The following is a 57,671-nucleotide window of genomic DNA, read 5'->3' as shown; positions in this document are numbered from 1 at the left end:
GCGGCAATCGCCTGAAGTATGCCGGCGTCAATCTCTCCGGCGCAGAAATCAAATCCTCGCAAAAACCCGGCGTGCTCAACGTCGACTACCTGTATCCGGCCGCCAGCGATTACCGCTACTTCGCCGGCAAACACATGAACACCATTCGGCTACCCATCCTGTGGGAGCGCCTGCAACCCAAGGCTGGCGGTGAACTGGATGCGGCGCAATTGGCACTGATCCGCCAGGCAGTCGCCAATGCAAAGGCCGCCAAGGTCTATCTGATTCTGGATGTGCACAACTACGCCAAGTACTACGGCAACAAGATCGGCAGCAGCCGCGTGCCGATCAGCACCTTTACCGATTTGTGGCGCCGTCTGGCGATCGCCTTCAAGAACGACAACGCGGTGATCTTCGGGCTGATGAATGAGCCTTACGACATCAATCCGCAATCCTGGGCCAGCGCGGCACAAGCCTCGATCGACACCATCCGCAAAACCGGCGCCAACAATCTGATTCTGGTTCCCGGTGCGCTGTGGAGCGGCGCGCACAGTTGGTATTCCACCGTTGCCGGGCAATCCAATGCCGTGGCACTGGCATCCATTCGTGACCCGCTCAATCGCTACGCCATCGAAGTGCATCAATACCTGGATACCGACTCCAGCGGTACCAGCGCCGGTTGCGTCAGCAGCACCGTCGGTGCCGAACGCCTGCGCAGTTTTACCCAGTGGCTGCGCCTGAATCACAAGCGTGGATTTCTGGGCGAATTCGGCACTGGCAACAACGCGACCTGCAACAGCGCACTCAACAACATGTTGGGCTACATGGAAACCAACAGCGATGTGTGGATCGGCTGGACCTGGTGGGCGGCCGGTGCATGGTGGAACCGGACCTATCCATTCAACGTGCAGCCCGATGCGCAGGGACGCGACAAGCCACAGATGACGATCCTGAGCGCCCGCGCGCAGCGTATCGCGCGCTAACAGCGGCACCTCGCATCCGTCTGCAAACCACGCCTCGCCTGCGCTGAGCATGCAGGCGCAACCGTGCACGGCGCCAATGAATCGGCGTCATGCAGTTGGCAGCAGACGCATCCATACGACGTTCTTTCGACAGCACACCGTCCGCGCTGACCGTGTGCCGAAGCGTGCGCGGCCGCTTTTTTCTGCCGCGCGTTACAGCGTGCTGGTGCGGAATGTGACCCCGGCGAATTGTGACTGGGAGTGAGCTCGCACATTTACTTAACGCTCAGTGTGCTGCGCGATCGGGCACAGCCAATGCATTAAGTCCTACCGAATGCAGCGCGCTTTGCGCAAATCGCACGCAACCAGCTGCGACGCATCGTCCCCGTCGTTCAAGGAGTTGCTTTATGTCTTCTGTTTCCTGCTCGCTGCGCAGCGTTGTTCGCTGTGCACTGCTTCTCATCCTGCTTGGCGTCTTGCCGCAGGTTCATGCGCAGACACGCGCACTCACCTACGCCGGAGTCAATCTTTCCGGTGCCGAGTTTGCATCGTCGAAAAAGCCGGGAGTCCTCAACAAAGACTATATGTACGCACCTGCCAGCGATTACACCTATTTCGCCGGCGTTGGCATGAATACGATCCGCCTGCCCATTTTGTGGGAGCGCCTGCAACCCAGCGCACGTGGCGAACTGGATCCGGCGCAATTGGCATTGGTGCAGCAGGCCGTGGCTCGCGCCAAGGCATCGGGCATGTATCTGGTGCTGGATATCCATAACTACGCCAAATACTACGGTTATAAAATAGGCACTCCTGAAGTACCGATTGCGACCTTCAGCGATTTATGGCGCCGCCTTGCGCTGGTGTTCAAAAACGATAACGCGGTGATTTTCGGGCTGATGAACGAGCCCAATGGGGTATCGGCAGGTGGCTGGGCTGCCGCTGCACAGGCAGGCATCGACAGCATTCGGGCCACCGGTGCAAACAATTTGATTCTGGTCCCCGGCGTGTTATGGACCGGCGCGCATAGTTGGTACTCGCCCACCAGCGATGGGTATTCCAACGCCACCGCGCTGACCTCCATCTACGACCCACTCAACCACTACGCGTTCGAAGTGCATCAGTACCTGGATGCCGATTCCAGCGGCACCAGCAATGTCTGCGTCAGTGCCACCGTCGGCGCCGATCGGCTACGCAGTTTCACCGAGTGGTTGCGCCTCAATCAAAAACGCGGTTTCCTGGGCGAATTCGGCACCGGCAACAACGCAGGCTGCAATGCAGCGCTGCAGGGCATGCTCGGGTATATGGAAACCAATGCAGATGTCTGGCTGGGCTGGACGTGGTGGGCTGCCGGTTCATGGTGGAACATCAGTTACGAATACAGCGTACATCCCAACAAGGACGGAACCGACAAGCCGCAGATGTCGATCCTGTCGCCACAGGCGACCCATGCGACACGCTTCAGCCCTTGATGTGATGTGATGTGATCTCGCCATGATCCGATCGAGCCGCCGCAAGGCGGCTCTTTTGTGTGCGTCATCGCAACGTGCGGTCACACAGCTTGGACTCAATATCCAAGTGCAACACCCTCAGTGCAGTTGAAAAGCTATCACCACCTGACTGACGCCGGGGACGGCAGTGTTTCAGTTGGTGCGTGATCCTCTGGTGCTATGGCGCTGGTTGCCCCAGCAGCTTGCTGCCAAGCTCGCGTGCATGCATCCGGATGGTCCTGCCCGGCGCATCAGCCACACAACCGTGGAAAGCGCATCGCTTAGTTAATAAACGCCTGCGATAAACATAGACGACGACGGCAAACGCTTATGCGTTCGCTGCACGTGCTACTGCATTGTTACGTCAGTGATCCGACGCCGGACCGTTGACAGCGAGCGCGTCCATACGATGGTATTTCGACACAGCGATGCATCTGTCGCGGCTTGAAAAGCCTGCTTTTCCGCATATTCCATGCCCACGTTATAACGCGCTGATTCGAAAAGTGACCTGTGCGATATGTGACTGCGCTCTATTCGACACATTTACTTCGCAGTTAATGCAACCGGAAATTCGGTACGGCAGATGCATTAAAGACGACGGATGCGGCGTATTTCGCGCAGATCGCAAGCACAAAGGGTGCTGTGACGCATCTTCCCCGTCGTCTAAGGAGTTGCTTTATGTCCGCCGTTTCTCACTCGCTTCGCAACCTTGTTCGTTGCGCCCTGCTGTTCCTCCTGATCGGCACGTTGCCGCTCGCCCACGCAAGAACGCGCGTACTGAAATACGCCGGCGTCAATCTCTCAGGCGCAGAATTCGCGTCTTCCAAAAAGCCGGGAGTCCTCAACAAGGATTATATGTATCCGGCAACCAGCGATTACACCTATTTCGCAGGTGTAGGCATGAATACCATCCGTCTTCCCATCCTGTGGGAGCGCCTGCAACCGAGTGCGCGCGGCGAATTGGATCCGGCGCAACTGGCATTGGTGCAACAGGCGGTGGCACGCGCCAAGGCATCGGGCATGTATCTGGTGTTGGACATCCACAACTACGCCAAATACAACGGCTACAAGATCGGTAGCAGCGAGGTGCAAAACGCCACGTTCGCCGATTTATGGCGGCGTCTTGCGCTGGTGTTCCGCAACGACAATGCCGTGATCTTCGGCCTGATGAACGAGCCCAATGGCGTGTCTGCCAGCGGATGGGCCGGTAGCGCGCAGGCGGCGATCGACGCCATCCGCGCCACCGGTGCCAACAATTTGATCCTGGTCCCAGGCGTTCTCTGGACCGGTGCGCACAGTTGGTCCTCGCTCACAAGCGATGGCTATTCCAATGCCACCGCGCTGGCGTCCATCTACGATCCCCTCAACAACTACGCGTTCGAGGTGCATCAGTATCTGGACGCAGATTCCAGCGGCACGACCAACGTGTGCGTCAATTCCAGCATCGGTGCCGATCGTCTACGCAGCTTCACCGAGTGGCTACGCGCCAATCACAAGCGCGGTTTCCTTGGCGAATTCGGCAGTGCCAGCAATAAGACCTGTAATAGTGCGCTGTATGGCATGCTCAAATATATGCAGAGAAACGACGATGTCTGGTTGGGCTGGACGTGGTGGGCCGCAGGTGCTTGGTGGGGCTCCTACGCGTATACCCTACAGCCAAACAAGGACGGCACCGACCGGCCGCAGATGTCGATCCTGTCTCCGTGGGCAGCGGGCATCACACGCGTCACACCTTGATGTAATCGGGTCGAGCCGCCGCAAGGCGGCTCGATTTTATGCGTCCGTGCGGGCTGTGCATCGTTCTGGCTCCGGTGCGAATCGCAGCGCAACCATCCCGATCGCGTCATCGACGACCTTGCGCTACCACTGCAGCCACCTCCCGCGGAAGGTAAACATCACGTGCAAGGCGAATGAAGACCGGTGCGAGCATTTCAGCTGCCTGAACTCGTACCGCCGCGACGTCGGTTTTTTCACCCGATGGCGATGACAGCGCGTCCAGCATGGGCACACTTCACTGCAGGAGCAGTCTCATGGCACATCGATTGATTCTCATGGCACATCGATTGATGAAGACCGCGCTGATCGGCGCACTCGCGCTGGCATCGCATGGCGCATTCGCGCAGGCCGCTGCCGATAAGCCGGCCAAGGCGCTGACGTCCGCCGAAATCACCAGCATGCTCACCAGCAAGGGTTACACCAAGGTGCACGACGTCAAGTTCGAGCACGGAGTGTGGACCGCCGATGCGCGCAGCGGCGATGGCAAGGATGTGGATGTGCGTATCGACCCGGTGACCGGGCGCGTGTACGGCGACCAGACCACCTCTAAGTTGAGCGAGGCCGATATCCGCGCGGCGTTGTCGACCAACGGCTATTCCAATGTGCACGACCTCAAGTTCAAGGACGGCCTGTGGAAGGCCGACGCCGAGCAACGTGGCGGGCAGAAGGTCGACCTGCACGTCGATCCGGAAGATGGGCACGTGGTCAGCGCGGACAACGACTGATCCATCACCGACGCAATCGCGTGGTGGTGTTTGAGCATGTTTGCCAAGCAGCACTGCAGCACTGAACAGGGCCTCCAACTGGAGGCCCTGTTTATTGACACCGCAAGCTGCGCGCAGGCCTTGTTGTCACCCGCAGTGCCGCAACTCGATCGATCGCAACACGACTCCACACATGCGTGCTTGAGGCAATGCGCGCACTCGGTATACTCACCGCGCCGGCGCTACCTGCTTGCCATCGGCCTGTTTGCCATCAGCAGCAGAAGCAGGTGCCTGCGGATCCGCTACTGCACCCGCACCCGGCTTGCCGACCATCATGCGGTCGCGCGCGGCCTTGAATGGGTTGCCGGCATACCAGTTGGGCCAGCGCTGCCCGGCGGCAACCTCCTTGCCCACGCCATACACCGCCTGCAGATCTTCGAGGGTGCCATCGAGTTTCCAGGTGGCCGCATCGTACTCATCGCCAGGGGCGTGGTAGCGATTGCGCCCATAGTCTTCGGCGGCTGCACGTCCGGCAGCGGTGCCGCCCTCGCGCAGGTCTTCGCCGCCATCGGCGTACAGCGCCGGCACACCGGCCTTGGCGAAATTGAAATGATCCGAGCGGAAATACGAGCCGCTCTGCGGCGTCGCCTCGGCGTGCAGCGTGCGGCCTTGCATCGCGGCGATCGGCTTGAGAATGTCTTCCAGCTCCGAGCTGCCCATGCCCACCACGGTGACATCGCGCGCGCGCCCGGCCACCGACATCGCATCCAGGTTGATCACCGCGGCAATCTTGTCCAGCGGGAAACTCGGATTGGCCACGTAATACTTGGACCCGAGCAAACCGGATTCTTCCAGCGTCACCGCCACAAACACCACCGAGCGCGCCGGCTTGGGATCCTGATGCGCGAACGCATCGGCGATTTCCAGAATGCCGGCCACGCCGGTCGCGTTGTCCACCGCGCCGTTGTAGATGTTGTCGCCGCTCTCGCCCGGATGCTTGCCCAGGTGATCCCAATGCGCCATGTACAGCACCGCCTCATCGGCGTGACTGCTGCCCGGCAGCACGCCGACCACATTGCGTGAGGTCTTTTCGGCGATGGTGCTCTTCAGGTCCACCGACCAGCTGGCCTTCAACGGCACCGGCTTGAAGCCGCGCTTGCTGGCGTCCTTGTAGGCCTGCGCCAGGTCCAGCCCGGCGTTGGCGAACAACTGCTTGGCGGTCTCGGCGCTGATCCAGCCCTGCACCGGCAGGCGCGGGTCGGTGTCGTCCTTGGCCGGCAGGTCGTATTGCGGGCCGGCCCAGGAATTCTTCACCACATCCCAGCCGTAGCTGGCGCCGGGCGTGTCGTGCACGATCAGCGCGGCGGCGGCGCCCTTGCGCGCGGCTTCTTCGAACTTGTAGGTCCAGCGCCCGTAGTACGTCATGCGCTTGCCGTCGAACAGCTTGGCATCGCCGGTGTGGAAGCCGGGGTCGTTGACGAACATCACCACCGTCTTGCCCTTCCAGTCCTGGCCGGCGTAATCGTTCCACTGCTGCTCGGGCGCATCCACACCGTAGCCGACGAACACCAGTTCGCTATTGTCCAGCTTGACCTCGGCCTGGCCGGTGCGCGTGCCCACCACGATGTCGGTGCCGAAGGCCAGCGCGCGCGTCTGATCGCCGCTGCGCAGGCTGGGTGCGGTGGCTGCATCGGCGGTGGTTTCCACCATCGGCACGTCCTGGAACCAGCTATCGCCATTGCCCGGCTGCAGCCCGATGCGCTGCATCTGGTCGCGGATATAGGTAACAGTCTTCTCTTCGCCCGCTGTGCCCGGGCCGCGTCCTTCGAAGTCGTCCGAGGCCAGTGTCTTGACCAGCTCGGCGAAGTCGCCGGTCGTCATCTCCGGCGAGAACGCGTGCCGGCTGACCGGTGCGCTGGGTGCGGTATCGGCCGGGGTCTGCGCGCTGGGCGCGGCAGGTGCGTCGGCGGGCTCACGTTTGCAGCCGGCCAGGGCCAGCGTCGCGGCCAGGCACAACAGGATCTTGCGGGGCATCGGGACTCCTCGTGCGGCGAAGGTCCCCCGATTCTAGGCGCTGACTGTGGTGAGCGCGTCAGTCCTTGGGCGCCACGTCGCTGTCGAAACTGCGCGCAGTGGCGCCGGTGACCACGCCGATCCTGGCGGTGCGATGCACATACAGGCTGACCTCGCGCTCGAACTGCAGCTGCCCATCCACCACCGCATTGGGGCCGATCACCACCCGCGGCTTGCGCGATGGCTTGAACGAAAAACTGAAATTGGGCTTGGTGACCTCGATCCCGCCATGCACATGCGAGCCCACCCCCACGGTGATATCGCCATTGACGGTCTCGATGCCCTTGCCGAGCTCGGTTTCCACCAGACCGATGCTGCCGTTGACGGTTTCCACGCCGCCGCTGATCTGGCTGCCGCGCTCCACCAGAATGCTGCCGTTGACCGTCTCCAACCCGCCGGACACCACCACTTTCTGGCCCAGCGTGATCGCGCCATTGACGGTGGAGACGCCACCGGTGCGCGCGCGGTCGCCGATCTGGATGCTGCCGTTGACGGTTTCCACGCTCTTGGTCTGCGCACCGGCACCGATTTCGATGGAGCCGTTGACGGTGTCCAGGGCGCCATAAGATTGGCCGGCCTCGGCGCTGATGCGACCATTGACCTTGCTGATGTCCTCGTTGGCCCAGGCGCTCGTGCAGACCAGGGACACCATCAGGAGAAGATGCTGGGACTTCATGCTGAACCTCGCGCGGCGGCGGCTATCTATGGCGTGGCGGCGATCACACCATGCTTGGATACAATCGCGCACCTGCCTGAAGTCACTGGACCGTTCGTTGCTCCCTTCGCCCGCACCGCGCTCGCGCCTGCCGCTTGCCCCCGCCACCGGCCGCTCACGCGCGTGGCTGGCGGCGACCTTGCTGGCTTGCACAGTGCTGGGCAGCGCCGGTGCAAGCGCGCAAAGCCAGCGCGAGGCCGAGCGCAAACTGCAGCAGTTGCGCGATGAATTGAAGACCATCACTGCCGACCGGCGCGAACTGGAAGGCAAGCGCGGCACCGCCGCCCAGCAACTGCGCCAGGCCGATGAAAAGGTGGCCAAGACCGCACGTGCATTGAGCGAAACCGAATCGGCGATGCGCGAGCAGGAGCAGCATCTGAGCAAACTGCAGCAGGATCGCGCGCAGTTGCAGCGCGGCCTGCAGACCCAGCGCGCGCAGCTGGCAGCGCTGTTGCGCGCCGCCGATCAGCTCGGCCGCAACGCGCCGTTGAAGGTGTTGTTGTCGCAAGACACGGTGGGCGATGCCACGCGCCGGCTGGCCGACCATCGTTACGTGCAGAACGCGCGCGCGCAGCGCATCCAGGCGCTGACCACGCAGCTGGAGGCCTTGGCGAAGGTAGAACAGGACATCGCCAGCCGGCGCCAGGCACTGGATAGCGCGCGTGCGCAGCAAAAAGCGCAGGCCTCTTCGCTGCAGAAGGATCGCTCGCAGCAGGCGGTCACCGTCGCCCAGCTGGACGACCGCTACAAACAGCGCGCCGAACGCGAAAGAGCCCTGGGCCAGGACGCCAAATCGCTGGAACAACTGCTCGCCAATCTGCGCGCAGCCGCCGCCAAGGCCGAAGCCGAACGGCGCGCGGCCGCCAAGCGCGCCGCAGCCGAAGCGGCCGCGCAGGCAAAGCGCGCCAAAACCGATCGTCCCGATCGCCCCGACCGGCCGGGCAAGACGCCGCCCAAGGTCATCGCCAGCGCGCCGGCCCCCAAGGTCGGTGGGCTGAGCTGGCCGGTGTCGGGCAACCTGCTGGCCCGCTTCAACGCCACCTTGCCGGACGGCCACACCAGCAAGGGCGTGCTGATCGGCGCGCCCAAGGGCAGCACCGTCAGCGCAGTGGCCGATGGCACGGTGGTGTTCTCCGACTGGATGACCGGCTACGGCATGATCCTGATCGTGGACCACGGCAACGGCTACATGAGCCTGTACGCGCACAACGACACGCTGTTGCGCGATGCCGGCGCGTCGATCAAGCGCGGCGAGGCGGTAGCCAAGGTCGGCAGCTCGGGCGGGCAGGGCGTGCCGGCGTTGTACTTCGAACTGCGTCGCAACGGGCAGCCGGTGGATCCGTCGAGCTGGTTGCAGCGGCGCTGAGTGCAGGTGCGGTGAGCCGCGCGCTGCCGCGTCCCGGTGACCAGACGTGCATCGCGTCGAAGCGACCATTGAGGCGACCACTCAGGGAACAGGGACAAGCTGCGCGCGCAGCCATCGGGCGAGCGCTCCCGGTGCGGTGTCGCCCATGCCCGGCAGCGCGTCTGGCTGAGTTATCGCCAGCACGATGCGCACCGCACGGCGACGCCACCGCGCATGCATCTGCGCAGTTGCAGCAGGCAACGGCAATTCAACGCGGATTTATCGCTGCTTCGCGCATAATCCAGGCGGCGCCACGTTGTGGGGCGTCTTCTCTCTTCCGGAGTGCTTCATGCGCGTAGCTGTCCTGTCCGTTGCCCTGTCGCTGGCCTTGTTCGCGTCGCCCGGTTGGGCACAGAAGGCCGGCACCGCCGCCGCCCAGGCCACTGCGGACGATCCGGAAGCCAATGAAGCCGCCGTGTCCAAGGTGCCGCTGGAGGAGATCCGCCGTTTCGTGGCGGTCTACAACGCGGTCAAGCAGGCGTATGTGGATCCGGTCGAAGACAAGAAGCTGATGCACGCGGCGGTGCGCGGCCTGCTCTCGGATCTGGACCCGCACAGCACCTATTTCGACAAGGAAGACGCCGAGGCCTTCGACGAGCAGGCCACTGGCGCCTACGACGGCATCGGCGTGGAATTGCTGCAGCAACAGGACAACACGCTCAAGGTGATCGCGCCGATCGACGACACCCCGGCAGCGCGCGCCGGCATCCGCGCCGGCGATGTGATCGTGGCCATCGACGGCAAGCCGATCGACGCCAGCAAAGCGATGGAGCCGCTGCGCGGCGAATCCGGCAGCAAGGTCGTGCTGACCATCGTGCGCGACAAGACGCCCAAGCCGTTCGACGTCACCCTGCAGCGCGAGACCATCCGCGTGGCCAGCGTGCGCAGCAAGCTGCTGGAACCGGGCTATGGCTATATCCGCATCAGCACCTTCCAGGCCGACACCGGTGCCGACTTCCAGAAGAACCTCAAGCAACTGCAGGCCGGTGGCAAGTTGCGCGGCCTGGTGCTGGATCTGCGCAGCAATCCGGGCGGTCTGCTGACGGCCGCGGTGCAGGTCGCCGACGATCTGCTCGACAAGGGCAACATCGTCAGCACCCGTGGACGTATTTCGATCAGCGATGCCAAGTTCGACGCCACCCCAGGCGACCTGCTCGGCGGGGTGCCGGTCATCGTGTTGGTGGACGCCGGCTCGGCCAGCGCCTCGGAGGTGCTGGCCGGCGCGCTTCGCGACAACCAGCGCGCGCGCATCATCGGCAGCCGCACCTTCGGCAAGGGTTCGGTGCAGACCGTGCTGCCGCTGGACAACGGCGACTCGGTCAAGCTCACCACCGCGCGCTATTACACGCCCAGCGGCAAGTCGATCCAGGCCAGCGGCATCGTGCCGGAAGTGCTGCTCACCCCGGAACCGCAACCGGGCGATGCCGACCTGCCGGCCAGCCTGACCGACTACAGCGAAGCCACCTTGCCCGGCCATCTGCGTGGCGATGCCGAGGGCGAAGAGGGCTATAGCGCCGGCGACGTACTGCCGGGCGATGGCCCGATCGCCGCCGCATTGGCCGAACTCAAGCAGCCCGGCTCGGCCGCCAAGGCACAAGCCGCGCTCAAAGCCAAGGCGCAGGCCGCGCAGAAGGCCAAGGCCGCCAAGACAGCGGCCGAACCCAAGCCGGCAGCAGCGCGTCCGGCGACCGGTGACAAGCCCAAGGCCACCGACAAGCCCACCGAACCGGCTGAAAAAGCCAAGCCAGCGGCGCCAGCCGAACCGACCGCGCCTGCGGAAAAACCCAAACCGGCCGAACCGGTCAAGTAATCCGGACACGGCGCAGCGGGTGAGCTACACCCGCTGCGCACTCGGCGCGATCGATGCGCGGCACTGCAACGCCATCTACCCGCACACCTCGATCACCCGGCAACCGTAGCGCTGACCGGATGTAACGTCACGCAACGAGCCGTGCCGCAGCGAGTGCTTTTGTAGGAGCGACCTTGGTCGCGAGAAGCCTTCCCGAAAAACAAGCGCTATTCAAACAACCGCTATCGCGCAATCGCCAACGCCTCGGGATTGACCAGATTGCGCGGCGTGCCTGCAGCAAACGCCAGCACATTGTCGAATGCCGCTTCGAAGTACAGCGCGTAGCTGTCGCGTTCCACATAGCCCAAATGCGGCGTCGCCAACACGCGCGGGTGCTGCAGCAACGCATCGCGCGCATCCAGCACCGGCTCACGTTCGAACACATCCACCGCCGCCTGCGCCGGACGGCCGGCGTCCAACGCGGCCAACAGCGCACCTGGCGCAATCAATTCGGCCCGGCTGGTGTTGACCAGCAAGGCATCGCGGCGCATGCGCGCCAGATCGTCCACGGTCACCTGATGGCGTGTCTGCGCGCTCAGGCGCCGATGCAGCGACAGCACATCGCTGCGTTCGAACAGGTCCTCGCGGCTGGCGGCGATCTCGAACCCATCGCGCGCGGCCTGCGCGCAAGAGGCTTCGCCGCCCCACACCAGCACCTGCATGCCGAACGCACGCCCGAAGCCGGCCACGCGCTGGCCGATCCGCCCATAACTCCAGATGCCCAAGGTGCGCCCGTGCAGCACGCGTCCCAACCCGGGATCACCCAGCGCCTGCCAGCGGCCCTGATGCAGCGCGCGCTGGTACTCGGTCAGCCGCCGGCTGGCCGAAAGGATCAAGGCCCAGGTCAGCTCGGCCGGCGCCACCGGCGAGCCGACGCCTTCGGCCACTGCCACCCCGAACTAGGTGCACGCGGCCACATCCACATGTGCGCCCACCCGCCCGGTCTGGCTGATCAACTTGAGCCGCGGCAAACGCCGCAGCAGCGTGGCGTCCACGCGGGTACGCTCGCGAATCAGCACCAGCGCATCGGCTTCCACCAGTCGCTCGGCCCATTCGTTGGGATCGGTGGCCAGCGCACCCAGCACCTGTACATCGTGCCCTTGCAACCGCTGCAAACAGGGCAGCTGGCGGACGGCACCCTGGTAATCGTCGGGCACCAGGATCCGCATCAGCGTGGCTTGGTCGGCAGCGGGAACGGCGTGACCACCTTGTCGCCGGTGGTGGCATCGCGGATCACCGACTGGCCTTTCTTCTCGACCTCTTCGATGCGCACGATGCTCTGCATCGGCAGGTGCAGCGTCTTGGTATTGCCGAACTCTTCGCGCAACCGTTCTTCGGTGGGATCCACCACCAACCCGTCGTGCACGTCGAACACCAGCTCGCCGATCTGGTTGAAGCCCCACAGATGGCTGCTGGTGACCTCACGCGCGTAAAGCTCGTACACCTTGCCGTGATTGAGGAAGGTGACTTTGTACAAAGGCTTGACCATGCCGGCGATTATAGGCGCGCCAGCATGGCCGAGGCAGCGCAACCGGTCACTGCCAGAACGCAACGCCTGCATCAGCGTCGTCGGGCCATCCACCACGCGTCGCTCGCCGCGTTAGAACCCGTGGCGCTTGCGCAGCCGCCGCGCGATCGCCGCGCGCACGTACAGGCCATAGACGATCCCGAACACGAAACCGGCGATATGCGCCGACCACGCCACCATGCCGAACGCCGGGCCGATGTAGGCGAACACCACCTGCAGCATCGCCCACACCCCGATCAGCAGCGGCGCCGGCACCCGGATGAACTCCAGAAACACCCCCAGCGGCAGCACCACGCCCAGCTTGGCGCCGGGAAACAGCGCCAGATAGGTCCCGATCAATGCCGACACCGCGCCCGAGGCGCCGATGATCACCCGGTCCGGCGTGCCGATCGCAAAGATCGCCGCCAGGTTGGAGGCCGCGCCGCCGACCAGAAACAGCAGCAGCAACCGCCACGGCCCCAGAATGCGCTCGGCCGGCAGCCCGAAGATCAGCAGGAACACCAGGTTGCCGAGCAGGTGCGACCAGTCCGCGTGCAGGAACAAGGCCGTGAACAGCCGCAGCACGCTGCCGTCGCGCAGGGTCGCCCACCAGTCGCCCAGGTTGGAGACGCCGCTGGACAGCGCGCCCCAGTCCAGCCATAGCGTGTTGCGCGCCTCGCCCGGCCGGCTGATCGACCACAGGTAGGCCAGCCAGACGGTTGCGAACAGCAACGGCACCGCCCAGCGCGGGGTAGGTTTCTTGCGGGAGGGGAGAGAGACGAACATCGGAGTGGCACTCTAGCGGGTTCACGCTCCTGAACCCATCCCCAACCTGTCCAGCCAGCCAAAACGCACTTCGTTATTGTTCGGTTAATCGTCGTGGTTATACTGCGTACGGCGTCGTATGTCGGGGGGGGGTCTCCGGCGCGCTCCAGCCGCTGTTTGGCGCTGGGCGCGGGCGCTGTACCGACCACTGCAGTCTTTATCCGGAGAGCAACAACTTATGTCTACCGCTTCCACTCTCAGCCGCGCCACCCTGTTGGCCGTTGGTATCGCCGGTGTGCTGGCCGTTGGCCAGGCCCACGGCGCCGCGTTCCAGCTGAAGGAAAACAGCGCCAAGGGTCTTGGCCGCGCCTTCGCCGGTTCCGGCAGCGCCCCCGATGACGCCTCGATCATCGCCAACAACCCGGCCGGCATGCGTCAGCTCGACGGTCGCCTGTTCCAGGCCGACGTCAGCGCCATCAGCTTCTCGGCCAAGTTCCAGCCTGAAAGCGGCAACTACGCCAACGGCGCCCCGGTCTCCGGCGGCAATGGCGGCGACGCCGGCATGATCGCGCCGGTCCCGGCGATGTACTTCCATGTGCCGTTCGGCGAGAACGACAACATGCACCTGGGTACCTCGCTGACCGTGCCGTTCGGCTTCAAGACCGAATACGACCGCGACTGGGTCGGCCGTTACCACGGCACCAAGACCGAGTTGCAGGCGATCGACTTCAACGTCGCCTTCTCCTACGACGTGAACCCGTACGTGTCCTTCGGCGCCTCGGTGTTCGCCGAGCGTCTGGATATCGACCTGGCCAACGCGGTGGATTTCGGCAGCGTGCTGGCTGCGCGTCGCGTGCCGGGCTTCGCCCCGGGTAGCGCCGACGGTTACTCGCGCATCAAGGGCGACAGCACCGAAGTGGGCTTCACCGTCGGCGGCTTGTTCAGCATCGACGAAAACACCCACATCGGCTTCAGCTACCGCTCGGAAGTGGAGCACAAGATCACCGACGGCGACGCCGACTTCACCACGCCGCCTAATGCTGCTGCCGTGCTGGGCGTTGCCGCACCGGGCACTTTCGTCGACACCAAGGGCCGCGCCACCGTCAAGCTGCCGGCCAGCGCCACCGCCAGCTTCACCCACAACGTGAACGAGCAGTGGTCGATCATGGCCGACGTCACCCGCACCGCCTGGAGCAAGTTCGACCAGGTGACGGTGGACTTCGCGTCCAATCAACCCGACAGCGTGCTGGACTTCTCCTACCGCGACACCACCTTCGCCTCGATCGGTGCCGACTACCGCATGAGCGAAACGCTGACCCTGCGTGGCGGTGTGGCATACGACCAGACCCCGACCACCGCCGAGCATCGTGACGTGCGCGTGCCGGATGCGAGCCGCAAGTGGGTGTCGCTGGGTTTGAGCTGGCGTCCGTCGCAGCAGGCCGAATACAACTTCGGTTACACCCACCTGTTCACCAGCGACCCGACCAGCGACACCCGCAGCGCCACCGGCGACCGTCTGGTTGGTAGCTACAAGGTGAAGGGCGACGTGCTGGCCGCTTCGATCAACTACAAGTTCTGATCGACGCTTCCCGGTACGCGTGATGAAAAACCCCGCTTCGGCGGGGTTTTTCTTTTGCGGTCGTGCATGCACTGCGGCCGCAGACAGCACCTTCTCGGAGCGCAGCATCGTCATTTGTCATTTGTCATTTGTCATTTGTCATCGACAGGATAGGGATAGGGACAGCGCCATGCGGCGTTTCCACGCTTGGCCTTGGCATCCACTCATCCTGATCAGCGAAACACGCAAGGCTAACGACTTGCTTCGACCATTGCATCGAAGCCAAGCTCTTGAATCTACGATATGGCGCAGCGAAACGATCCAGGTGGGGTGCGATCGAGGCACCGACTGTGCAGGCCGATGTCGAGGTTGCTATCGTCATGGCATGGACCAACCCGACTTCATCCAGATCACCTACCACGCGGTGTCGCGGCAGGATTGCGCCGCCATCGTGCAACGCATGCGCGACAGCCAGCAGCTGCAACCCGGGCGCGTCGGCAGCGGCGTGTTTCCCGAACTCAAGTACAGCCGCGATCTGCGCATCAGCGGTGTGGCCGAGTGGACCGAGGTGGAAAACCGCCTGCAACAAGCAGTATTCGAAGGCCTGCTCGGCTATCTGCGGCGCTATCCGCAAGCGTTGATCTCGCCGCTGATGCTGCAGGTCACCACCGACGACGGCAGCCCGCATCGCCTGGTTGCCGAAGACATCGTGCAGATGAGCGATCAGGCGTTGGGCGATCTGGCGCGCACCTGCCTGCGCCCGGCAGCGATCAATCTGCAATGGTACGCCGCCGACCAGGGCGGCTATCCGTACTGGCATTGCGAACTGTATCCACGCGATGCCAGCGCCGAAACGCTGCACCGCCATCTGCTGTGGACGCTCTACCTCAACGAGGAGTTCGAGCAAGGCGAAACCGAATTCCTGTTCCAGCAGCGCAAGGCCCGCCCACGCACCGGCAGCCTGCTGATCGCTCCCACTGCGTTCACCCACACCCACCGCGGCAACCGCCCGGTCGGCGGCGACAAGTTCATCGCAACGAGCTGGATTTTGTTTCAGTCGGCGCAGGCGCTGTACGGCGGGGATGCGTGATTGGGGATTGGGGATTCGCAAGAGCGGGCACTGACGTGCTGCTGCTGTTACGAATCTCTAATCCCAACTGTCGAATCACAGCTGCTCTTACAAATCCCCAATCCCGAATCACAAATCCCCGCTTCTAAAACAACTGCCCCTGCGGCGACTCCTTGACCGGCTTGGCCGGCGGAGCAGGGCGCCGAAACTTCCCTGTGTCCAACGGCGGCATCTGGCGTGCATCGAAACCGGCGCGGCGGTGGGCCAGCGCGAAGCGTCTCGCCAGCAGATCCGCATACACGCCTTGTCCGCGCATGCGGGTGCCGAAGGCGCTGTCGTAATCCTTGCCGCCGCGTAGCTGCTGGATCGTGCTCATCACATGCTCGGCGCGTTGTGGATGATGGGTCTGCAACCAGTCGCGGAACAGCGGCGCCACTTCATGCGGTAGCCGCAGCAATACGTAGCCGGCACTGTCGGCGCCAGCATCGGCGGCGGCCTGCAGGATCGCTTCCAGTTCGTGATCGTTGATCCACGGAATCACCGGCGCGGCCATCACCCCGACCGGCACGCCGGCCTCGTGCAATGCACGCATCGTGCGCAGGCGTGCATGCGGCGCGGACGCGCGCGGTTCGAGCTTGGCCGACACGTGCGGGTCGAGCGTGGTCACCGAAAAATACACGTTGACCAGCCCCTCGCGCGCCAGCGGCGCAAGCAGATCCAGATCGCGCGTCACCAATGCGTTCTTGGTGATCAGCGTGAACGGATGCCGCGCCTCCCACAGCACTTCGATCAATTGCCGCGTCAGCGCGTGCTTACGTTCGATCGGCTGATACGCATCGGTGTTGATGCCCAATGCGATCGGGCTGGGTACATAGCTGGGCCGCGACAACTCGCGCCGCAACACCTCCGGCGCATTGGTCTTGGCGAACAACTTTGTTTCGAAATCCAGTCCGGGCGAGAGATTGAGATACGCATGCGAGGGCCGCGCAAAGCAGTAGCTGCACCCATGCTCGCAGCCACGATACGGATTCACCGATTGCGAGAACCCGATATCCGGCGATTGATTGCGGCTGATGATGCTGCGCGCGGTTTCCTCGGTGACCTGCGTACGCAATGCCGGCGCGGCAAACTCCTCGCTGTCGTCCGCGTACCAACCATCGTCCACCGCCTGCTGGGTGGTGGTTTCGAAGCGTCCGGGCAGGTGGCCGGTTGCACCCCGGCCCTTGATTACAGTTGCCATCGCGCCATCGTACGTCCGGCAGATCTCACATGCCGCGACGACGCAAGCGACACGATGCGGCGTTCAGACCCGTGCTCCGCCATTGCGTTGGCCGCGTGGTCATCGCAGTAAAGCGTGCGGGCCGTAGAATCCGCGCATGCTCGCATCTGCACAGGGCGCGTGGGACTGGCTGGCCACCATTCCCCACCTCGAAGCGCTTCTCCTCGCCGCCTACGTGCTGTACCTGCTGTGGATCGCCAGCTGGATCGTGCTGCAGAAGCGCGAGCCGGTGGCCACGCTGAGCTGGGTGCTGTCGTTGGCCGCGCTGCCATACCTGGGCCTGCTGATCTATTACTGGCTCGGCCCGCAGAAGGTCAAACGCCAGCGCCTGCGTCGCGGCCGTTCGCGCTCGGGCATGGAAAGCTACGACAGCGTCTGCCCACCCGATGCCGACTGCACCGAGCTGGCCAAGATCGCCCAGTCCACCACCGGCCTGGCGCCCAGCAGCGCCACCGAAGTGCACTGGCTGGTCGACGGCGCGGCCACCTACGCCGCCATCATCGAAGCGATTCATCACGCGCGCGACCACATCCATCTGGAGTACTACATCTTCCAGCCGGACCGCAGCGGCACCGCGATCTGCGAGGCCCTGATGGAACGCGCGCGCGCCGGCGTCAAGGTGCGCTTGTTGCTGGATGCGGTGGGCTCTTCGGCGATGACACGGCGCAGCCTGCGCACCCTGCGCGAGGCCGGGGTGGAGACCGCCTGGTTCCATCCCTCGCAGTTGCTCAAGCCGTTCAAGCGGCCGTGGTTGAACCTGCGCACCCACCGCAAGGTGATCGTCATCGATGGGCGGATCGGTTTCACCGGCGGCATCAACGTCACCGACGACGAGAACGAGCAAGTGCGCAGCGACGCCTACCGCGATCTGCACGTGCGTCTGCAAGGCCACGTGGTGCGCAGCCTGCAGCTGGTCTTCCTGGAAGACTGGCTCTACGCCACCCGGCAGGGCCGCCCGGCCTTTCACGGTCAACAGCTGTGGCCGGAGGATGTGCCGACCCGCGCGCAAGGCGAAGTCGATGCGCAGGTGCTGGTGTCGGGGCCGGATTCCTCGTGGGAGGCCATCCATCGGCTGATGGTCGCTGCGATCCACGAAGCCAGGCATCGGGTCTGGCTGGTAACGCCGTACTTCGTCCCAGGCGAGGCCGCGCGCATGGCACTGACCTCGGCCGCATTGGGCGGCCTGGACGTGCGCCTGCTGGTGCCGCGCGTCAGCGATTCGCGCCTGGTCACCTATGCGGCGCGCTCGTATTTCGACGAACTACTCGAAGCCGGCGTGCGCATCTACGAATACGGTCCGCGCATGCTGCACACCAAGGCGCTGCTGGTCGACGATGAGATCAGTATCGTCGGCAGCGCCAATTTCGACAGCCGCAGCTTCCGGCTGAATTTCGAGTTGTCGATGCTGTTCCGCGACCAGGCGGTGGCGGCAGAACTGGCCGGGCTGATCGGCAGCGACCTGGAAAACGCCCAGGAAGTGCGCTTCGTGCGACGCCGCCCCCTGTGGCGCTCGCGCCTTCCCGAAGCCTTCGCACGGCTGCTGTCGCCGCTGCTCTGAACCGCACCCGCCGCGCCCACGTGGAACCGCACCGGGCGCGGCGCTACACTGCCGCCACTGATTGGGGAGCTCGTCATGCACTGGCTGTTTCTGCTTATGGCACTGGGTGCGCTGGTGCTGGCTTTCAGCACGCCGCACGTGTGGTTGCTGGTGGTCTCGCTGCTGGTGGCATTGCTGCTGCTGTTGCTGTGGACGCGCGGCTGGTTCGCATCGCGCATGGACGATACCCAGCGCGATACCAGCAGCATGATCGACCCTGCAGAGCTGCGCCGCCTGCGCGAAGTGGCCGAGGCCCGCAAGGCGGCCGCGCTCGCCGCCACGCGCGATGGCGAGCCGCAGGCCTGAGAGCGATGTTGTGACCACCCAGCTCAGCGTCAACGTCAACAAGATCGCAGTGCTGCGCAATTCGCGCGGCGGGCACGACCCCGATGTCGTGCAGGCTGCGCGTACCTGTATCGCAGCCGGTGCGCACGGCATCACCGTGCACCCGCGCCCGGACCAGCGGCATATCCGCGCCGACGACGTGCTGGCGCTGAGCGCGCTGACGCGCGAGCACGCGGTCGAATTCAATATCGAAGGCAATCCGTTCGCGCCACCACGCGATGGTTATCCGGGGCTGCTGGAGCTGTGTCGCCTCACGCGTCCCGAGCAGGTCACCCTGGTGCCCGACGGCGACGGGCAACTAACCTCCGATCACGGTTTCGATTTTGCGCAAGACCCCGCACAACTCGCCGCGCTGATTGCCTCATTCAAAGCGATTGGTGCGCGCGTCAGTTTGTTCGTCGATGCCGGTAATGCCGAGATCGCTCAAGCGGCGGTGCTCGGTGCAGACCGCATCGAGTTGTACACCGGCCCGTATGCGCAGGCGCATCTGAGCGGGCAACCAGACGCTGCATTCGCGCTGTTTGCCGGCGCCGCGCAACGTGCCAGCGCCGCAGGTCTGGGCATCAATGCCGGGCATGATCTGTCGCAGGACAACCTTGGCGATTTTCTCAACGCTGTCCCCGGCGTGCTCGAAGTCTCGATCGGCCACGCGCTGATGAGCGAAGCCTTGTATCGAGGTCTGGATGCGACTGTGCGTGCGTATCTGGAGATATTGCGCAATTCGTCGATTGGCGCTTGAGAGATTCAATCGTCTAAGCGCGTCTATCGAAGCAACGGCACTTACCGAAACACGGAGCTCGGCGGTCTTGAGGTCGCAGATGACACCGAATTCTCGCGTGCGGTCCAGACGCCTGATGGCCGGCCGCTGCGTTTTGTCGTTTTTCTCGGTTGCTTTAAGGCGGCTGCACGTTATGCATCCCATTACTCGCAACGGAGCAGTGTTTTTCTGCCCCGTTGCGCTATTTATTGCACCATTTACTTCATTAGTAACTGCATTATCTACTGCACAAAACTGATGCGATCGGCCTGCGCGTTCTTTGCCGCAGCCAATACCTTGGCCATCACTGCATATTCCGCATTTGCACTGGCCGCAGTGCAAAAACAATGCTCGACCAGCGAGCCGAAGCGTCGCGCTGCGAATCGATCACGCATAAAAAACGCCACCGTTTCCGGTGGCGTTTGCAGTCGCGTCATGACTGTTGTGTTGCGGTCTTGCGATGTCTTACTGCATGAAGCCGATTTTCTTCATCTGCGAGTTCTTTGCCGCAGCCAGGACTTTGGCCATCACCTCGTACTCCGCGTCCTGGTTCGCATCGATGCGCAGTTCCGGCTGGTTGGTCGGATCGCTGGCGATCACTTCTTCCATCTTCTGCTGCAACTGAGCCACCGGCACTGGACTGTTGTTCCAGAACACCTGGTTGCTGGCGTCGATCCGCAACTCGATCGGCGGCGGCGGTTCGGTCGTCTGCGGTGGCGGGTTGAGCACCCGCTGCGGCAGATCCACGGCGATCGGGTAGGTCATGATCGGCGCGGTCACGATGAAGATGATCAGCAGCACCAACATCACGTCCACCAGGGGCGTGACGTTGATATCGGCCATCGGGCCACGGTTTCCACCGGTACTGAATGCCATGGCTTACTGCCCCTTCTCTTTGGTCGCGACGAAGCCGATGTCCAACATGCCCTGACCCTGCGCGATCTTGGTGATCTCGTTGATCGTACGCATCTTGGTCGTGCGGTCGCCACGCAGGTTGAGCGGCGGTTGCGGTGTCTGCTGTGCGGCGGTGGACAGGCGCGACTCCAAGGCTTCCTTGGAGACCGGCTCGTCGTTCCAGTACAGCGACCCGTCTTCCTTGACGGCCAGGGTGATCGGCGCGGCACGTTTCTCCGGCTCTTCCTTCTGGACCAGGTTGGCCTCGGGCAGCTCCACCTTGACCTTATGGGACATCAGCGGTGCCGTAATGATGAAGATGATCAGCAGCACCAACATCACGTCCACAAGGGGCGTCACATTGATGTCGGCCATCGGGCCACCGCTGTTTCCACTACTGAAGGCCATAACGGGCTCCGTCTAAATCGTTGCGAAGTCGTTCTTTACTACGGATTAGCGAACGCGCGAACCAGTGGCGAAGAAGTCGTGCAGGTCGTGAGCGAAGGTGTCGAACTTGGCGATCACCGAGCTGTTGACCTTGGAGAAGAAGTTGAACGCGAACACCGCCGGGATGGCGACGAACAGACCGATCGCGGTCATGATCAGCGCTTCACCCACCGGGCCGGCAACGGCGTCGATGGAAGCCGAACCGGTTGCACCGATCTTGATCAGCGCGCCGTAGATGCCCCACACGGTACCGAGCAGACCGACGAACGGTGCGGTCGCACCGACGGTGGCGAGCAGGGTCATGCCGGACTGCAGACGGGTGCTTTCGCGGGTCACGGCCTGACGCAGGGCGCGATCAACGAACTCGGAACGGCTCAGGCTCTCGCCCAGACCGCCGGCGCTGGTGCCTTCGGCACGCTGGTGGTGAGCGGCAGCCTGGGCTGCGTCCAGCGCGATCTTGGAGAACGGCTCGGAAGCCGGCTGCTCTTCCATGGCGCGGATGGCGTCCTGTGCATTCGGGGCATCCCAGAACGCGGTGGTGACGCGGTCAGCCGCGCTCTTCAGACGGGTGGCGCGGAAAATGTTGATGACGGTCCAGTACCAGGAGGCAGCGGACATGGCGATCAGGGTGATCAGAACGACCCAGGACACGGCGAAGTCGCCGGGCTGAGAGGTCATTTCGGTGATCAGATGCTCGAAGCCCATCTGCGAAAGAGCGGCCGACGGATTGGAGCCCCCTGCAGCGGCGGCGATAAAGAATTCCTGCAGCATGACGCTTACCTTTGTTGTGTGTGGTGATGAAGGGTGGAGCGAAAGGAAGACAGGATCCTGGGCCGGCCGTAGCCGGCCCGTGGATCAGTTCAGAGCAAAGTTGACCGGGACGCGGACACGTCCGGCGGCTTTCTGCCCGTTGACAGTGGAAGCATTGAACTTCCACTTGCGTGCTGCGTCCATCGCGGCACGGTCAAGGTCGCGGTTGCGGCTGGACTTTTCGACCGACACATTGGTCACGTTGCCGCTTGCATCCACATCCACGATCAGGATGACCTCACCTTGTACACCGGCACGGAATGCAGCCGGCGGATACTTCGGCGGGTTCATGTTCTTGGACGAGATATCGACACTGGCGCCGATGTCATTCGGCGGTTGCGGCGGAGACGGTGGGCTCGGCGGCGTGACGATATCGCTAGGACGGGGTTCGGGAACGTCGACTACCGGAGCTTCCGGCGGCGGCGGAACCGGTGACGGCTTCGGCGGCGACAGATTCTTGACCGGCGGCGGCGGCTTGTCTTCCGGCGGCGGCGGCGGCGGCGGCGGCGGGGGAGGAGGCGGTGCATCCACCAAGGTGACCATGGTGGTGCGCTCCTTCTCAGCCGGAGCCTTCGGCGCCACTGCAGGGATCAGCAACATCATCAGTGCAGTGAGGTGCAAAGCAATTACAAACGCGATGCCGATAATGCGGGCCCAGCTCAGACCCTGGTTCCCGGCATCATAGTCATGCCTGTGGATAACGAGTTGTTCCGTCATGCGCCAATGGCTCTTTCAGTGGGGGCCCCGGATCACGGTGATGATCCCCAGGTTTTCGGACGGCTTTGACACCGCAGGAACTCCCAAGCTTATACCAATCCCGAGTCCTGTAACCACTAAAAACACAGGGATTTCGGGGGTTTATTTTCTTTTTTACTTCAGGTTGATGATCTTCTTTGCGTCTTCAGGTTTTTTGACGCCTTTGGCGATCGCCTGCTGGGCAGCCTGCTTGGCTTCGGGGATACGCCCTTCCGAATGCAGCACCTTGGCCAGATTCAGATAGGTCTCGCCGTCCTTGGAAAGTGGTGCGGCTTTCTGCCAATTCTCGACTGCCTTGGGCACGTCCTCGCTGTAGTAATACGACTGCGCCAACGCGAGGTATGTCTGATAATCAGGCTTGAGGATGCCTTTTTGCATACCTTCGTTGATGACAGCGATGACGTCCTTTTCCTTGTTCTCGGTGTTGGCGTAGATCGAGTACAGCTGCTTGTACTCCTTCTCCTCGGTCAACTGCCCGGCAGCGCGCAGCTTGTCCATGACGGCTGCGGCCTTGTCCATCTGGTCGGCCTGCATATACATGCTGGCCAGATTGAGCTGGGCCTTTTTGTCGTTCGGCGTCTTGGCGGCGATCGCCTCGGCGGTCGCGACGGCCTCGCCGGTCTGGCCGGCCTCGGCGTAGGCAGCCATCAACAACTGGTTCCACGTGTCCTTCGGCTCGGGCGAGGCGGCGATGGCCTGCTTCAGCACCGGGATCGCCTCCTTGTACCGCTCGGCCTGGTACAGCGCCTGGCCCTTGAGGATCAGATCTTCCGGGCGCTGCGACTTGCTCTCGTCCAGGTACTTGTCCAGCGTGGCCAGGCCCTCGGCCTGCTGGTCGTCCTGCATCTGCAACTGCGCCAGCATCAGCATCGACTGGAACTGGCCGTTGTTGTCCAGCGCATTCAGACCGATCGCCTGCTGCAGGTATTTCTTGGCAGCGGCGGTGTCGTCGGTGTTGTACGCGGCCTGTGCAGCAAGCTGCGCGGCCAGCGCCTTGTCGGCTTCATTGGCGGCGGAATTGGCCAGGATTTCATCGGCCTGGGTGCGCACGCCAGGGTAGTCCTCGCCCTTGTTGAAGGTTTCGATCAGCTTCTGCAGCTTGCTGCCCAGCTTGGACGAGGGCTTGATCGTCGGCGCGGCGCGGGTGGACTGCGGGTACAGCTCTTCGGCCTTGCCGCTGCTCTTGGACTTGCGGCTGGCACGCTCGGACGAGCGATCCGACTGCGCGACCGCATCGGCGACGACAGCCCCGCCCAGCGACGCGGCGATGAACAGGGACAACAGGGCTTGCTTGCGCTTGAGCAGTTTCATGATTCACCTCGGACGAGCCGCCGTCGGGCGGTACGAAAAGCGGAATGGAAGCTGTACGAAAAATCTGAGCCGGCAAACTTAGCAGAAAGTCTCAGTTCCCGAAAACGGTTTCCATGCTGTGTTGCGATATTCGGTACGTATCAGGGCGGTTTCAGCCACAGCGTGGCGCCCGGCCGTCTTGTCGCGCCTGCTTGTAGACCGGCTCGAGCTGATTGACGTCGGCCTGCAGTTCGCGGATGCGATTGGCCGGATCGGGGTGAGTGGACAGCCATTGCGGCTGGCGGTTGCCACTGGCGGCCATCATGTTCTGCCACAGCGTCACCGCTTGGGCAGGGTCGAAGCCGGCCTGCGCCATCAGGCGTTGTCCGACCACGTCGGCCTCGCTCTCCTGGGTGCGCGAGCCAGGCAGCAGGAACACCGTCTGCGCGGTCATGCCGCCGACTTGGTTCACCGCACTGGCCGCGCCATCGCCGTAGGCCGCGCCAGCCAGCGCGCCGATGATGCCTAGGCCGGTCTGCGCGCCGAGCTGGCGGGTGATGCGCTCTTCATGGTGGCGCGAGATCACATGCCCGATTTCATGACCGAGCACGGCGGCCAGCTGATCCTGGGTCTTGGCGACGGTGAAGATACCGGTGTTCACGCCGACCTTGCCGCCGGGCAGCGCGAACGCATTGGCTTCGTCGTCGACGAACAGCGCTGTTTCCCAACGGGTTTCGCGCCATTGCGGCGGCAATTGCGCCACCAGCGCATTGACCACGCACTGCACGTAGGCGTTCTGCTTGCCGTCGGTGCTGACCTTTTCCTTGGCCTTGGTCTGCGCAAACGACTCCGCGCCAAGCTTGTCGAGTTGGTCTTGCGTGACGCCTCCCACCACCTGTCGGCGGCCGGTCGGCGAAGTTGTGGTGGCACATGCCGTCAACGTAAGGACGGCAACAACGATCAACAGCCTGGCTTTCATTCAATCCCCCTGGAACCCTGGGGGCATTTTGGCAGGCTCGTCTTAACTTTTCGTCAAACGGGTCAGCCGACCCCGAAAAAGTACAGCGCGGCCAGGGCTGTTGCGTTGTTGATGCCGTGCGCGGCGATGGGTGCCCACAGGGTGCCGGTGCGCCAATACAGCCACGCGAATGCCGCACCCATGCTGCCGTAGATCAGCCACAACTGGGCGATGGCGGCCGGGCCGTTGCCGCTGATGCCGGGCACTTCATGCACCAGCGCGAAGATCGCGCTGCTCAGCGCGATGCCCAGCCACGGGCGACCGGCGGCCAGCAGGCGGCCGAACAGCACGCGCCGGAACAGCAATTCCTCGTACGCCGGGGCGATGAGCACGGCGAACACCACCAGCGCCAGCGGCCATTGCTTGATCGCTTCTTCCATCAGCGGCAGGTTGGTCGGCACCGGTTTGATGCCCAGCGCCGATGCCGCGACGCTGACCAGATTGCTCAGCACGAACACGGAGACGGCAATCAGGCCGGTCCAGCCCCAGGTCGAGGCACGCCGCGTGGCGGCACGCGAGGCGGCCTGTTCGCCAGCGGTGGCCCGGCGACGCCAGTAGTACAGCAGCACCGCCGGCGTGGCGGTGCTGACCAGTGCAGTGAGCAACTGCACCAGCACCCCGGGTTGACCGATCGCGGCCATGATCTGCGCGGAAGAGGGCGTCAGGCCCTGCGCTTTGGCCGCCTGCACATGGCTGAAGCCGCGTGCCGCCCCCCACAGCGCAAAGCCGGCCACGCTGAGCGTCAGCAGCAGGCCGGTGGCGATCAGCACGTCGATCCAGAAGCCGAGTAGTGCGGGAAACAACCGGGACTTGCCGGCAGCGGAGGCCGGAACCGGGGTCGTTGGAGAATCTGCGCTCATCGTCGTCCTGCGAAAAACCGCGCCCGCGCGCGCATCGCCAAGGCGACGCGCGCGCGTACGACGGAAGGCTCAGATATCCAGGTTGGACACCTTCAGCGCGTTGTCCTCGATGAAATCGCGGCGCGGTTCGACCACATCGCCCATCAAGGTGCTGAAGATCTGATCGGCGGCCACCGCGTCTTCGATGCGTACCTGCAGCAAGCGACGCGTATCCGGGTTGACCGTGGTTTCCCACAGCTGCTCGGCGTTCATTTCGCCCAGGCCCTTGAAGCGCTGCACCTGGCGGCCCTTCTTGGCCTCTTCCAGCAACCAGGCATGCGCCTGCGCGAAGCTGGTGATCGGGTGGGTCTTGTTGCCGCGCACGATCTGCGCGCCTTCGCGCACCAGACCATCCAGCGCCAACGCCACCTCGCGCAACGGACGCAGTTCGCCGCTTTCGAACGCGCCCATCGGCAGCACCTGGGTGAATTCCTCGCCCATGTGCTTGCGCACCGCCACCAGCGTGGCGGAGGTGCTGTCGGTGGCCGGGTCGAAGCGCAGCTGGTAGCGCGCCGTGCCCAGGGTGCCGCGGTTGAGCACCGCCTGCAGCTTGTCCAGGGTTGGGTGCTGGTCGCCTTCGGCCTGCAGCTTTGCCACATCCAGCGGCGGCAGGTCGATCAAGGCGGTCATCAGCGCCGGGTCGTAGCGGTGCGCATTGCGCGCGATCGCTTCGTTGGCACCGGTGAACAACATCAGCAATTTTTCCAGCGCCTCGCCGGTGATCGGCGGCTCGTCGGTGGCGGGGATCAGCGCCGCGCCCTCGACCGCGTTGCTGGCCAGGTAAGCGTTGAGCGCCGCGTCGTCCTTGAGATACAGCTCGCTCTTGCCTTGCTTGAGCTTGTACAGCGGCGGCAGGCCGATGTAGATGTAGCCGCGTTCGATCAGCTCCGGCATCTGCCGGTAGAAGAAGGTCAGTAGCAGGGTACGGATGTGCGAGCCGTCGACGTCGGCGTCGGTCATCAGGATGATGCGGTGGTAGCGCAGCTTGTCCGGGTTGTACTCGTCGCGGCCGATGCCGGTGCCGAGCGCGGTGATCAGCGTGCCAACCTGGTCGGAGGCCAGCATGCGATCGAAACGCGCGCGCTCGACGTTGAGGATCTTGCCGCGCAGCGGCAGCACCGCCTGGTTCTTGCGGTTACGGCCCTGCTTGGCCGAGCCACCTGCCGAGTCACCCTCGACGATGAACAGTTCCGACAGCGCCGGGTCCTTTTCCTGGCAGTCGGCGAGCTTGCCCGGCAGGCCGGCGATGTCCAGGGCGCCCTTGCGGCGAGTCAGATCGCGCGCCTTGCGCGCGGCTTCGCGCGCACGCGCGGCGTCGACGATCTTGCCGGTGATGGCCTTGGCTTCGTTCGGATTTTCCTGCAAGAACTCCTGCAGGCGCGCACCGAAGGCGTTTTCCACCGCCGGGCGTACGTCCGAGCTGACCAGCTTTTCCTTGGTCTGCGAGGAGAAGCTGGGGTCGGGCACCTTCACCGACAGCACCGCGATCATGCCTTCGCGCATGTCGTCGCCGGTCAGGGCGACCTTGGCCTGCTTGGCGATGCCGTTCTGCTCGATGTAGTTGCTGAGCACGCGCGTCAGCGCGGCGCGGAAACCGGCCAGATGGGTACCGCCATCCTTCTGCGGGATGTTGTTGGTGAAGCAGTACATGGTTTCCTGGTAGGCGTCGGTCCACTGCAGGGCCACGTCCACCACGATGCCGTTGTGCTCGCCGGTCACCGAGATCACGTTGGGGTGCAGCGGCGACTTCAGTTGGGCCAGATGCTCCACGAAGCTGCGGATGCCGCCTTCATAGTGGAAATCGTCGCGACGGCCTTCGCCACGTTCGTCGATCAGCGCGATCTTGACGCCGGAATTGAGGAACGACAGCTCACGCAGACGCCGCGCCAGGATGTCGTAATGGAACTCGACATCGCTGAAGATCGCCACGGCCGGCTTGAAACGCAGCGTGGTGCCGCGCTTGGTCGAGGCTTCCAGCTGCTTGAGCGGGTACTGCGGCTCGCCCAGCGCGTATTCCTGCTGGTAGTGGAAGCCGTCGCGCCAGATGTCCAGCCACAGGTGCTCGGACAGCGCATTGACCACCGACACGCCCACGCCGTGCAGGCCGCCGGAAACCTTGTAGCTGTTGTCGTCGAACTTGCCGCCGGCATGCAGCACTGTGAGGATGACCTCGGCCGCCGACACGCCTTCTTCCTTATGGATATCGACCGGCACGCCGCGGCCGTTGTCCGACACGGCGACCGAGCCATCGACCAGGATCTTGACCACGATGTCGTCGGCATGGCCGGCCAGGGCCTCGTCGACCGAGTTGTCGACCACCTCGAACACCATGTGATGCAGGCCGGTGCCGTCATGGACATCGCCGATGTACATGCCGGGGCGCTTGCGGACGGCTTCCAGGCCACGCAGCACGGTGATCTTGCTGGAATCGTAGGTGCTGTTAGGTGTGGTCGGGGTGTTTTGATCTTCGGTCATGCGAGTGCCGTTAGCTCCACAACACGGGCGAGGGCGGCAGGAGCCGCATCGCGCCGTGGGAAAAGGGGGATAGCGCACAAATTATACCAGTCGGCCCACGTGTGCCGTGGTTGCCTACTCCGACGCGACTTGAACGGCGATTTGCCCGTGTTCCACGTGGAACCGATGGAGCAGTTCGCCTGCGTCTGCAAGCCCCGGCGGTATTTCGGTCGCGGTGATGAGTACCTGCGCAGGCGCCGAGGCGAGCCGCTGCAAGACGCGCGCCTGGTGGTGTCGATCCAGCTCAGAACCCAGATCGTCCAATGCAATCACCGGCCATTCGCCCCGTTCGCGGGCGAAATCTTCCGCCTGCGCCAGCAGACAGGCGAGGGCAGTCAGCTTGGCCTGGCCACGCGAAAGCGCATCCTTTCCCGGCAGCGCGTCGAAGGCAGGCGTCCAGTCGGCGCGGTGCGGTCCCTGCGAGGTGTAGCCATTCTGGCGGTCGCGTTCCCGTGCCAACAGCAACGCGTCGGCGAGCGAGACCTCATGGCGCTTCCACCCCGGCGCGAACGTCAGCGCAGACAGCCCTAGCGAGGGGGCGATTGCGCTTGCAACGGGAATCAGACGTTCCTGCAGGCGATCCAGGTAGCGAAGGCGCCGCGACGTCAGGGTTTCACCGGATTCGGCGAGCTCGTGATCCCAGGCATCGAGCATGCGCGGCTGTGCGCCCTGCTTGAGTAAGGCGTTGCGCTGCTTGAGCGCACGTGCATAACGCCGCCATAGCGCCAGGAAGTCAGGTTCCACGTGGAACAAGCCCCAGTCCAGGAAGCGTCGGCGTGGTTCGCCACCGCCGCTGATCAAGACATGGCTGCCCGGTTCGAACGTTACCACCGCCAGCGCGGCGCATAACGACCCCAACTGCGCGACATCTTCCCCATCCAGCCGGCCGGTCCATTCCTGGCCGCTATGGCGCAGACCTGCGCGACGCGAGCGTTCGCTGGTCTCGCCGCTGCGCTCGCGCCATTCCACGAACACTTCCAGATCGTCGGCGCCTTGCTGGATCAGCCCATCGCGCACCCGCCCACGGAAACTGCGGCCATAGGCCATCAAATGCAGCGCCTCGAGCACACTGGTTTTGCCGGCGCCGTTATCGCCGGTAAACAAGTTCAAGGAACTGGCGGGATGAAGCTCGACGGTCTGGAAACGACGCAGTCGATGAATGGACAACCGCACAACGTGCATCGATCGGTTTGCTCTGAGCTAATCCGGCGTCCCGGTCGGGGCGCAGGATACGTGATCGCTGCCGATTCCGTGCAAACGCCTGTGAAAGCCGGGCAAGGACAGGTAGGGGATAACGTGTGGATAAGTTCGAGGCTCAGGAGCGCCCTTTAGCTTATCCACAGGTTACAGACCGGTAAATAGGGCTAAAAACACAGGGTTTCGAGACCTAAAAATCTCATTGAAACAATAACTTAAGGTAGTTTTCGGCGAAATCTGGTCCTACCATCACCACCAAGCTCTTAAGTTATTTCTAGATTTAAAAGCAAAGCTAGATGTGCATAAGTCAAAAACGCACTTGAAATGCCCACCAGATCGGACGATGGAAGATACCGGTTCGCCTCAGCCGGCAATGTTCCTGATCGCTCAGAAGTGAACTCGTTCAGACTTCTGCCGCGGATGTCATCTTGCTCTTAACCGCGATTGGCCGACGGCGCGCTGTTACAGGCCGAGGACTAACTCCGTAAGCACGACCTAACCCCACCGATGGCAGCCTCGCTTCAGAATGCGGTGCACCACCGACATCGGACAGGCACCCAACTGCAACTCGGCAATGAAACGGGAATCACGGCAGAGCAAGACCCATTTGTTTTCGATAGTCCGATACAGCACCGGCTTCAGGCGCGCTGTCCTCAAAACAAAAAAAGCCCGGCAATGCCGGGCCTTTCGTGTTCCACGTGGAACGCAACGTCAAAGACGTAACGGCATCACCACATGACGCGACTTCTCGCTGCTTGCTTCACGCACCAATGCAGACGAGTTCGCATCGCGCAGCTGGATCACCACATGCTCATCGCGCAACGCGGAGAGGGCGTCGAGTAGGTAATTGACGTTGAAGCCAATCGCCAGGTCGTCGACCTTGGTATCGGCCTCGATCTCTTCCTGCGCTTCTTCCTGCTCCGGGTTATGCGCGCTGATCTTGAGCTGACCGGGAGAGACCTCCACACGCACGCCGCGGTACTTCTCGTTCGACAGAATCGCAGCACGCTGCAGCGAGGCACGCAGTGCTTCACGGTCAACCTTGACCTCACGGTCGGCCCCAATCGGGATCACTGCCTCGTAATCCGGAAAGCGGCCATCGATCAGCTTGGAGGTGAAGGTCACATCGCCGCGCTTGACGCGGATATGGCTGCGACCGACTTCCAGCTCGACTTCACGATCCGCCGCCTCCAGCAGACGCAGCAATTCGGTGACGCCCTTGCGCGGAACGATGATCTGACGCTTGGCGCCGCCGGCTTTCTCCAGCTCCATCTCGCACAGCGCCAGACGGTGGCCGTCGGTGGCCACACAACGCAGCAGGCCGTCGCGCAGATCGAACAGCAGGCCGTTGAGGTAATAGCGCACGTCCTGCTGGGCCATGGCGAACGCGGTGCGCTCGATCAGCTCCTTCAACCCAGCTTCCGGCACCACCACACGCTCGGTGGCCTCGACTTCGTCCACCGAAGGAAAGTCGTTGGCAGGCAGCGTAGCCAGCGTGAAGCGGCTACGCCCAGCCTGCACGGTGACCTTGTCCCCAGTCTGCGAGATGGTGACGCGGCTGCCGTCGGGCAGGGCGCGCAGGATGTCGAACAACTTGCGGGCCGGGATGGTGGTTTCGCCGTCCTGCGCGTCTTCCACCATCGTGCGCGAGATCATTTCTACTTCCAGGTCCGTGCCGGTCAACGAGACCTGTCCGTCCTTGACCTGCACCAGCAGATTGGCCAGAACAGGCAGGGTTTGACGGCGTTCGACCACATTGACCACTTGGGCCAACGGTTTCAGGAAGGCTTCGCGCTGCAGTGTAAAACGCATGTGGTTCCGTGCCCCTATGCTTTAAAAGATAATGGAATAAATCAAAAGCTTGGTGGTGATGGTAGGGCCGTTTTCAGCGGATAACCACCATAACTATTTGTTTCCAAAGACATTTCAGCGCCTGAAAGTCGTTGGACTAGTGCCCCTGGTCTAGCGGTAAAACCTGTGGATAGTTTTTCGCTCGAACCGCGAGGCAACGTTATCCACAGATTCTCCCGCATTTGACCCCAACGTTTCCACGCTTTTCTCCAAGCGGGCCGTCAAGGGACGCAACGGCTCACTCGCTGAGCTTGCGAATCAGCTTTTCCCAGTCCTCGCGCAGCTTGCCGTCGGCTTCCATCAGCGTGCGGATCTGCCGGCAGGCATGCAGCACGGTGGTGTGGTCGCGGCCGGCAAAGGCGTCGCCGATCTCCGGCAGGCTGTGTTCGGTGAGCTCCTTGGCCAACGCCATCGCCACTTGGCGTGGACGCGCCAGCGAGCGGGTGCGCCGCTTGGAGAGCAGATCCTTCATCTGCAGGCCGTAATAGTCCGCCACGGTCTTCTGGATGTTGGGGATGCCGATCGCCTGCTGCTGGGCGCGCAGCAGGTCGCGCAGCGTCTCCTGGGCGAATTCCACGGTGATCGAGCGGCCGGTGAAGTTGGCGCGTGCTACCAGCGTATTGAGCGCACCTTCCAGGTCGCGCACGTTGGAGCGCATCTTCTTGGCGATCAAAAACGCCACGTCGTCCGGAATGTCGGCGCCGCGCTCACGTGCCTTGGCCAGCACGATGGCCGCGCGGGTCTCGAAATCCGGCGGGTCGATCGCCACCGACAGGCCCCAGGCCAGACGCGACTTCAGCCGCGGCTCCAGGCCCTCGACTTCGCGTGGATAGCGATCGCAGGTCAGGATGATCTGCTGGCGACCATCGAACAGCGCGTTGAAGGTGTGGAAGAACTCCTCCTGCGTGCGGTCCTTGCCGGCGAAGAACTGGATGTCGTCGATCAACAGCGCATCGATCTGCTGGAACTGGCGCTTGAACTGGTCCATCGCCTTGTCCTGCAGCGCCCGGATCATCGCGCTGAAGAACTGTTCCGAGCGCAGATACATCACCTTGGCGGCCGGATTGGCCTGGCGCAGCGCATTGCCGGCGGCGAACATCAGGTGGGTCTTGCCCAGGCCGGTGCTGCCGTACAGCAGCAGCGGGTTATGCGCACGGTCGCCGGGCTTCTGCGCGGCCTGGATGGCAGCGGCAAGACCGAGCTGGTTGCTGCGGCCTTCGACGAAATTGGCGAAGGTGTAGTGCGAATCCAGGTTGCCGGCAAACGGCACGATCGGCGCGGCAGCCGGCGCGCTGGGCGCGGCCATCGGTGCCGGCAACGGGTCAGGCGCACGTGGACGCGAGCCGACCGCCAGCGCCACCTCGCCATTGCCGACGAAGTACGCCACCAGTTCGCGGATGCGCGGCAGATAGCGCTCACGGACCTGGTCGACGATGAAGGCATTCGGCGCGTACAGCACGATGCTGTCGCCGCGGTCTTCGGCTTGCAGGGGTTTCAACCAGGTGTGGACGTCTTCGGGCGGGAATTCAGCTTCGAGACGTTCCAGACAGCGGGGCCAAGCATCCATCAAAGTATGATCATCTGTTGCTGGCTGCGGCGCGCAGAAAAGCGCCGTGCTCGCAGCCCGGTAGTGAAAAGAGGATGGGCCAGACTAGCACCGAGGGCAGGGTTTTCCCAGACTTATTCACAGGTCCATCCACAGGCTGCTGACATCCTCACCTGCGGTAAAGCGTTTGGGGAGTTGACCGGCCCTGTAGAGGTCCTATAGAATTTCCGGTTCTATTCGTCTCCATCCATGCAGAGGGCCCCATGGCCACCAAGCGTACTTTCCAACCCAGCAACCTCAAGCGAGCACGCGACCATGGCTTCCGCGCACGTATGGCAACTGCCGACGGCCGCAAGATCCTGGCTCGCCGCCGCGCCAAGGGCCGCAAGCGCCTGAGCGCTTGATTGCCGCGCCGCTCCCCGCGGCCGAGGCAGTCCCTACCGTGAACGCATCGAACCCGTGCAGGCGATTTCCTCGCTCTGCGCGGGTTCGTACGCGTGCGCAATATACGGTCGTTTTCGATACTGCACGTCGCACCTCGGACCCGTTGCTCAGCCTGCACTGGCGGGCCGGCGATACGCCGCCGCGCCTGGGCATGGCGGTGTCGCGCAAGGTCGATACGCGTGCGGTTGGACGTAACCGCATCAAACGCGTGTTGCGCGATGCCATGCGGCACCTGTTGCCCGAGCTGGCCGGTGGCGATTATGTCATCGTGGCGCGCTCGGCCGCCGCAAAAGCGACCAATCCACAGATTCGTGACGCCTTCTTGCGTCTGCTGCGCCGTGCCGGCGCATTGCCCCTGCCTGCTGCGCCCGGCACAATGCCGCCCGCCAGGACGATGCACCCATCCTCCCTTTCCCCGACAGAGCCGGAACTGTAGTTCCGACTGAGCGAGTTGCTGCCCGATGAACCAGACCCGTGTTTTCCTGATTTTTGCCTGGCTGATGGTCGCGGCGTTGCTATGGATGGAGTGGGGCAAGGAGAAGACGGCTGCCAATGCGCCGGCTGTGGCAACGACCCAGTCGGTACCGGCTGCGCGCGATCTGGATGCGGCTGCGACGCCGGCCAATGTGCCGGCGGCCCAGGCCATCCCGCAGGCGGGCGTGCCAGGCACGGTGTCAGCCACTAGCACTACTGCGGCAACTCCGGCCGCTGCCGGGGCTGCGCCGGTGGTCACCCTAACCTCGGACGTGCTGCGTCTGAAGCTGGACGGCCGCAGCGTGCTGGATGCCGAGCTGCTGCAGTTTCCGCAGACCAAGGACGGCACCGCGCCGGTCAGCCTGCTGACCGAAGACGCCGCGCACCCATACAACGCCACCAGCGGCTGGGCCAGCGAGCATTCGCCGGTACCGGGCGTGGGCGGCTTCCGTGCCGAACAGCCGGGCACCGCGTTCGAGCTGGCCAAGGGCCAGAACACCCTGGTGGTGCCGTTCGTGTGGAATGGCCCCAACGGCGTGTCGATCCGCCGCACCTTCACCCTGGAAAGTGGTCGCTACGCGATCTCGATCAAGGACGAGGTGATCAACAAGAGTGGCGCGCCGTGGAATGGCTACGTGTTCCGCAAGTTGAGCCGGGTGCCGACCATCCTCAGCCGCGGCATGACCAACCCGGATTCCTTCAGCTTCAACGGGGCGACCTGGTATAGCCCGCAGGAAGGCTACGAGCGTCGCGCGTTCAAGGACTACATGGACGATGGCGGCCTCAATCGCCAGATCACCGGTGGCTGGGTGGCGCTGTTGCAGCACCACTTCTTTACCGCATGGATTCCGCAGAAGGACCAGGCCTCGTTGTATGTGCTGAACCAGGACGGCCCGCGTGACGTGGCCGAGCTGCGCGGCCCGGCCTTCACCGTGGCGCCGGGTCAGACCGCCAGCACCGAGGCGCGCCTGTGGGTGGGCCCGAAGCTGGTCAGCCTGATCGCCAAGGAAGACGTGAAGGGCCTGGACCGTGTGGTCGATTACAGCCGCTTCTCGATCATGGCCATCATCGGCCAGGGCCTGTTCTGGGTGCTGAGCCATCTGCACAGCTTCCTGCATAACTGGGGCTGGGCCATCATCGGCCTGGTGGTGCTGCTGCGCCTGGCGCTGTATCCGTTGTCGGCCGCGCAGTACAAGTCCGGTGCCAAGATGCGCCGCTTCCAGCCGCGCCTGGCGCAGTTGAAGGAGCGTTATGGCGACGATCGCGTCAAGTACCAGCAGGCGACGATGGAGCTGTTCAAGAAGGAAAAGATCAACCCGATGGGCGGCTGCCTGCCGCTGCTGATCCAGATGCCGATCTTCTTCGCGCTGTACTGGGTGCTGGTGGAATCGGTGGAACTGCGTCAGGCGCCGTGGCTGGGCTGGATCCAGGATCTGACCGCGCGCGATCCGTACTTCATCCTGCCAGTGCTCAACATCGCCATCATGTGGGCCACGCAAAAGCTGACCCCGACCCCGGGCATGGACCCGATGCAGGCCAAGATGATGCAGTTCATGCCGCTGGTGTTCGGCGTCATGATGGCCTTCATGCCGGCCGGCCTGGTGCTGTACTGGGTGGTCAACGGTGGCCTGGGTCTGCTGATCCAGTGGTGGATGATCCGCCAGCACGGCGAGAAGCCGAGCAAGATCATCCAGGCCAACGCCAAGTGATCTGAAGAAGGCCCGCCGCAAGGCGGGCTTTCTGCATGTAACTCCGCACCTGTCTTAATCCATGCCAAGGACGCCCTCGTGATGTTATCGCCGTTGCATCGCCTGTTGCTGTGCGCCAGTTGCGCGTGCGTGTTGGCGCTAGCCGGCTGTGGCAAGCGCGATGCGGGCACCCCTGCACCCGCTTCGGCACCACCGGCTGGCGGCACAGCCAATGCAGCCGCGCAAACGGGCGACGCCGCCAAGGCGCGTGCGCTAATTGCACAGCTGCGTGAGCAACTGGATCGGCACCGCCGCATCATCGTGTTGCTGGCCGACGAAGGCACACAGTCACCACGCGATCGCGCCACCTCCAGCAGCGTGGGCCAGCAGTTGTTCCATGAAAATCTGGAACAACGCGAACGCATTGCCGCTGCGTTTGAAACCGTGCTGAGCTCGCGCGAATCAAGCCGTTTTGCCGCGATCGCCACAGTGCTGGATGAGGTGGAATCGGCACCGGATCTCTACGATGCCGACCGCCTGGCGTTTCGCGAAGTGCTACGCGATCTGCATGCACGCATCGGCCGCGATTCGGCATTGCCGGCAGTGAAACTGCATCAACGTATTGGCGAGGACTTGGAGGCGCTGGATGAGATCGAGCGCAGCTACAACAAAGAGCTGACGCAGATTTTTAGCCGCTTCGACCGCAGCCGTGCGATCGTGCCCAAGCGCGAAAAGTGGGATGACTACGTTGCGCATCTGCGCACGCTTTACACGCGCGAGAAGATTCTGCGCGACCACGGCGTGGTGGAGCCGTATCCGTTCTCCGCGCGCGATAGCGACAGCGAAATCTTCGGCCGCGATCTGCCGCCCAAGACGGTGGTGCTGACCTTCGACGACGGCCCGCACAAGGCCTATACCGAGGAGATCGTGGCGATTCTTAAACGCTACGAGGTGCCGGGGGTGTTCTTCGAGGTCGGCCGCAACCTCGGCAGCCTGGATGCTGACGACAAGCCGAAACTTGCCCCGTTATCCAAGATCAGCCATGCGCTGATGGAAGAAGGCTATGCGGTAGGCAACCACAGCCTGACCCATGCGCAGTTGTCCAAGACCACCGGCGATGCGTTGCGCAGCCAGGTGCTGGATACCGACACGCTACTGCGTGCGGTGGACGACAAACGTGCGCCGCTGTTCCGGTTTCCGTATGGCGCGCGTAATGCCGAAGGCTTGCAGTTGCTGGGCGAAGCGGGCCTGAAGTCAATCATGTGGAACATCGATTCGATGGACTGGGCCGACCCGGTGCCCGAATCGATCGTGCAACGCGTGCTCGACCAGGTGAACAAGGAGCAGCGCGGCATTGTGTTGTTCCATGACATCCACGACCGTGCGGTGAAGGCGCTGCCGCAGATCCTGGATCGCTTGATCGCCGATGGCTACCAATTCGCCGGCTGGAATGGCCGTGACTTTTCGGTGGCGCGCGCGCCCAGCGCTGCAGCCGAAGCGACCGTGACGACGGGCTACGCCAACTCGTGGGCGATCGTGATCGGGATCGACGATTACGCGCATTGGCCCAAGCTCGAATATGCGGCCAACGATGCACAAGCGATCGCTAGTACGCTGACCGGACCGCTGGGATTTCCGTCTTCGCAAGTGATTGTGCTCAAGAACGGTGAAGCCACTCGCAACAATATTCTGTCCGCGTTCCACGACCGCCTTGGCGAGGGCCGCGCACAGACCAATGACCGCGTGTTCGTGTTCTTCGCCGGGCATGGCGCCACGCGCCGGCTCGCTTCCGGGCGCGATCTGGGCTACATCATTCCGGTCGATTCGGATCCGGAGCATCTGGCCAGCGACGCGATCGCGATGAGCGATCTGCAAAATATCGCCGAGAGTCTGCAGGCCAAACACGTGTTGTTCGTGATGGACGCGTGCTACAGCGGGCTGGGACTGACCCGTGGCGGGCCGACATCCAGTGCTTATTTGCGCGAGAACGCGCGACGCATTGCGCGCCAGATGCTCACCGCCGGCGGCGCCGATCAGCAAGTGGCAGATAGCGGCCCGAATGGGCACTCGGTCTTTACCTGGGTGCTGCTGCAGGCGCTTGGCGGCAAGGGCGATCTCAATGGCGATGGTTTGATCACCGGCACCGAACTGGCAGCGTATGTCGCGCCGGCGGTCTCGGCGGTGTCGGCGCAAACGCCGGCGTTCGGCAGCTTGCCTGGATCGCAAGGCGGCGAGTTCGTGTTTCAGGTGCCGAGCGGCGAAGAGTTTCTCACCGCCGATACCGCGCAGCTGTCTGCCGATGCGATTGCGCTCAACGGGCGCGTGGATGCGGCGACGACCGGCGGCGCCGCAGTGGCCGCAGCACCGGTGACGGTAAAGACCTTGCAGGGCGGGGAAGCCAAGCTGGTACTGCCCACTGCGGTGAAGAGCAGCGACCGTCAGCGTGCGCAGCTGGCCAACGAGCGTGGCCTGCAGTTGTACAAGGAAAAACGCTATGCAGAAGCGGCCGAGCAGTTTGCCGAAGCCTTGAAGCTGCGCCCGGATTTCGCACTGGCCGCCAACAACTTGGGCTTTGTGTATTACCGGCAGGAGCGCTTCGCCGAATCGGCGCGTTGGCTGGAAAATACTTTGAAAATAGATCCATCGCGCGCGGTGGCTTATCTCAATCTCGGCGATGCTTACGCAAAAGCCGGCGAGCGCCAGAAAGCACGTAAAGCCTACTCCACCTATCTGGAGTTGCAGCCGCAAGGCAGTGGCGCCGCCCAGGCACGCACGCAATTGCAACGTCTCTGACCACACGCCGTACCAACAGCCTATGTCTTCTTCGCCATCGACCATTGTTGCCATCGCCAGTGCCGCCGGAACCGGGGGCATCGGCATCGTGCGGCTGTCCGGCCCGCAGGCTGCGCAGATCGCCGCCGCGCTGGGCATTGCCACGTTGCAGCCACGGCACGCGCGCTACGCACGCTTTCGCGACGCGCAGGGCGAGGTGATCGACGACGGCATCGCGCTGTGGTTTCCGGCGCCGCACAGTTTTACCGGCGAAGACGTGGTGGAGCTGCAAGGCCATGGCAGCCCGGTGCTGCTGCGGCAATTGGTGGCGCGTTGTATCGCACTGGGCGCCCGGCAGGCACGCGCGGGCGAATTCAGCGAGCGTGCGTTTCTCAACGGCAAACTCGATCTTGCGCAGGCAGAAGCCATCGCCGACCTGATTGCCGCCGGCGATCTGCGCGCGGCGCGTGCAGCGCGACGTTCCCTGGATGGTGTGTTCTCGCGCCGCGTCGATGCAGTCAGCGACAGCCTCACGCGTCTGCGCATCCACGTGGAGGCGGCGATCGATTTTGCCGATGAGCCGCTGGATACGCTGGGCGGCACGCAGGTGCGTGATGGACTGACGCAGGCACGCGGCTTGCTCGCGCAGTTGCTGCGCGATGCCGAACGCGGACGCAAACTGCGCGATGGCTTGCATGCGGTGTTGATCGGCCCGCCTAACGCCGGCAAGAGTTCCTTGCTCAATGCACTGGCCGGCAGCGAGCGCGCCATCGTCACCGATGTCGCTGGCACCACCCGCGACACCTTGCAGGAAACCATCCAGCTCGATGGCTTCGAGTTGACGCTGGTCGACACTGCGGGCTTGCGCGACGGCGGCGATGCGATCGAACGCGAAGGCATGCGCCGCGCACGCGCCGAACTGCAGCGCGCCGACCTGGCGCTGGTCGTGCTGGATGCACGCGACCCGCAAACCGCACGCGATGCGATCGGCGATGCCATCGATGCGGTGCCGCGGCAGTTGTGGATCCATAACAAGTGCGATCTGCTTGCCGAACCTGCACACCTGGATAGTGACGCGATCGCGGTCTCGGCAGTGACCGGGCATGGACTGGAGCAGTTACACGTGCGTCTGCGCGAACTGGCGCTGGGTGATGGCATGGACAGTGTGGAAGGCGAATTTTCCGCACGCACACGGCATGTCGAGGCACTGCGCCGCGCCGACCAGCATGCAGACGCGGCAGATCTGGAACTGGGTTTCGAACAGCTCGAACTGGCTGCCGAAGAATTGCGTCTGGCGCACGAAGCACTCGGCGACATCACCGGCAAGCTGAGCGCCGACGAGTTGCTGGGCAAGATCTTTTCGAGCTTTTGTATCGGGAAGTGATGGGGCGAAGTGCAACGCGCGGCGAAGAATCTGCATTCGCCAGTTAAAAGAAATCCGGCCTCTCTCGAGGCCGGATTCGTGTGGCAGACACGCATACCGCGATTCAGAAGTCGTAGCGTGCGGTCAGGCGGAATGAACGAGGCGTCTGATAATTCTGATCGTTCAAGTAGTTGGGGCTGATCACGTCGCGAGACGCCTCACTGAACTCGTTGTACTCGGTGACCCTGTCGTTGTTGAACAGGTTGAAGACGTCTAGCTTGAAGCGCAGCTTGTTGTCGGCCCAGTTGGGGATGTAGGCCGCAGCCAGATCGAAGGTCCAGGTCCACGGCGTACGCCCTTCATCACCACGCTGGCGCAGCACGCGTGTGCCTTGTGCATTCAAGCAGTAAAAGCTCGAACCGCTGTAACCACTCAGCGTGCCCTGATCAGGCTGCGGGATATCGTCCAGCGGGATATAACCCTGGCAGTTGATCGGACGTCCTGACTGGAGCACCAGGTTGCCGCCGAATTGCCATTCGGGTGTGAGGTTGTAGGCACCGAACAATTTGAGCGTGTGCTGACGATCGTTCGGTGTCGGCCCGTAAGTGCCGTCGGTGAACAAACGGTGGTCGAAGTCCTGTGTCAGGCCCGGATCTTCCTGTTCCAGGGTGGAATTGACGTATCCCTCCACATTGCCGCGTGTTCTGGCAAATGTATAGGAGCCCTGGAAGTTGAACTTCTCGCCGGTGCGCTCCCAGAAGAACTCCAGTGCGGTGTGGAGGCGGCGATATTCCGGCAGGCCGAGATACGAGGCCGGCAAAGTCGCCAGTTCGAGTTCACCATCGCCATTCAGATCGACATTGATGGTGACGTCGCTACCCGGATTCAGGAAATAGCAGTTCGGGACCGAACTCGGATCGAAGTCGGTAAAGCCGTTGTCCGCTGCCCAATCGATCCACGGATTGGTCGTGCAGGTATCGTCCATGCCCGACTTCACTTCGCGGCGGATCATGCGTACGCCAGCCATCCAGTTCTCTGTCAGCTGCAGCTGACCGCCCAAAATCACTTCATCCTGATACATAGGAGAGAGATTGGTGGAAGCAACCGACGCGGGGTTGGGTGCGGTGAGCGAGCCATTGGTCTGGGTCTGGCCGATCTGCGCGCCTTGGCCCACCGGCGTACCGTCTGCTTCGCTCCAGCCGTTGACGAAGTACCAGTTGGACACGGTCGATTCTGCGCCGGTGGCACGGATGCTGGAGTTGCTCGCTACCGGGATGTAGTAGCGACCAGCGGTACCGAACAGTTTCAGGCTGGAGTCGCCCAGGACATCCCAGGAGAAGCCCAAGCGTGGTGCCATTTTGTAATCGGACTCGATCCATGCAATGCCATCGCCGTTCTTGTTTTCGAACTTCTCACCGCGCAAGCCGAGTACGGCCAGGAAGTTCTCGGTGACCTGCCAATTGTCTTCCAGGTAAAACGCGCTGTTAGTGTTCTCATATGTGGAGCTACTGCTTTGAAAAACGCGCGAGCGCGCATACAGCGCACCGCGCGGTACCAGTTGGCCGTTTACCGTGCGGCCCGGTTGCCCGGCAAACGCGCCGGTGGCCACAGAATTGCCAGGCACCGTGTAGTAGGCCCAGTTGATGCCGCCCGCATAGGTCCGTCCGCGGTGGCTGGATTCGTACTTTTCCTGATCGACACCAAAACGCAACCGGTGATCGCCCAGTACCCACTCACCGTCGACGCGGAACGCTTTGCGGATATCTTCGTCGGGCTCGGCATCGCGGTCGGCAATGGTGGAAATCGTGCCCGGGTTGCAGCCGATGTAGCGATCGACCACGCTGGTTGTCAGCCCGAAGCTATAGGCCCACGGGCAATCACTGCCGGCTGGATCGGTCGGCAGGCGTGATTCGATGAGATTGCTCAGGTAGCCGTATTGCGCCGACAAGGTGAAGTTGTCGGTGAAGTAGCCGGTGTACTTGAGGATGCCGACCTTGCCCCCGTTTTCCATCTCGTACTGTTCGATTGGCACTTCGTGCCGGCCGACGTTGTAGCGGTTGTCGCCGTTGGCGTCGGTGTTGTATTCGTAGGTGCGGTACTTGGTCTTGGCCTGGTTGTAGATACCAGTGAATTCAACGAGGTTGCTGTCGTTGATATACCAATCAAGTTTGACCAAGCCCTGCGGTGTCGTGTCGCTGACGCGTCGGCTAGTCAATGCATCGAACGTGTCTTCAGTTTCCTCACGGCCCTCGACCATCGCGAAGAAGAACAAGCGGTCCTTGATGAGTGGGCCGCTGGCATAGGCCGAGTAAATGGTGCTATCGAACTGATTGTCGCTGCGGTACTGGTACAGCGGGTCCGCAGCATCAGGGTCGCGCTCGCGCACGTCCTTGCCCGCTGCTGCGCCCCAGTCCGGCGCCCATTCGACACTACCGCCGTAATGCCAGTCGTTGGAACCGGACTTGGTCACGATGCTGATGATTCCGCCCAATGAGCGGCCGTACTCGGCGCCATAGCCACCAGTCTTGACCTGCAGCTGGCCAATGCCCTGGAACGGCACGTTGGCGAACGACAGGAACGTGCGCATGTTGGTCACGTCAAAGCCATTGATGTAATAGCCGTTCTCGGCCACCGACGAGCCGCCGAACGAGGCGAGATTGCCTGCGCCCAGGCCGCTATCGCCGCGGACTGCGCCAGGCGCGAGCAACGCGACCGAGGAGACATCGCTGGCAACCGGTAGAGAAACCATCTGCTCGGCAGTGAATACTGTGGTGGATTCCACCGAGGACACGTCGACTGGATTGAAAGCACGCGCGCCTACCACCTCGATCCGGTCAAGCGTTTTGGCCTGACTGCCAAGCAGTACCTGCGAGCCGCTACCGACCTTGACCTCGACCTCGCGAGTGACCCCATCCGCGGTGATTACGTATTTACCCGGCGGCAGCTGACTGAACGTGAATCGGCCATCGGCAGCGGCAGTGGCCGAGCGGCTCACGCCCGTCTGCGGGCTTTGAATGGCGATGGTGCTGCCTGGCTGCCCGGTACCGAAAATGGAGCCAACCGCGCTTTGGGCTTGTACACCGCCGGCAACGCACATGCTCAGCGCAATGCTCAAGGCACTGCGTGTGATGTTCTTGGACAAGGCACTACGAACCCCTGGACGTGTCATTCCTCTCTCTCCTGATGAAGTACCGTCACACCGACTGCAAGACGTAAAAACTCAACTGCCTGTGGCAATTGAGGGGGAAGGCGCTTCAAGAAAACCTGACCAACCGAGCCCGTCACTTTCCTGAAGGCTGTCTGAAGATTAACCCAAGATTTACGGAGATGTCATCTTCCGGGAACTTTTTGATGAAATAGGGCTTCCGGGCCAGGAATTGCTTGTCGGATTCATGTATTGAGCGCCTGTCCCCTCCGGTCCAACGCGGCTGGTGTCTTCGTCCCACGTCTTCGTCCAGGCGGCGAGTACGCATCTGGCGCCTTCGCCGACAGTGAGCACGCTGCCCGACCGAGCGAAGCGCCGCTGCGACATGTCATGCGGTGGGGACGGACAGCGAGATGTCTATTGCCGTGAACGGGCAAATGCCAGGCCGGTCGGCCGGGTTGGTGAGCATCGGCTCGCATTGATCATGCAGAACATGCGGGAAGGGCTGGCGCCGGACGCGCGCGCAGAGGGATCGAGGCCAGGCGGTCTCGATCAACGTAGTCGATCTACTCAATGCGTCTGTGGCCGGCCAGTGTCCGGCGGAGTGATGCCGAGGCCGGGATCAGTCGAGGTCCAATACCGCGTATTCAACAGACGTTGGATGCATGGTCCAACGCGCAGTGGCCGGGTTGTCTGGAGCAGGTCGCAGTGACCCGATCCTGTCGTACCGCTTACATCACACCGGGCAACACTGTATGCAGTGCCGCGTTTTCGGCATCGCAACTGGGCGATGCCGCGGGAGTTGCAGCTTGCTTCGCACGCGCCTGCGCGATCTCGCGGCGTGCGGCAGCCAGGTCTTTTTGGAACGCTGGGTTGTCGTGCAAGGCGGCGACGGTGGCGGCGGCCATCATGCGGCCCTGGATGACGTCGCTTTGCCAGTGCACGTTGCAGACCAGGCGGCTGTCGCCGAAGGCGCGGCCTCGGGCGAGCAGGGCGTCGCGTTGTGTGGGGGCGAGTTCGGCCAGGATCAGGCCCCAGCTCCAACCGATGGCGGTGTGGCCGGAGGGGTAGGAGCCGTTCTTGCGCAGCGCTGCATCGTCGGCGGGCGTGCACATCGGTTGGTCGTTGCGCATGAACGGTCGCGGGCGTTGGTAGCGTGCCTTGGCCGCGCTGGTGCTGCTGCTGGCGTCGCGCATGCTGCGTTCGAGCAGGCGCAGCAGATGCGGGGTGTGGGCCTGATCGATCTGGATGCCGAGCGCGCAGCTGAAGTGACCGGCAGCAGCGGGGAAGGCCAGTGCGGCGTCCTGTGTGGCCAGGTTCCAACGTGGTGTGCCGCGCAACGCGAGCATGGCCTTGGCGATGGCTTCGTCGTTGGCCAGCGCGGCGCTGCCGTCCTGCGGCGGTGGCGGCACCAGGCGCAGGCTGTCGGGCAACTGTTCTTTTTCAAGATATCCACGCGCATCGGTGGCGATCACCGAGCCTGCCGGCGCTGGCCTTTCTCGCGCGCTCAGCATGCCGCTACCGACTACCAGTGTGGCAATGGCGAGGCCTGTCAGCGTCCGACGATAAGAGCGAGCACTGCGATGCAACATGGATCAACCCTCAACAACGCACATGGAAGAGCTTGCAGATTACGACGCACAGGTGACATCTGCATGCCGGCGCAACGCAGCTGCAGCGCGGGATGCGCAGCGACTGTCGCAGCACTGTCATGTCCCGGTCGCATCGGCGCAAGACAGCTGTCGCACGCTTGCCGTCATCTTTTGACTCGTCCCCCATGCCGCTCATGCCCAAGACCCATCTCTTAAGTGCCGCCGTTCTCGCCGCGCTTGTGTTGTCGCCCGCCGCCCACGCCGCCGATCCAGAAGTGACTGCCGACACCGGCACGACCGTGCAGCAGCTCGATGCGGTCTCGGTGATCGGCCAGGGCGAAACGCGTCAGGTGCAGCGCATCACCCAGCAGGACATTCCGGTGTTGCCACCGGGCACCAGCATCCAGAAGCTGCTTAACCGCATGCCGGGCGTCAATGTGCAATCCAACGACGCCTTCGGTGCCAACGAAGAGTCGCAGACCATCAGCCTGCGCGGCTTCAACGGCACGCGCCTGGGCTATACGCTCGACGGTCTGCCGCTGGGCGACAACGCCTACGGCAACTACAACGGCCTCAATATCAGCCGCGCGCTAATCGCCGAGAACTTCGGCGGCGTGGAGCTGGCCTCGGGCATCGGCGCACTGGGTACCGCCTCCACAAGCAACCTCGGCGGCACCATCCAGTACTACTCGGCCGATCCGTCCAGCGTGTTCGGCGGGCAGCTGTCGCAGACGCTGGGGTCGGATGCCAATCGCCGCACCTTCCTGCGTGTGGATACCGGTGACTACAACGGCTTTTCGGCATATGTGTCGGGCATCAACGCCGAAGCCGACATGTGGGCACGGCCGGATTCGCCGACCACAACGCGGCAGTTCAATGCCAAGGGCGTGTACCAGTTCGATGGCGGCAAGCTGACCGCATTTGCCGATACCTCGCGCACCTCGCAGGCGGACTATTCGTATCTGTCCAAGAGCGGCATGGCGCGTGGCCTGGGCTGGGACTGGAATCTATACGCACCGGACTGGAACCGCGCATTGGCCGCGGCGTATTGCGCACCGGCCACGCGGAATGCGGCACGCTGTGGTTTCAGTGGCGGCGTGGACAACGTCGACGATGCCTATTACCAGAGCCGCGCGTTGCGCGACGACGATCTGTTCTACGTGGCCGGCGACTTCCAGCCCAACGATGCGATCAGCCTGCACACCCAGGTCTATCACCACGAAAACAAGGGTCAGGGCCACTGGTGGTCGCCGGGCCAGGCGTCCAATCCAGGCACGCCGCAGGCATTGCCGATTTCTATTCGTAGCACCAATTACTGGATCAACCGCACTGGCGGCATCGCCTCGCTCGGCTGGAATCTAGGCCCGCATCACCTTGAAGCGGGGCTGTGGTACGAGCGCAATCACCACGATATCGAGCGTAATTTCTACTGGATCGACGGGCCGGTCAGCGACGACAAGTTCCTGCAGAACCCGGATCGCCGGCTGTTCTCGCAGAACTCCGTCATCACCACCAGGCAGTTCTACGTGCAGGGCAACTTCAAGTTCCTCGATGAGCGCCTGAGCGTGGATCTGGGCATCAAGAGCCCGAGCACCGAAATGACCGCGCGCGCGACGCCGGGCGTGGTGGTGGAAGCACCGGTGGCGACCGGCTCGATCAAGGCCAGCGAGTCGGTGCTGCCGCAGATCGGTCTGGGCTATCGCCTGGCGGAAGGGCAGGAAGTGTTCGCCTCGTATGCGGAAAACATCGCCGCGTTCCAGGGCGGCGGCGCCGGCGGTCCGTTGCTGGTGACGCAGGCCTCGTTCGATGCCAGCGTTGGCGCGCTGGAGCCGGAGAAGTCGCGCACCATGGAAGCCGGCTATCGCTTTGTGCGCGATCACTTCGAAGCCTCGCTGGTCGGTTATGACGTCACCTTCGACAACCGGTTGCTCTCGCTCAATCCCTGCGCCAGCATCCAGCAGGGCACCACGCCGGCCTGCACCACGCGTTTCTTCAACGTGGGCTCGGTGAGCAGCCGCGGCGGCGAACTGACCGTGATCTGGAAGCCCACCAGCTACCTGCAGTGGTACAACTCGGCTTCGATCAACCGTTCGACCTACGACGACAACTACGTGCAGAACGGCGTGATCATTGCCACTGCCGGCAAGACCACGGTCGATACGCCCAAGCGCATGTTGGCCAGCGAAATCGCCTTCAACTACGCCAACTGGAACGTCAATCTGCGCGGCAAGTACACCGGCCAGCGGTATTACACCTACACCAATGACCAGGGCTTTGGCGGCTACACCTCGTTCGACGCGGGCGCCGGGTACGACTTCGGCCAGGCCGGCGTGCTGCAGGGCCTCAAGCTCTCGCTCAATGTCACCAACCTCACCGACAAGCGTTACGCGTCCAACCTCACCGCGTTCGCCAACAGCGACCCGAATGGGCGTCAGTTGGCGTTCCATGCCAGTGCGCCGCGGCAGGTGTTCTTGACGCTGGATGCGAAGTTCTGAGTTAGGGATTGGGGAATCGGGATTGGGGATTCGTAACGGCGGGCCTTGTTGCTGCTTACTGATCTCCGATGCCGATCAACGTGGATAGTTTTAGAGTGGCTGACAAGACTTAGCGCGTGGCTATCAGGCGGGTGCGGACGATGTGGAGGAAGCGGGGTGTACGCGTCGTACATGCCGCAACGCCAATCGGCCGCGTTTGCCTGGCGATCACGCCTTGGTTTTGATGGCTGCTTTTTCGTTGGAGAGATGCATGATGCAGATCCACCGTGTTCTAGTGTTGGGAGCGATGATGGTCGGCATGAGCGGCCCGGCAGTTGCAGAAGCGCCGTTGGCGAAAACGATGCAGATCTTTGCGCACCGTGGTGCCAGCGCGTTGCGCCCGGAACACACGTTGGCCTCGTACGCCAAGGCCATTGTCGATGGCGCCGATTTCGTCGAGCCGGATCTGGTGTCGACCAAGGATGGCGTGCTGGTGGCGCGGCACGAGAACGAGATCGGCGGCACTACCGATGTGGCCAGCCACCCTGAGTTCGCCGCGCGCAAGACCCGCAAGACCATCGATGGCCAGCCGATGGAAGGCTGGTTCACCGAAGACTTCAGTCTTGCCGAGTTGAAGACGTTGCGCGCGCGCGAGCGGCTGCCGCAACTGCGTGGCACGCGTTGGGATGGGCAGTTTCAGATCGTGACCTTCGACGAGATCATCGATTTTGTCGCGGCGGAATCGGCGGCGACCGGTCGCACCATCGGGCTGATTCCCGAGATCAAGCACCCGAGCTATTTCAGTGCGCTGCATCTGGCGATGGAAGACAAGGTGCTGGCGAGCTTGCGTGCGCATGCGTACACGCAGAACGCGCCGGTGGTGATCCAGTCGTTCGAGACCGGCAATTTGCGTGACCTGCGCGGCAAGATCGGACGCACCAGCAACATCCATCTGCTGCAGTTGCTGGGTGGCGCGCAGATGGCGCTGCCCGATGCGGGTGTGGGCAACGCGCCGCGCACGTATGGGCAAATGGTGACGCCCGAAGGGCTGAAGCAGATCGCCAGCTATGCCGATGCGATCGGCCCGGACATCCGCAGCATCATTCCGTTGGATGCGCAGCAACGCCTGGGTACGCCGACCAGCCTGGTGCACGACGCACATGCGGCCGGGTTGCAGGTGCAGCCGTATACGTTCCGTCCGGAGAATTATTTTCTGGCGGTCAACAATCGCAGTGCTGGCGCGGTGACCGAGCGTAACGAGGCGGGCGCTTTGGCCGAGCTGAAGGCATATCTGGATGCCGGTATCGATGCGTTCTTTGCCGACGATCCGGGACTGGCGCGGCGTGCGTTGAACGAGCATAGAACGCGTTAAACGCATAGGCGGTCTGTAGGAGCGCGCTTGCGCGCGATGGGGCGCTCCAGATAACGCCTCATCGCGCGCAAGCGCGCTCCTACGTCCCCGGCGGTCGCTCGCGCGGGGGGAAACGCAGCACCACGTTGTGCGAGCCGTCTTCCTGGCGTTGCCATAGCACCGGCACCTGGCGCGGCGGCGGCGGTTCCAGCACGTCGCGCTCGGCGGTGCTGACTTCCCAGGCGGCGTCTTCGTCCTCGTCGTCCCAGCTGTAGCGCGGCTTGGCTTGTTGCGGGTCGCGCAGGCGCAGCAGCAGTGCGGCGATCAGGCCGGCCACGGCGCCGCCCAGATGCGACTGCCAGGACACGCCGGCTTCGTGCGGCAGGATGGTCAGCAGCATGCCGCCGTAGAACAGGAAGGCGATCATGCTGGTGGCGATCGCCGGGCGGTCGCGGCGCAGCAGGCCGAGCACGAACACCAGAAACATCAGCCCGTGGGTGACGCCGCTGGCGCCCAGGTGGCGGCTGCCGGGTTCGCCCAGCAGCCAGGCGCCCAGGCCCGAGCCCAGCCACAACAACGGTAGCGCCATGGCGGTGGCGCGCGGATACACGCTGCCGGCCAGCGTGCCCAGGATCAGCAGGGCGGCGGCGTTGGCACCCAGATGCGCAAGCGAGCCATGCAGCAGGGGTGCGGTGAGAATGCCGAGCAGGCCGTCGGTCTGTAGCGGTGCCACGGCCCAGGCGCGCCAGTCGAACATGCCCTGGGCGGTGAATACCGCCAGCAGCAGCACGGCGGCCAGGCTGAAGTTGAAGGCACGCAAGACCCGGGAGCGATCCAGGCGGTCTTGGGTGGTGGTGGCGTCGGCGGTGGCAACAGGATGCTGTGTCATGCCTTCACGGATGGCGTCGCGCGGGTTTTTTTACAAGCCTATCCGGCGCGGGATAAGCAGGCCCGGCGACGGGATAATCCACTCCTGGGGCCGGTCCTTGGTGCATCGGCCTGCGCCGCATCACGGATGCCCCGCAGCTTGGCTGCAGGGCCCTTGCCCGCCCACCCTCGCGGGACACGCCGCAAGTACGTCCGTGTAGGCGTAAGGTCCCGCGACGGTGGGCGGGCAAGGACCAGTGGAGATGGTCGGTGTGCGTAGCTCTTCTCAAAGCAACCGATTCACTCTCTGGCGCGGTGTCCTCGCCGATTGCGGGACCGTGTGGCGGCATGGATGCCGCCACCGAGCCTCCACGGACGGATTCACGGCGTGTCCCGCGAGCGGTGAGGGCACCGCGCCCTCGACTCATCTAGCTTTTGATTGTTGATCTGTCGCTTGGCTGCGAGGTCCTTGCCCGCCCACCATCGCGGGACACGCTGCAAGTACGTCCTTGTAAGCTCTTACGCGGCATCCATGCCGCGTAAGGTCCCGCGATGGTGGGCAGGCAAGGACCCGTCGAGATGGTCGGTGCGCTAGATGCGAGCAGCGCACGCGGCGCTGCCATTCACGAATCCCCAATCCCCAATCCCGGCCCGTCAGTGCCGGGCCGGCTTGGGCGGACGCAGCAGGCTCAGCACGATGGTGAAGATCAGGATCAGCACCACCGCCGCCAGCGACACCAGCACCGGGATCTTGTACAGATCGATGATCATCATCTTGGTGCCGATGAACACCAGGATCACTGCCAGGCCATATGGCAACAGGTGGAAGCGGTCGGCCATGCCGGCCAGCAGGAAGAACATCGCGCGCAGGCCCAGCACCGCGAACACGTTGGAGGTCAGCACGATGAACGGGTCGGTGGTGATGGCGAAGATCGCCGGAATGCTGTCCACCGCAAAGATCACATCGATCACCGCAATCAGGATCAGCACCACGAACAACGGGGTGAACCAGCGCTTGCCGTCCTTGATCACGCTCAGCGCGTTGCCGTCGTACTGCGGGCTGAGCCGCAGATGGCCGCGCATCCAGCGCAGCACCGGGTTGGCTTCCAGATCCGGCTCCTTGCCAGCGGAGAACCACATCTTGATACCGGTCAGCAGCAGGAACGCGCCGAACACGTACAGCAACCAATGGAACTTGGTCAGCAGTACCGAGCCTGCAAAGATCATGATCGCGCGCAGCACGATGGCCCCCAGCACGCCTATGATCAGCACGCGCTGGCGCTGTTCTTCGGGCACGCCGAAGTAGGTCATGACCATCAGGAACACGAAGATGTTGTCGACCGCCAGCGATTTCTCGACCAGGTAGCCGGTCAGGAACTCCAGCCCGATGCGGTTGGCCACCGCCTCGCCGGCGCTGGACTGCAGGTACCACCACAGCCCGGCGTTGAAGGCCAGTGCCAGCAGCACCCAGCCGATGCTCCACCAGGTGGCTTCCTTGAAGGTCACCTTGTGCGCGCCGCCGTGGCGCATCAGCACCAGATCGACCATCAGCGCCACGATCACCACGATCGCGAAGCCACCCCATAACCAGACATTGCCAATGGTTTGCATAAAGAATCCCGAAAAGTGAAACGACCTGGACAGCCGGTGGGCTGAGGCCTTGTGACACGGAAATCGTGGATTCCGGGTGACGGACCTTCGCCTGCGCGGCGAAGGTCTCGCTCGCAACCGGTGTGGCCGGTTGCCGTTGCACCGGAGCGCCTGATGACAGGGCTCGTAATGACGGCGACAACGCTGGAGCGACTTCCCGAACGATGGCATGACCGCTGCCACGTTCTGTTGGCCGTTCCTGGGAGCTACTCCCCTTCTGAGCCCGATTCTGCGTTGCGGGCTCAGGCACGTCAATCCAGCCGGATACAATGGGCGGATGAATACTCCTGTCCCCGTCGTCCGACTCAAGAATGCGTGGCGCTCCAGCCACCCGTGGATCTTCCAGAAGCTGGTGGAAAAGCCCGCCGCCAAGCCCAAACCCGGCACCATCGTCGATGTGGTCGGCGTGGATGGGGAGTGGATCGGCCGCGGCTTCTACAACGGCCACTCGCGCATCGCCGTGCGCATCCTGGAAACCGATCAATCGGTGCCGGTGGATGCGGGCTGGTTCTCGCGCAAGATCGCCGCCGCGGTAAGCCTGCGCCGCGACTGGCTCAAGCTCGATGGCGTGTCCGACGCCTGGCGCGTGGTGCACAGCGAAGGCGACGGCCTTTCCGGGCTGGTGGTGGACCGCTACGGCGACCTGGTGGTGGTGGAGTTCTTCGCCGCCGGCATGTTCCGCCATCGCGAATGGATCTACGAGGCGCTGCGCGAGCAGTTCCCGGGTTGCCGCTTCCACAGCTTTGCCGACGAACATGTGCAAAAGCAGGAAAGCTTCGATTTCCACAGCAACACCACCACCGAAGCGTCGGTGATCACCGAGTACGGCATCAAGTTCCGCGCCGATCCGGCGGGGGCGCACAAGACCGGGTTTTTTGCCGATCAGCGCGAAAACCGTCAGTGGCTGAGCGAGCAGGTTGAAGGCAAGAGCGTGCTGGACCTGTGCTGCAACACCGGCGGATTTGCGGTGTATGCGGCCGCGCGTGGCGCCTCGGAGGTGCTGGGCGTGGACATCGACGAGGATGTGATCGCCTTGGCCAAGGGCAATGCGAAGCTCAACAACGTGCGCCCCAAGTTCGTGCAGGCCGACATCTTTCCGTGGCTGCGTGATGCGTCCAATCGCGGCGACCAGTTCGATGTGGTGATCCTGGACCCGGCCAAGATGACCCGCGACCGCGAGCAGGTGATTCCGGCGTTGAAGAAATACCTGGACATGAACAAGCTAGCGTTGGGCGTGGTCAAGCCCGGTGGCCTGTTCGCCACCTTCTCGTGCACCGGGCTGGTGGCCGAGCAGGAGTTTCTGGACATGCTGCGCCGCGCCTCGTATTTCTCCGGGCGCACCATCCAGATCCTGAAGGTGGCCGGGGCGGGCCCGGACCATCCGTTCATGGCGCACGTGCAGGAATCGCGCTATCTGAAAGCAGTATTCTGCCGCGTGATCTAGCGCGGCGATCAAGACGGCGATCAACCCGTGGAGCGGCCAGTCGATGACACCGGACGATGACGAACGCAAGGCGCTGACCCGGTTGCTGCGTGAGATCGAGCGGCCCAATGCCAGTCTGCTGGCCAGCAATTGGCCGGTGTTCGGCGTGTGGCTGCTGTTTTCCGGGGCCTTCATGTATCTGTTCCAGACCGGCAGCGGCTCGCCGTTGCATCCGTTGCTGCTGGCGCTGGGCTCGACCTGTCTGGGCGTGTTCGGTGCGTGGATCGTGTTCCGCTCGGTGTGGGCGCGGCAGTGGCCGCATGTGCGCGAGCACATCGATGTCGAGAGCGTGCGCGCGCGTTTGGCCGAGCTGGGCGACTAAGCGACCGGCAGACCGACTGCGCACCGTCGGCATCCAGGCGACAGATGCCTGGAGCGCCGCGCACCATCGCGCAGGCTGGCGGATGAGCTGGCGTTGCACTGGTGCAGCCCAGCGCGCTAGCGGATCTGCAGCTGGCGCCGATACGCGGCCGGGCTGGCCTGGGCGAGCACGCGAAAATGCCGGCGGAACGATTCCAGCGAGCCGAAGCCGGCGCGTTCGGCGATCCAGTGCAGCGGTCGGTCGGTGGTTTCCAGCAGTTCGCGTGCCAGTGCCACGCGTTCGCGGATCACCCAGTCGATCGGCGACAGCCCGGTGGCTTCGAGAAACTGCCGTTGCAGCGTGCGTTGGCTGAGCGCGGCGCGCTCGGCCAGGCTGGCCAGGGTGTGCGGTTGATCGAGATGGCTGCGGATCCATTCGGTGAGCACCGCAAGCCGGTTCGGTTCGCCGAGCGGGATCGAGCGGTTGACCAGCTGGCTGCGCTCGCCATCGCGCCACGGCGCCAGCACCAGCCGCTGCGCGACCAGGTTGGCCACATGCGTGCCGTAGTCCTTGCGCACCATGTGTAGCAGCATGTCCATGCCGGTGGCCGAACCGGCCGAGGTGAGAATGCTGCCGGTGTCGACATACAGCACGTTGGCGCGCACCTCGATGGCGGGGAAGCGGCTGCCGAGCAGATCGGTGAGCCGCCAGTGGGTGGTGGCGCTGCGGCCATCCAGCAGGCCGGCATAGGCGAGCACGAAGGCGCCCGAGCAGATCGAGGCCAGCCGCGCGCCGCGTGCATGGGCGGCGCGCAGTTTGTCCAGCAGTGCAGCCGGCGGGCATTCGTCGGGATTGCGCCAGCCGGGGATCACGATCACGTCCGCATCGTCGAGCTGGTCCAGCGTGGCCGGTGGCTGCAGCAGGCAGCCTCCCAGCGTCTTCAGCGCACCCGGTTCGCACGCGCACACCATGCTGCGATACCACTCCACCTCCAGCTCCGGGCGCTGCGGTGCGAACAGGCCGACTGCACAGCCAAACTCGAACAGGCCAAGTTGCTGGTAAGCCAAAATCGCGACCAGGGGCGCGCTGGTGACGTGCGGGGAATCGGGTTCGCTCATGTCGCGTATTAGGCCGCGTTTGCAGCGCATCGCGACGTTGCAGGCTGCCTGCAGTGGTGACCAGTGGTTGTGACCACATCGCCAATGGATATGTGGCTGGCGCGATGTTGCCAGCGGTTGTCGTGCGCACCGATGGTGGCAGGGGCGCGCAACGCCTTGAATGGACGGCATCCCGTTCAAGGCCCTCCAATGCGCCGATTCCGTCCGTGGCTGCTGCTCGCAGCGCCGTTGTTGTCCGCTGCCGCCAATGCCGCGCCGGCCGATGCGCCTGCGGCTGCTGCCGCCACCCTGGACACAGTGCTGGTGACCGGCTCGCGCAGCAGCACGCGCACGGTCAAGAACAGTTCCACCCCGATCGATGTGGTGTCGGCGCAGGAGTTGGTGGCGACCGGGCAAGGCAATCTGCTCGACGCGCTGCAACGCACCCTGCCATCGTTGAGCCAGGTGGGTGGCTACCAGAGCGATCAGGAAAGTCTGGTGCGCGGTTATCAACTGCGTAATCTGTCGCCGGGCTACACATTGGTGCTGATCAACGGCAAACGGCGCAACGCCAGCGCCTATGTCAGCGGCGCCAATGGCGGCGGATTTCCCGGTCATGCCTGGGCCGATCTGGCGCTGATTCCGATTGCGGCGATCGACCGGGTGGAGGTGCTGCGCGATGGCGCCTCGGCGATCTATGGCTCCGATGCGATCGCCGGTGTGGTCAACATCCTTCTCAAGACCCAGGCCAGCGGCGGCAGCGCGTCGCTGGAAAGCGGCAGCAGCAGCGATGGCGACGGCAGCCGCACCAGCGTGCGCGGCAACCTGGGGCTGCCGTGGGGTGACGATGGCTTCGTCAATTTCTCGGCCGAACGCACCCGCCAGCACAGCGCGATCCGTCCATTGACCTACCAGCCGGACTATCTGAGTTACCCGGCCATCGGCGCCGATGGCCGCCTGGTGGCACTCGGCAGTTACAACCGCCTGCCGGCCGGTGCCACCCGCAATCCGGCCGAAGCCACCCGCGATGCGCAGGCCAACCGCATCTACAGTTCGGCCGATTACGCGCTGACCAGCGCGGCAGTGAATGCAGGGCGCGGCCTGGGCGATGCGCTGCAGTTCTATGCCACTGCGACCGCCAGCGATCGCACCGCCAGCGCGGCGCAGAACTTCCGCCAGCCGGCGACGATCTTCGGTGTCTACGATGCGGCCGGTGTGCTGGCGGTATGGCCGGATGGGTTCTCGCCGTCGATCCAGAGCAAGGAGCAGCAGTACAACGGCACTGCAGGATTCAAAGGCGCGCTGGCCGGTTGGGACTACGACGCCAGCGTGACCTACAACCGCGACACCATCCGCACCTACACGCGCGATTCGGCCAACTTCTCGCTGGCGTATCCGGGCGCGCCGACCGATTTCTATGACGGCAAGGTCGATTATCTGCAGCAATTGGCCAATCTGGATCTACGCCGCGCCATCGCGCTGCCAGCGCTGGCTTCGCCGGTGGAGCTGAGCGCCGGGCTGGAATATCAGCACGAAGACTACCGGCGCGATCCCGGTCAATGGGAGTCGTACACCGGCTTCGGCGCGGCGGCCTTCATCGGCTTTGCGCCGGCCGATGCGGCCGATGCCACGCGCAACAGCAAGGCGGCGTATCTAGGCGCCTCGGCCAACGTCACCGAGCGCTGGTTCGTGGATGCGGCGGTGCGTTACGAAGATCATTCCGACTTCGGCGATGTCACTACCGGGCGCCTGTCCACACGCCTGGATGTCAACGAAAGCATCGGCGTGCGGGCAACGGTAAGCAACGGTTTCCATGCGCCGGGATTGGCTGCGCGCCATTACCAGGTCACCGGCAATTGCCCGTGCGGCACGACGTTGGTGGCGCAGGTGGATTCGCCGGTGGCGCGCGCGCTGGGAGCGAGCGATCTGCGCCCGGAGAAAGCGCGCAACTACAGCGTGGGCGTCACCTTCGATCCGGTGCAGAACGTGCATGCGGCAGTGGACCTGTATCAGATCGACATCCGCGATCAGCTCGGGCAATCCAGCCAGATCGGTTACAACGCGCTGGATCCGGCCAACGTGGTCGACTACGGCAACAGCCCATTGAGCGCCGCGCAACAGGCCACCATCGCTGGCTTGTTGGGCAGCGCCGGCATCGCCATCCCGTCGGGCGAGGCCTACTACGTCAGTTACTTCACCAACGTTGGCGACACCCGCACGCGCGGTGTGGAGCTCACGCTGGAAGCCACCCAAGACACCGACTGGGGACGTCTGCGTTACACCTATGCGGCGAATGCCGGGCGCACCGAGATCACCCAGGTGCGCGGGGTGCCGGGTGCGCTGCAGGGCCTGCCCAACATCGGCCTGCTCACCGAAACCAGCGAGTATGCCTTGCGCTATCGCTCGCCCACCTACACCCAGGTGGCCGGCGTGTCGTGGAGTCAGGGGCGGTGGAGCGCCAACCTCAATCTCAATTATCTGGGTCCGCTCAAGCGGCTGACCAACGGGCAGAAATATCAGTTGCGCCCGGTGCTGGTGAGCAATCTCAGCGGGAGCTACACCATCGGTGGCGGTTGGAGCGTGGATGCCGGTGTGGACAACATCGGCGACAAGCGCACACGCAAGATTCCCGAGGCCGCGCGCAACGCCAGCCAGCGCGCCAGCACCACCTTCACCTACGAGTACGGCGATGTGCTCGGCACCGTGGGCACGTATTGGTTTGGTCGCATCAACTATCGCTTCTGACGACGTCTGCATCAGCTGTCGTTTGGATGTTCTCAAGCCGCGTTGGTTGAGGGATCTTTGGCCAAGCCGCAGATCAATCGCCTTGCAAGAGATCTATTCACAAGCTCGATTATTTCAAGACACAACACAACGGAAATTTCGAGTCGTGGCTGGGTTGAGATGTAGTCAAACACATGCTTAGGTCAAAAGCCTAGTTCGTCGAGGGCGCGGTGCCCTCACCGCTCGCGGGACACGCCGTGAACCCTTCCCTGGGGGCTCGGTGGCGGCATCCATGCCGCCACACGGTCCCGCAAGCGGTGAGGACACCGCACCAGAGAGATAGTCGTTTGCTTTCTTAAAAGCTTGTTGGTTGCTCGGCTTGCGTTGGAAAGTAACCAAAACCACGCTTATCCGAACAAGACGCAGCGTGCATTGCTTGCGCCATGTAAACCGACCATCTCCACTGGTCCTTGCCCGCTCACCGTCGCGGGACCTTACGCGGCATGGATGCCGCGTAAGAGCTTACAGGGACGTACTTGCAGCGTGTCCCGCGACGGTGAGCGGGCAAGGGCCTTGCAGCCAGGCCGCAGATCAGTCGCTCTGCCTTGCAGCGTGTCCCGCGATGGTGGGCGGGCAAGGGCCCTGCAGCCAGGCCGCAGATCAGCCGCTCTGCAATCGACGCGTCCAGGACGTACAAAACCACCGAAATCTCACGCTCTTACTACGCGCACACTGATGCCTGACGCGCGCCACTTTTCGCCTGCGAGCCCGACTGGCTTATGTCGCATGCATAACCCAAAGCAGTCAGGTCATTGCCAACGGCCATTTCGTTGGCCGCATCCGACCGGACATTGTCGATTTCTGGCGCGATCTGCGCGCTGGCGGTCACTAGGCTAAAAACACCACGCATCGCCTTGGTGTCGATGCTTCCACGTAGCGAGGGCGCCATCCCATGTCTGCTTTGTCCACGTCCGACCTGTCGACGTCCAAACCGATCTTGTTGTTGCTGGAACACGAGTTCGAAGATCCTAGTTTTGCCGGGCAACGGTTTCTCTGTCGGCATGGCTTGTTGCTGGAAGGCGCGCTGTCGGGCATCGATGGATTGCGCGACCGCCTGGAAGTGCGCCGGGTCGGCTTTCCGCGGCCGCGTCGCGACGTGATCGGGCTGGTGGGTGAGAGCGATCAATCGCTACCCAA

The 57,671-nt window shown here is 63.4% G+C and carries 45 protein-coding genes, 1 other RNA gene and 1 pseudogene (2 of these 47 cut by a window edge); 22 read left to right on the top strand and 25 right to left on the bottom strand.

Features of this window, described 5'->3' with window-relative positions:
• The 4 genes from FFY45_RS10695 to FFY45_RS10680 all read left to right on the top strand — a co-directional run.
• A protein-coding gene (locus FFY45_RS10695; RefSeq protein WP_176340424.1) for a glycoside hydrolase family 5 protein crosses the window boundary here: on the top strand, positions 1-962 show its 3' portion. 34 nt of this gene lie to the left of the window's left edge; 962 of the gene's 996 nt are visible here — the last part of the coding sequence; its start codon lies off the left edge, out of view; its stop codon occupies positions 960-962.
• 386 nt (positions 963-1,348) lie between these two features.
• The gene (locus FFY45_RS10690; protein ID WP_176340411.1) at positions 1,349-2,410 is read left to right on the top strand and encodes a glycoside hydrolase family 5 protein; all 1,062 of its coding nucleotides are present in this window, start codon (positions 1,349-1,351) and stop codon (positions 2,408-2,410) included.
• Between the two features lie 696 nt (positions 2,411-3,106).
• Complete coding sequence (locus FFY45_RS10685; RefSeq protein ID WP_104551605.1) at positions 3,107-4,165, top strand: glycoside hydrolase family 5 protein; 1,059 nt, start codon at positions 3,107-3,109, stop codon at positions 4,163-4,165.
• 314 nt (positions 4,166-4,479) lie between these two features.
• The gene (locus tag FFY45_RS10680; protein ID WP_055829228.1) at positions 4,480-4,929 is read left to right on the top strand and encodes a PepSY domain-containing protein; all 450 of its coding nucleotides are present in this window, start codon (positions 4,480-4,482) and stop codon (positions 4,927-4,929) included.
• A gap of 207 nt (positions 4,930-5,136) precedes the next feature.
• Here FFY45_RS10680 and FFY45_RS10675 read toward each other — a convergent pair whose 3' ends face one another.
• Together FFY45_RS10675 and FFY45_RS10670 are read right to left on the bottom strand one after the other, a co-directional pair.
• Positions 5,137-6,942, bottom strand: coding sequence for a M28 family metallopeptidase (locus FFY45_RS10675; RefSeq protein WP_176340410.1), 1,806 nt, complete (start codon positions 6,940-6,942; stop codon positions 5,137-5,139).
• A gap of 58 nt (positions 6,943-7,000) precedes the next feature.
• Positions 7,001-7,657 carry a DUF4097 family beta strand repeat-containing protein gene (locus tag FFY45_RS10670; RefSeq protein WP_176340409.1) on the bottom strand — a complete coding sequence of 219 codons (657 nt, stop codon included), beginning with the start codon at positions 7,655-7,657 and terminating at the stop codon, positions 7,001-7,003.
• 97 nt (positions 7,658-7,754) lie between these two features.
• On the opposite strand from FFY45_RS10670, the gene FFY45_RS10665 reads away from it, so the two are divergent.
• Both FFY45_RS10665 and FFY45_RS10660 read left to right on the top strand, forming a co-directional pair.
• Positions 7,755-9,062: a murein hydrolase activator EnvC family protein gene (locus FFY45_RS10665; RefSeq protein WP_176340408.1), complete on the top strand. Its 1,308-nt coding sequence runs from the start codon at positions 7,755-7,757 to the stop codon at positions 9,060-9,062.
• A 328-nt stretch (positions 9,063-9,390) separates the two neighbouring features.
• Positions 9,391-10,911, top strand: coding sequence for a S41 family peptidase (locus FFY45_RS10660; RefSeq protein WP_176340407.1), 1,521 nt, complete (start codon positions 9,391-9,393; stop codon positions 10,909-10,911).
• 221 nt (positions 10,912-11,132) lie between these two features.
• Here FFY45_RS10660 and FFY45_RS10655 read toward each other — a convergent pair.
• The 3 genes and pseudogenes from FFY45_RS10655 to FFY45_RS10645 all read right to left on the bottom strand — a co-directional run bounded on the left by FFY45_RS10655 (position 11,133) and on the right by FFY45_RS10645 (position 13,243).
• Positions 11,133-12,119: pseudogene (locus tag FFY45_RS10655) on the bottom strand (D-2-hydroxyacid dehydrogenase family protein).
• Complete coding sequence (locus FFY45_RS10650; RefSeq protein WP_006452242.1) at positions 12,119-12,439, bottom strand: DUF1820 family protein; 321 nt, start codon at positions 12,437-12,439, stop codon at positions 12,119-12,121. The pseudogene FFY45_RS10655 and the gene FFY45_RS10650 overlap by 1 nt, the downstream one beginning before the upstream one ends.
• Before the next feature lie 111 nt (positions 12,440-12,550).
• Positions 12,551-13,243 carry a rhomboid family intramembrane serine protease gene (locus FFY45_RS10645; RefSeq protein WP_023901941.1) on the bottom strand — a complete coding sequence of 231 codons (693 nt, stop codon included), beginning with the start codon at positions 13,241-13,243 and terminating at the stop codon, positions 12,551-12,553.
• 217 nt (positions 13,244-13,460) lie between these two features.
• Between FFY45_RS10645 and FFY45_RS10640 the strand changes: the two genes are divergently transcribed.
• Positions 13,461-14,801, top strand: coding sequence for an outer membrane protein transport protein (locus FFY45_RS10640; protein WP_176340406.1), 1,341 nt, complete (start codon positions 13,461-13,463; stop codon positions 14,799-14,801).
• A gap of 364 nt (positions 14,802-15,165) precedes the next feature.
• Positions 15,166-15,870: a 2OG-Fe(II) oxygenase gene (locus tag FFY45_RS10635; protein ID WP_176340405.1), complete on the top strand. Its 705-nt coding sequence runs from the start codon at positions 15,166-15,168 to the stop codon at positions 15,868-15,870.
• A 124-nt stretch (positions 15,871-15,994) separates the two neighbouring features.
• On the opposite strand, the gene FFY45_RS10630 is transcribed toward FFY45_RS10635, so the two are convergent.
• Positions 15,995-17,089 (bottom strand): PA0069 family radical SAM protein, encoded by a 1,095-nt coding sequence (locus tag FFY45_RS10630; RefSeq protein ID WP_176340404.1) that lies wholly within the window; start codon positions 17,087-17,089, stop codon positions 15,995-15,997.
• 136 nt (positions 17,090-17,225) lie between these two features.
• On the opposite strand from FFY45_RS10630, the gene cls reads away from it, so the two are divergent.
• From cls to FFY45_RS10615, 3 genes are all read left to right on the top strand, one after another.
• Positions 17,226-18,686: a cardiolipin synthase gene (cls, locus tag FFY45_RS10625; protein ID WP_176340403.1), complete on the top strand. Its 1,461-nt coding sequence runs from the start codon at positions 17,226-17,228 to the stop codon at positions 18,684-18,686.
• 75 nt (positions 18,687-18,761) lie between these two features.
• Entirely contained in the window at positions 18,762-19,031 is a 270-nt protein-coding gene (locus FFY45_RS10620; RefSeq protein WP_055829268.1) for a hypothetical protein, read from the top strand.
• Positions 19,032-19,041: 10 nt separating this feature from the next.
• Complete coding sequence (locus tag FFY45_RS10615) at positions 19,042-19,809, top strand: pyridoxine 5'-phosphate synthase (protein WP_176340402.1); 768 nt, start codon at positions 19,042-19,044, stop codon at positions 19,807-19,809.
• Between the two features lie 260 nt (positions 19,810-20,069).
• On the opposite strand, the gene FFY45_RS22455 is transcribed toward FFY45_RS10615, so the two are convergent.
• The 12 genes from FFY45_RS22455 to dnaA form a co-directional block, all read right to left on the bottom strand.
• The gene (locus tag FFY45_RS22455) at positions 20,070-20,222 is read right to left on the bottom strand and encodes a hypothetical protein (protein ID WP_439333525.1); all 153 of its coding nucleotides are present in this window, start codon (positions 20,220-20,222) and stop codon (positions 20,070-20,072) included.
• A 70-nt stretch (positions 20,223-20,292) separates the two neighbouring features.
• Complete coding sequence (locus tag FFY45_RS10605; protein ID WP_023901933.1) at positions 20,293-20,703, bottom strand: ExbD/TolR family protein; 411 nt, start codon at positions 20,701-20,703, stop codon at positions 20,293-20,295.
• A gap of 3 nt (positions 20,704-20,706) precedes the next feature.
• Entirely contained in the window at positions 20,707-21,129 is a 423-nt protein-coding gene (locus FFY45_RS10600; protein ID WP_023901932.1) for an ExbD/TolR family protein, read from the bottom strand.
• Positions 21,130-21,174: 45 nt separating this feature from the next.
• Positions 21,175-21,939 (bottom strand): TonB-system energizer ExbB, encoded by a 765-nt coding sequence (exbB, locus tag FFY45_RS10595; protein WP_006451798.1) that lies wholly within the window; start codon positions 21,937-21,939, stop codon positions 21,175-21,177.
• Positions 21,940-22,023: 84 nt separating this feature from the next.
• Positions 22,024-22,695, bottom strand: coding sequence for an energy transducer TonB (locus tag FFY45_RS10590; RefSeq protein WP_006451797.1), 672 nt, complete (start codon positions 22,693-22,695; stop codon positions 22,024-22,026).
• A gap of 153 nt (positions 22,696-22,848) precedes the next feature.
• Positions 22,849-24,045 (bottom strand): tetratricopeptide repeat protein, encoded by a 1,197-nt coding sequence (locus tag FFY45_RS10585; protein WP_023901931.1) that lies wholly within the window; start codon positions 24,043-24,045, stop codon positions 22,849-22,851.
• A 151-nt stretch (positions 24,046-24,196) separates the two neighbouring features.
• Positions 24,197-25,003 (bottom strand): M48 family metallopeptidase, encoded by an 807-nt coding sequence (locus FFY45_RS10580; RefSeq protein WP_006451795.1) that lies wholly within the window; start codon positions 25,001-25,003, stop codon positions 24,197-24,199.
• A gap of 62 nt (positions 25,004-25,065) precedes the next feature.
• Positions 25,066-25,902, bottom strand: coding sequence for a CPBP family intramembrane glutamic endopeptidase (locus tag FFY45_RS10575; RefSeq protein ID WP_176340401.1), 837 nt, complete (start codon positions 25,900-25,902; stop codon positions 25,066-25,068).
• A 69-nt stretch (positions 25,903-25,971) separates the two neighbouring features.
• A complete protein-coding gene (gene gyrB / locus FFY45_RS10570) occupies positions 25,972-28,416 on the bottom strand; it encodes a DNA topoisomerase (ATP-hydrolyzing) subunit B (RefSeq protein WP_006451793.1) in 2,445 nt (814 codons plus the stop codon).
• Positions 28,417-28,530: 114 nt separating this feature from the next.
• Positions 28,531-29,637 carry a DNA replication/repair protein RecF gene (gene recF, locus FFY45_RS10565; RefSeq protein WP_176340400.1) on the bottom strand — a complete coding sequence of 369 codons (1,107 nt, stop codon included), beginning with the start codon at positions 29,635-29,637 and terminating at the stop codon, positions 28,531-28,533.
• Between the two features lie 726 nt (positions 29,638-30,363).
• Complete coding sequence (gene dnaN, locus FFY45_RS10560; protein ID WP_006451791.1) at positions 30,364-31,464, bottom strand: DNA polymerase III subunit beta; 1,101 nt, start codon at positions 31,462-31,464, stop codon at positions 30,364-30,366.
• Between the two features lie 277 nt (positions 31,465-31,741).
• Positions 31,742-33,070, bottom strand: coding sequence for a chromosomal replication initiator protein DnaA (gene dnaA / locus FFY45_RS10555; RefSeq protein WP_006451790.1), 1,329 nt, complete (start codon positions 33,068-33,070; stop codon positions 31,742-31,744).
• Positions 33,071-33,312: 242 nt separating this feature from the next.
• Here dnaA and rpmH point away from each other — a divergent pair, with 242 nt between their 5' ends.
• The 5 genes from rpmH to mnmE all read left to right on the top strand — a co-directional run bounded on the left by rpmH (position 33,313) and on the right by mnmE (position 39,811).
• A complete protein-coding gene (gene rpmH, locus FFY45_RS10550; RefSeq protein WP_002805908.1) occupies positions 33,313-33,453 on the top strand; it encodes a 50S ribosomal protein L34 in 141 nt (46 codons plus the stop codon).
• A 38-nt stretch (positions 33,454-33,491) separates the two neighbouring features.
• Positions 33,492-33,929, top strand: a complete 438-nt coding sequence (rnpA, locus tag FFY45_RS10545) for a ribonuclease P protein component (RefSeq protein WP_176340423.1) — start codon at positions 33,492-33,494, stop codon at positions 33,927-33,929.
• Between the two features lie 25 nt (positions 33,930-33,954).
• Positions 33,955-35,676, top strand: a complete 1,722-nt coding sequence (yidC, locus tag FFY45_RS10540) for a membrane protein insertase YidC (protein ID WP_176340399.1) — start codon at positions 33,955-33,957, stop codon at positions 35,674-35,676.
• Between the two features lie 81 nt (positions 35,677-35,757).
• Positions 35,758-38,448, top strand: coding sequence for a polysaccharide deacetylase family protein (locus FFY45_RS10535; RefSeq protein WP_217902531.1), 2,691 nt, complete (start codon positions 35,758-35,760; stop codon positions 38,446-38,448).
• A 22-nt stretch (positions 38,449-38,470) separates the two neighbouring features.
• Entirely contained in the window at positions 38,471-39,811 is a 1,341-nt protein-coding gene (gene mnmE, locus FFY45_RS10530) for a tRNA uridine-5-carboxymethylaminomethyl(34) synthesis GTPase MnmE (protein ID WP_176340397.1), read from the top strand.
• Positions 39,812-39,914: 103 nt separating this feature from the next.
• Here the strand turns inward: mnmE and FFY45_RS10525 are convergent, their stop codons facing one another.
• Both FFY45_RS10525 and FFY45_RS10520 read right to left on the bottom strand, forming a co-directional pair.
• Positions 39,915-42,959, bottom strand: a complete 3,045-nt coding sequence (locus FFY45_RS10525) for a TonB-dependent receptor (RefSeq protein WP_176340396.1) — start codon at positions 42,957-42,959, stop codon at positions 39,915-39,917.
• Positions 42,960-43,666: 707 nt separating this feature from the next.
• Positions 43,667-44,527: an acid phosphatase gene (locus FFY45_RS10520; protein ID WP_176340395.1), complete on the bottom strand. Its 861-nt coding sequence runs from the start codon at positions 44,525-44,527 to the stop codon at positions 43,667-43,669.
• 194 nt (positions 44,528-44,721) lie between these two features.
• On the opposite strand from FFY45_RS10520, the gene FFY45_RS10515 reads away from it, so the two are divergent.
• Complete coding sequence (locus FFY45_RS10515) at positions 44,722-47,022, top strand: TonB-dependent receptor (protein WP_176340422.1); 2,301 nt, start codon at positions 44,722-44,724, stop codon at positions 47,020-47,022.
• 97 nt (positions 47,023-47,119) lie between these two features.
• Here FFY45_RS10515 and FFY45_RS10510 read toward each other — a convergent pair.
• A non-coding RNA gene (locus FFY45_RS10510) (sX9 sRNA) lies at positions 47,120-47,195 on the bottom strand.
• A gap of 77 nt (positions 47,196-47,272) precedes the next feature.
• Here FFY45_RS10510 and FFY45_RS10505 point away from each other — a divergent pair.
• Positions 47,273-48,373 (top strand): glycerophosphodiester phosphodiesterase, encoded by a 1,101-nt coding sequence (locus FFY45_RS10505; protein ID WP_176340394.1) that lies wholly within the window; start codon positions 47,273-47,275, stop codon positions 48,371-48,373.
• A gap of 79 nt (positions 48,374-48,452) precedes the next feature.
• On the opposite strand, the gene FFY45_RS10500 is transcribed toward FFY45_RS10505, so the two are convergent.
• Together FFY45_RS10500 and FFY45_RS10495 are read right to left on the bottom strand one after the other, a co-directional pair.
• A complete protein-coding gene (locus FFY45_RS10500) occupies positions 48,453-49,241 on the bottom strand; it encodes a rhomboid family intramembrane serine protease (protein WP_176340393.1) in 789 nt (262 codons plus the stop codon).
• 632 nt (positions 49,242-49,873) lie between these two features.
• On the bottom strand, positions 49,874-50,830 hold the full coding sequence (locus FFY45_RS10495; RefSeq protein WP_176340392.1) for a TerC family protein: 957 nt from the start codon (positions 50,828-50,830) through the stop codon (positions 49,874-49,876).
• A 316-nt stretch (positions 50,831-51,146) separates the two neighbouring features.
• Here FFY45_RS10495 and FFY45_RS10490 point away from each other — a divergent pair, with 316 nt between their 5' ends.
• Together FFY45_RS10490 and FFY45_RS10485 are read left to right on the top strand one after the other, a co-directional pair.
• Complete coding sequence (locus FFY45_RS10490; protein WP_176340391.1) at positions 51,147-52,313, top strand: class I SAM-dependent rRNA methyltransferase; 1,167 nt, start codon at positions 51,147-51,149, stop codon at positions 52,311-52,313.
• 43 nt (positions 52,314-52,356) lie between these two features.
• Positions 52,357-52,674 carry a hypothetical protein gene (locus FFY45_RS10485; protein WP_115041082.1) on the top strand — a complete coding sequence of 106 codons (318 nt, stop codon included), beginning with the start codon at positions 52,357-52,359 and terminating at the stop codon, positions 52,672-52,674.
• A gap of 116 nt (positions 52,675-52,790) precedes the next feature.
• Here FFY45_RS10485 and ftrA read toward each other — a convergent pair whose 3' ends face one another.
• A complete protein-coding gene (gene ftrA, locus FFY45_RS10480) occupies positions 52,791-53,771 on the bottom strand; it encodes a transcriptional regulator FtrA (RefSeq protein ID WP_176340390.1) in 981 nt (326 codons plus the stop codon).
• A gap of 189 nt (positions 53,772-53,960) precedes the next feature.
• Here ftrA and FFY45_RS10475 point away from each other — a divergent pair, with 189 nt between their 5' ends.
• On the top strand, positions 53,961-56,495 hold the full coding sequence (locus tag FFY45_RS10475) for a TonB-dependent receptor plug domain-containing protein (RefSeq protein WP_176340389.1): 2,535 nt from the start codon (positions 53,961-53,963) through the stop codon (positions 56,493-56,495).
• Positions 56,496-57,195: 700 nt separating this feature from the next.
• On the opposite strand, the gene FFY45_RS10470 is transcribed toward FFY45_RS10475, so the two are convergent.
• Positions 57,196-57,423 (bottom strand): hypothetical protein, encoded by a 228-nt coding sequence (locus tag FFY45_RS10470; protein WP_176340388.1) that lies wholly within the window; start codon positions 57,421-57,423, stop codon positions 57,196-57,198.
• Positions 57,424-57,426: 3 nt separating this feature from the next.
• Between FFY45_RS10470 and FFY45_RS10465 the strand changes: the two genes are divergently transcribed.
• A protein-coding gene (locus FFY45_RS10465) for a DUF3088 family protein (RefSeq protein WP_176340387.1) crosses the window boundary here: on the top strand, positions 57,427-57,671 show its 5' portion. It continues 133 nt past the right edge of the window; the window shows 245 of its 378 coding nt (coding positions 1-245); the start codon lies at positions 57,427-57,429; the stop codon falls past the right edge of the window.

The organism is Xanthomonas hortorum (genome assembly GCF_011305375.1).
In the GTDB taxonomy this organism is placed as follows: domain Bacteria; phylum Pseudomonadota; class Gammaproteobacteria; order Xanthomonadales; family Xanthomonadaceae; genus Xanthomonas; species Xanthomonas hortorum_E.
This window is presented reverse-complemented; position numbering and strand designations above follow the sequence as displayed.

What these genes read in the sequence shown, in the direction of transcription:
- FFY45_RS10680 (WP_055829228.1), top strand. Translation starts at nt 4,480, where the DNA reads ATGGCACATCGATTGATGAAGACCGCGCTGATCGGCGCACTCGCGCTG.
- FFY45_RS10675 (WP_176340410.1), bottom strand. Translation starts at nt 6,942, where the DNA reads ATGCCCCGCAAGATCCTGTTGTGCCTGGCCGCGACGCTGGCCCTGGCC.
- FFY45_RS10685 (WP_104551605.1), top strand. Translation starts at nt 3,107, where the DNA reads ATGTCCGCCGTTTCTCACTCGCTTCGCAACCTTGTTCGTTGCGCCCTG.
- FFY45_RS10575 (WP_176340401.1), bottom strand. Translation starts at nt 25,902, where the DNA reads ATGAGCGCAGATTCTCCAACGACCCCGGTTCCGGCCTCCGCTGCCGGC.
- ftrA (WP_176340390.1), bottom strand. Translation starts at nt 53,771, where the DNA reads ATGAGCGAACCCGATTCCCCGCACGTCACCAGCGCGCCCCTGGTCGCG.
- FFY45_RS10660 (WP_176340407.1), top strand. Translation starts at nt 9,391, where the DNA reads ATGCGCGTAGCTGTCCTGTCCGTTGCCCTGTCGCTGGCCTTGTTCGCG.
- FFY45_RS10505 (WP_176340394.1), top strand. Translation starts at nt 47,273, where the DNA reads ATGATGCAGATCCACCGTGTTCTAGTGTTGGGAGCGATGATGGTCGGC.
- FFY45_RS10640 (WP_176340406.1), top strand. Translation starts at nt 13,461, where the DNA reads ATGTCTACCGCTTCCACTCTCAGCCGCGCCACCCTGTTGGCCGTTGGT.
- rpmH (WP_002805908.1), top strand. Translation starts at nt 33,313, where the DNA reads ATGGCCACCAAGCGTACTTTCCAACCCAGCAACCTCAAGCGAGCACGC.
- FFY45_RS10535 (WP_217902531.1), top strand. Translation starts at nt 35,758, where the DNA reads ATGTTATCGCCGTTGCATCGCCTGTTGCTGTGCGCCAGTTGCGCGTGC.
- yidC (WP_176340399.1), top strand. Translation starts at nt 33,955, where the DNA reads ATGAACCAGACCCGTGTTTTCCTGATTTTTGCCTGGCTGATGGTCGCG.
- FFY45_RS10650 (WP_006452242.1), bottom strand. Translation starts at nt 12,439, where the DNA reads ATGGTCAAGCCTTTGTACAAAGTCACCTTCCTCAATCACGGCAAGGTG.
- gyrB (WP_006451793.1), bottom strand. Translation starts at nt 28,416, where the DNA reads ATGACCGAAGATCAAAACACCCCGACCACACCTAACAGCACCTACGAT.
- FFY45_RS10645 (WP_023901941.1), bottom strand. Translation starts at nt 13,243, where the DNA reads ATGTTCGTCTCTCTCCCCTCCCGCAAGAAACCTACCCCGCGCTGGGCG.
- FFY45_RS10620 (WP_055829268.1), top strand. Translation starts at nt 18,762, where the DNA reads ATGCACTGGCTGTTTCTGCTTATGGCACTGGGTGCGCTGGTGCTGGCT.
- FFY45_RS10490 (WP_176340391.1), top strand. Translation starts at nt 51,147, where the DNA reads ATGAATACTCCTGTCCCCGTCGTCCGACTCAAGAATGCGTGGCGCTCC.
- cls (WP_176340403.1), top strand. Translation starts at nt 17,226, where the DNA reads ATGCTCGCATCTGCACAGGGCGCGTGGGACTGGCTGGCCACCATTCCC.
- FFY45_RS10470 (WP_176340388.1), bottom strand. Translation starts at nt 57,423, where the DNA reads ATGGCGCCCTCGCTACGTGGAAGCATCGACACCAAGGCGATGCGTGGT.
- FFY45_RS10495 (WP_176340392.1), bottom strand. Translation starts at nt 50,830, where the DNA reads ATGCAAACCATTGGCAATGTCTGGTTATGGGGTGGCTTCGCGATCGTG.
- FFY45_RS10670 (WP_176340409.1), bottom strand. Translation starts at nt 7,657, where the DNA reads ATGAAGTCCCAGCATCTTCTCCTGATGGTGTCCCTGGTCTGCACGAGC.
- recF (WP_176340400.1), bottom strand. Translation starts at nt 29,637, where the DNA reads ATGCACGTTGTGCGGTTGTCCATTCATCGACTGCGTCGTTTCCAGACC.
- FFY45_RS10485 (WP_115041082.1), top strand. Translation starts at nt 52,357, where the DNA reads ATGACACCGGACGATGACGAACGCAAGGCGCTGACCCGGTTGCTGCGT.
- FFY45_RS10585 (WP_023901931.1), bottom strand. Translation starts at nt 24,045, where the DNA reads ATGAAACTGCTCAAGCGCAAGCAAGCCCTGTTGTCCCTGTTCATCGCC.
- FFY45_RS10605 (WP_023901933.1), bottom strand. Translation starts at nt 20,703, where the DNA reads ATGGCATTCAGTACCGGTGGAAACCGTGGCCCGATGGCCGATATCAAC.
- dnaN (WP_006451791.1), bottom strand. Translation starts at nt 31,464, where the DNA reads ATGCGTTTTACACTGCAGCGCGAAGCCTTCCTGAAACCGTTGGCCCAA.
- FFY45_RS10520 (WP_176340395.1), bottom strand. Translation starts at nt 44,527, where the DNA reads ATGTTGCATCGCAGTGCTCGCTCTTATCGTCGGACGCTGACAGGCCTC.
- FFY45_RS10590 (WP_006451797.1), bottom strand. Translation starts at nt 22,695, where the DNA reads ATGACGGAACAACTCGTTATCCACAGGCATGACTATGATGCCGGGAAC.
- FFY45_RS10525 (WP_176340396.1), bottom strand. Translation starts at nt 42,959, where the DNA reads ATGACACGTCCAGGGGTTCGTAGTGCCTTGTCCAAGAACATCACACGC.
- mnmE (WP_176340397.1), top strand. Translation starts at nt 38,471, where the DNA reads ATGTCTTCTTCGCCATCGACCATTGTTGCCATCGCCAGTGCCGCCGGA.
- FFY45_RS10500 (WP_176340393.1), bottom strand. Translation starts at nt 49,241, where the DNA reads ATGACACAGCATCCTGTTGCCACCGCCGACGCCACCACCACCCAAGAC.
- FFY45_RS22455 (WP_439333525.1), bottom strand. Translation starts at nt 20,222, where the DNA reads ATGCGTGATCGATTCGCAGCGCGACGCTTCGGCTCGCTGGTCGAGCAT.
- FFY45_RS10475 (WP_176340389.1), top strand. Translation starts at nt 53,961, where the DNA reads ATGCGCCGATTCCGTCCGTGGCTGCTGCTCGCAGCGCCGTTGTTGTCC.
- FFY45_RS10630 (WP_176340404.1), bottom strand. Translation starts at nt 17,089, where the DNA reads ATGGCAACTGTAATCAAGGGCCGGGGTGCAACCGGCCACCTGCCCGGA.
- FFY45_RS10635 (WP_176340405.1), top strand. Translation starts at nt 15,166, where the DNA reads ATGGACCAACCCGACTTCATCCAGATCACCTACCACGCGGTGTCGCGG.
- FFY45_RS10515 (WP_176340422.1), top strand. Translation starts at nt 44,722, where the DNA reads ATGCCCAAGACCCATCTCTTAAGTGCCGCCGTTCTCGCCGCGCTTGTG.
- FFY45_RS10690 (WP_176340411.1), top strand. Translation starts at nt 1,349, where the DNA reads ATGTCTTCTGTTTCCTGCTCGCTGCGCAGCGTTGTTCGCTGTGCACTG.
- FFY45_RS10600 (WP_023901932.1), bottom strand. Translation starts at nt 21,129, where the DNA reads ATGGCCTTCAGTAGTGGAAACAGCGGTGGCCCGATGGCCGACATCAAT.
- exbB (WP_006451798.1), bottom strand. Translation starts at nt 21,939, where the DNA reads ATGCTGCAGGAATTCTTTATCGCCGCCGCTGCAGGGGGCTCCAATCCG.
- dnaA (WP_006451790.1), bottom strand. Translation starts at nt 33,070, where the DNA reads ATGGATGCTTGGCCCCGCTGTCTGGAACGTCTCGAAGCTGAATTCCCG.
- FFY45_RS10580 (WP_006451795.1), bottom strand. Translation starts at nt 25,003, where the DNA reads ATGAAAGCCAGGCTGTTGATCGTTGTTGCCGTCCTTACGTTGACGGCA.